A 57,671-nucleotide genomic window follows, 5' to 3' on the forward strand; every position below is an offset into this window, starting at 1 on the left:
TTTGCCGGCTGCTACGTCAACGAGCAGGCAGCAGTCGAGTTTGGCTTTGGAAACGTCGATACCGAGAAAGTGCATGATGAGAAAAGATCGAGAAGATGAAGAAAGTGCCACGTCGCCCACTTGCCTTGTGCATACAGGGTCGCGCCCTTGGCTACCGTTCAGTGTCTAATTGGCGAGGAGGGTGAGGCAGCGGGCTTGATCTACGTCGCAAGGTCCAGGCCTTCAGGGTGGGTCCAAGCTGCCGCTGCCTCGTGTGATGGGAGCTAACCATCACGGGAAACAAGATACAAGGGCGGGTTAGACGTCCCACGTCGTAACCCGCCCTACGAAGGCTACGAATTTGTGCCCGGCAGACGAAAAAACGGCGGCCTCTTGCGAGGGCCGCCGTTTGAGCGGGATTGATCCACCGGTTTGCGCCGGCCTGGATCAAAGGTCAGCGTTACTTGGTGTTGTCGATCACCACTGAACCGTTGAACTTCACCTGACCGCGGAACATGTAATCCACGCAGGCCTTGTAATCGCCCGGGTTGGCGAGGGTGAACGGCATCTGGTAATCCACCAGTGCGCAGGCGTAGCTGGCACCGCCCGGGTTGTTGGCGTTGTAGGCCCAGCTCTTGTCGAGATAGGTCTTGGTCGCCGCTGCGGAGCCGGGCTGGAAGCCCTTCATATTGGCGCAGCTCAATTGCTCCGAGGCCGGGATGGTGATGCCGAGCGCCGCGCTGTATTGCTTGTACGCCGCGATGCGGTTGGCGGCCTGCGGTACATCCGAACCCCCACCGCACTCGATGCCCCCGTTGATGATGTAGATGGTGGCGCCAAAGCCCGGACTCATGCCGCTGGCGGTGTCGACTGCATTCGGCACCCAGGTGCCATCGACGACCCAGGTCATCGGTGGCTTGGGCGATTGCGGGTAGACGGCGAACCAGACGGCGGAGGCGAAGTTGAGCCAGGTATCTGCCACTTGGCCGGGGTTATCGAGCAACACATTCACGTCGCCATACAGCGATTTGCTGAACGGGCCGTAGTTGTAGTTCCAGGACAACTGCTTGGAGCCGCGCCCGAAGTAGTCGATGTTCTTGCCTTGGGCGTTTTGTGCGCAGGGGTAGAACACCGAGAAGATCGTGCTGCCGGCGCCGCTGAAGCAATCCTGATAGCTGCCGACGGCCGAGCCTTCGTTGTAGCCCATCTCACGCAGGTACCACAGCGCCTGGTTCCAGGTCGGGATCGCGGTGTTTTGCGGCATGGTGGCCAGCACGGCGTTGTTGTTCGCCGGGTAGGTCTGGGCCGTGGCCGGCGTCAGTGTGTCCCAGCTGGCGCCGGTTTCCTGCGTGAAGTGCGCGAACGAGGTGGCGAGCAGCTTCTTGCAGATGGCGTCGGCGTCGCGGCCATCGGTGTAGTTGTCGCAATAGGCCGGGAACTTGGCTACGCCGCGCAGCAGGTTGACGTAGGTGTAGGCCACGTTGCGCACCGGGAACAGCTTATCGAAGGTGGCTTGCGGGATGATGCGCTCGACGCGTTTCACGTTATCCGGGTTGCTGGCATTGCCCGGCGTGACGGTGTTGACCTGCGCATCGGGCAGCACGCGCAGTGCGGCGCGGATCAGGGCGATGGCGTTGGAGTTGGTCGATGCTTGCGACAGCAGCGCGCTTTCCGCCGAGGTGAATTGCGCATCGGTCGGGTAGCCGGCCGGGGCGGTCACGTAGCTGATTTGCGGCTTGTAGGCGGCCGGGGCCGGAACCGCCGTCGGCGTGCCGGATGGGTTCGGTGTCGGCGTGGCCGGTACAGCGGTTGGTGTGGGCGTAGCTGGTGTTGGCGTCGCCGTGACGGGGGCTGGCGTCGGTGTGGCCGGCTTGGGAGTCGGGGTCGCTGTAACCGGAACTGGTGTTGCTGTCGGGGCGGGCGTTGCGCCGCCGCAGTTGCCCAGCACGGTCCAATCCTTGCCGGAGCCGGCCGGGCCGCTATTGGTGGCCGGGTTGGCACTGGTCCACCAGTTGGCCACGTAGTTCACACCGTTCAGCGTGACCTTGTCGCCACCGTTGTAATTGGCCTTGGTCGAATCCCACGCGGCATAGCACGAGCTGGCGGGGGTCGGCGTAGCCGTCGGTGGCACGGGCGTTGGGGTGACCGGTTTGGGAGTAGCAGTAACCGGGACTGGAGTCGGCGTCGCCGGTTTGGGTGTCGGGGTCGCAGTTACCGGGGCCGGCGTTGGTGTGGCGGGCTTCGGTGTTGGCGCTGCGGTTGGCGCGGGCGTGGGCGTGCCACCGGCGCTGACGCCAAGATCGGACCACAGGCTGGCGGTGGTCGGGTTCCAGCCGGAGCTGGCGTAATCGGTCTGGCTGACCAGTGATTTGTAGTCGTGCCCGTTGTAGGACACGATGGTGCCGGCGGCGTAAAACACGTCCGGCTGCCATGCGGGGTAGGCGGCGTACGCATGTACGGCCAGCAAGGCAGCCGGAATCGCTGCAAGTGTGAAGCGGTTGAACATAATCTCTTCTCCATCCTTATATCGGGATCAGCCCCTGTGCTATCCGGGCTGGCGCTCGTCAATTTCTGGAAAGAAATGCGGCGCAAGCTGGTTAATGATTTGTTTTTTCCAGCTTTGGGCAACGATTAGCGGATAGGCGCTTTGGCTTGTCAAGCGCTGGCAGGTGAGGGATGGAGTCGTCTAAACGAGTGCTGCAATCTGGACTACAAGATGGTTTGTCTTAATCGATCACGAGGTGATCGATTTGTGTTTAGTAGTCTGAAAATAAACAGCTTTTATGAAAATGACTGCTGCGGTATTTAACAGAAAAGCAATTGCTTCTGTAGTGAAAATACGTTTTTGAATGTAGTTCGGCCCGAAACAATCTGGTGCAGGGTGTTGAAAATGCAGCAGATTGGTATTGCCGTCATCGGCATTAGATTTCAGCTGACTGACGTCATGCTTTGTGTTTTTGATCGGGCCAAGCATAGGCCCACGGCGGCGGGTTCTGCGCCAATTGCTGCTGCATTGGCTCGCTACAAAATTGCTCGCCGGCTTGCGGGGGCAATACGAGTTCAAAGCGCTGCCCGCGCCAATCGAACGCCAGTGCGTAGGCATGCAGATAACCGCGATCTGCCGCCACGCCGCCGTAGCGCGTGTCGCCCAGAATCGGGGCGGCCAGGCTCTTCATCGCTACCCGCAGTTGGTGAGTGCGGCCGGATAGCGGACGTAGCACGAAGAGCCGCAAGCCATTGCCCAAGCCGTGGCTGAAGAACTGCGTGCTCGCGAATTGCTCGCGGCCTTCGCCGAGCTTCCAGCTGCCGTTGCGGCCCGGCAGCATCGCGCCGGCCACGGTGCCCTGCTTCTTCTTGGGCGGCCGGGCCGAGAGCCCGAGGTAGAACTTGTCCAGCCGGTGCTCGGCAAACATCGCGCCGAATTCGCTGGCCGCTGCCTCGTTACGCGCCAGCAGCAGCAAGCCGGAAGTGATGCGGTCGAGCCGGTGCAGCGGGTGGAGTACCCCCTCGAATTGCTCGCGCAACAGTTCGACAAAACCCGCCTCGCCACCCTCGCGGTGAAAGCTCAAGCCCGGCGGTTTGTAGGCGACGATGAAGTCGGCTTCTACATGGAGCACAGCCACCTTGCTTGGATCGGGGGCGGCTAGGTTGAGGTGGGTGATGGGAGAGGCGGGCATGGCGTGGATTCGGCGTAAAATCGGCCGATTGTAAAACGTGACGCGCCCATGAAGCTGATCATCATCGCCGTCGGCCACAAGATGCCGGACTGGATCGAAGCCGGTTTCGCCGAATACCAGAAACGCTTGCCGCGTGAATTCGCGCTCAGCCTGATCGAGCTGAAGCCGGATAAGCGCGCCGGCAGCAAGACGCCGCAGCAGGTGATGGCCGAGGAAGCTGAACGTATCCTCGCCGCCGTTCCGCAAGGCGCGCGCGTGCTGGCACTGGATGAACGCGGCGCGAACTGGACGACGATGGCGCTGGCCGAAAAGATGAAGGGCTGGCATGTCGATGGCCGCGATACGGTGTTCATCATTGGCGGCACCGACGGGCTCGATCCGAGTGTGAAACAACGGGCGGATCAGCTGCTGCAGCTTTCCGCCATGACTTTGCCGCATGGCATGGTGCGGGTGTTGCTGGCGGAGCAGTTGTATCGGGCTTATTCGATTTTGCATAACCATCCGTACCATCGGGAGTGAGGGGATAGGTGTGAGGGGGATTTTGTAGGAGCGAGCTTGCTCGCGATTGCATCGTTCCATTCACCGTCGTCATCGCGAGCAAGCTCGCTCCTACAGGGTTTGTGGGACGCGCTACCATCTGTCACACCTCACACCTCACACCTCACACCTCACACCTCACACCTCACACCCAAACCATGACCGATCTATACCTCGCCTCTGCCAGCCCCCGTCGCCGCGAACTGCTTGTCCAGATCGACGTCACCTTCGAAATCGTCAGTGCGCCCATCGACGAAACACCGTTCGCTGGTGAAACCCCCACCGATTACGTGCTGCGTCTGGCCGTCGCCAAGGCCAAGGCCGGTTGGCAAGCTGCGGTCGATCAGGGCAAGCCGGCTTTGCCGACGCTGGGGTCGGATACGACGGTGGCGCTGGGCACCCAGTTGCTCGGTAAGCCGACCGATGCAGCCGACGCAACCGAGATGCTGCGGCAGTTGTCCGGCACGACGCACGAGGTGCTGACCGGGGTGGCACTGGTCGATGGCGAGCAGGTAGATAGCGTGGTGTCGCTCAGCCACGTGACCTTTGCCACACTGACCGAGGCGCAGATCGCCGCCTATGTCGCCACCGGCGAGCCGATGGACAAGGCCGGCAGCTATGGGATTCAGGGGCATGGCGGCTTGTTCGTGCAGCACTTGTCCGGCAGTTTCACCGGTGTGGTGGGTTTGCCTTTGCATGAGACGGCATTGCTGCTGGCACGGGCTGGGTTGGGGTTTCTGGCACGCTGAAGCGTTGTTTACGATCTGTTGGAAAAGCGCGCAGCGCAACCATCGCGTTAAAAGAAGCCTGCAATCGAAGAACAAGCCCAAGCGGGCAGCGCAAAAAAATTGGCGTCCGCTGCCGCGGACGCCAAAGACGCTAATCAGAGAAACTGAAGCTACCTCCGCAGGGGGCAGAGGTCAGTATTTAACGACGTGATTTCCGTGGCGTTGACACGATTTGCGCTGCCCGGCCAACGCGCAGTTGTGCAATCTCGTCCGCGTTCAATTCCCGCCACGCGCCCTTGGCCAATTCACCCAGTTGCAATGCGCCGATCGCGACGCGCATCAGCCGCAAGGTCTCGATGCCATGCGCTTGCAGCAAGCGGCGGATATGGCGATTGCGGCCCTCATCCAGCACGATTTCCAGCCAGGCGTTTTTCTCGCCGCTGCGCAAAACGGTTGCCCGTTTGGCGAGCAGCTTTTCACCATCGTGGACGATGCCGCTGCGCAATGCTGCCAGCAGGGCGTCGTCCGGCAGGCGGTCGATTTGCACGTGGTAGGTCTTGTCGAGATGGCTGGCCGGGTCGGTCAACGCGGCGGCCCAGCGCGTGTCGTTGGTGAACAGCAGCAAGCCTTCGCTGGCTTGATCGAGCCGACCGACCGGCCCCAGCCAGGGCAGGTTTGCGCCATCAAAACAGCGGTAGACAGTATCGCGCCCGCGTTCGTCCTGCGCCGTGGTGACGAGGCCACGCGGCTTGTTCAGCATCAGGTAGACGAATTGAGGCTTCTCGACCGCCGCGCCGTCCACGGTGAAGCGGTCACGATCCGGGTCGACACGCCGGTTGGCATCACGTTCGACCTTGCCGTTGACGGCCACTTTGCCTTCCGCCACCAGGGCCTCGGCTTGCGAGCGCGAGCAGAACCCGAGCTTGGAAAGTGCGCGGGCAAGGCTGACGCGGCCTTGCGGCGGGGCTATCGGGCGAGTACGGGGTGGAACGCGGTTGCTCATGATGCTGCGGGACGAGGAGGGTGGCCCCGCAGTGTAGAGCGCCGATCAAAATCCTGCTGCAGGCGTTTTGTGGTTTGTGCTGGCGCCGTCCACCAGCATCTCGCGGATCGTGTCGAATAAGGGCGGCGCTTTGGGCGTGAACGGTTGTTCTGGCGCGCCGACGAGGGGGCGGCCGGTTAGCCGCTCAAGTACCGCGAGCGGCGATTCATCCGGATGCGCCATATCCGTTGGTGACAGGAAGAAGGTCTGCTCCAGCATGAATTGGCCGGACACCACCGCATGTGGGACTTGATCGGAAAAACAGATCCAGACGCTGCCGGGCGGGAAGGCGATGGTTTGCTGGCCGCTGTCGCTCTGGTAGTAGGCATCGGCCTTCATGGCATCGTGCAGGTGCAGCATGATGTGGTCGTAGGCGCTGCGGCGTTGCTTGGTGATGCGCAGGGCCTTGAGCAAGGCGGCGCTGCCGGGCCATTGCCGTGGCAGGCGCGGCAGCATGTGTTCGGCCACGTCCTGAAACGGCTCCCCCACTTGCCAGACCCGCGGTTCGCCATGCGGGTTGATATTGGTGAAGACGCGCAGGATGCGCTCGCCATGATTCGGGCGCGACGGAAAGGCATCGATGTGCAGGCGGCTGTCGTCGTGCCGCCATGAGGTCCGGCGCGTTTCGACCCGATGCAGTCGCAGGCTGGTCGGGGCTGCGCGCAGATGGCCGCGATAGTGGGGAAACAAGTGATCGACCAAGGTGGTTGCCTGTTGCGCGTAGCGGGCGACTAACTGGTGGAAGGTGGTTTGGGTCGCACCATTGCCGGCAACGCCGCGCAGCAGGCCGGTCTTGCCGTCGAGGCTGATGTTCTTGCGTTTCGGGTCGGCGAATTGCGGATCGAGCAGCGTGCGCTCGGTGTCGGAAAGCGCAAAGGCGAGCTGGGGGAAGAACAGCACTTTGCCTTGTTCGAGCAAGGCGGTGCGGGTGTTGTCGGCGAGGCGCCAGTGCGTTTGCTGCCAGTCGGCGCCGGGCAGGATCACGAGGGGGTTGCCCTTGCCGGAGAGGATTTCCGGCAGGGCACGCTGTGGATTCAGTGCGATGTTCATGTTGAGGCGGCAACTAAGGCATGGCGAATTGGTTCCTCGAGATTAGTTGCGCGCCGTGGCACTTTTCCATCAGGTAAGGCGTAAAAATGCCTTTACACCGTGCAGTTGCTATAGATCTCTTCCACGCGATGACATGCGACCAGTCGCTCATACAGCGGGCGTAGCTGCGGCACTTCCGCCACGCAGCGTTCGGCCGCGTACGGGCAGCGGGTGTGGAAGGTGCAGCCGGACGGTGGCTTCAACGGCGATGGCAATTCACCGACCAGCTTGATCTTGATCTGCCGATCCGCCTTGTGGATGGCCGGCGTGGCCGACATCAGCGCCCGCGTGTACGGATGCAGCGGCTTGGCGAAGAGTGCTGTTTTCGAGCCGTATTCCACCGTGCTGCCGAAGTACATCACCATCACGTCGTCCGCCACGTGCTCGACCACGCTGAGGTTGTGGCTGATGAACACGTAGGCGGTGCCGAGTTCCTGCTGCAAATCCATGAACAGGTTGAGGATCTGCGCCTGGATCGACACATCCAGCGCCGAGGTCGGCTCATCCGCAACGACGATGGCCGGCTGCAGCATCATCGCCCGCGCAATGGCGATCCGCTGCCGTTGCCCGCCGGAGAACATATGCGGATAGCGGTGATAGTGCTCGGGCCGCAGGCCGACCTTGGTCATCATGGCGCGGACTTTTTCCTCGCGTGCGGCAGCGTCCAGATTGGTGTTGAGCTTGAGCGGCTCGCCCAGCATCACGCCAATCTGCTTGCGCGGGTTGAGCGAGGCATACGGGCTCTGGAACACCATTTGTACCTTGGGCCGGATCGCCTTGAGCTGGGCGGCGTTTGCGCTGGCAATCTCGATGCCATCGATCTGCAGGCTGCCGCCGGTGGGCTCTTCGATCAGCGTGAGCTGGCGGGCCAGCGTCGATTTGCCGCAACCGGATTCGCCCACCACCGCCAGCGTCTTGCCGGCAATCAGTTCGAACGAGACGTTGTTCAGCGCCTTGACGGTGGCATGACCACGCAAAAAGCCGCGCGATACGGTGTAGTGCCGCGATAGCTCGCGGGCGATCAGGATGGGTTTTTCGGGGCTGGGTTGGGTCACGTCAGCTTGGGTCACATCATTGGCAACGTTATTGGACATGGGTGGGTCTCCCGGCGTCGTCGAGCGGGAAGAAACAGCGTGCCGCGCCGTTGGGCGTGGCAAACAGTGTCGGGTGATCGCTGTGGCAGCGGTCTTGCACATAGGGGCAGCGCGGGCTTAGCAGGCAGCCGGTGGGCCGGTCGTACTGGCCCGGCACTACACCCGGCAGTGTTGCCAGTCGATCCGCACCTTTGCTGTGCTCGGGGATCGAGGCCAGCAGTGCTTGCGTATACGGGTGGCGCGGTGCGCTGAAGATGCCCGGCACCTGGCTGGTTTCGACCACCTCGCCGGCGTACATCACTGCCACGCGGTGCGCCACTTCGGCGACCACGGCCAGATCGTGGGTAATCAGGATCAGCGCCATGTCGTGCTGTTTTTGCAGGTTGACCAGCAATTCCATGATCTGCGCCTGCACCGTGACGTCGAGCGCCGTGGTCGGTTCATCGGCGATCAGCAGCTTCGGATTACAGGCCAGTGCCATGGCGATCATTACGCGCTGGCTCATGCCACCGGAGAGTTGATGCGGATAGGCCGCCAGCCGCGACGGGGCATCGGGAATCTCGACCATTTCCAGCAGTTGCTGGGCGCGTGCCTTGGCGGCTCGGCCAGACAAGCCCTGATGCAGCTTGAGCGTTTCCATCAGCTGCGCGCCGACGGTGTAGGCCGGGTTCAGGCTGGAGAGCGCATCCTGAAAGATCATGGCGATGTCGCGACCGATGAGCTGGCGTTTGTCGCGCTCTTTCATCGTCAGCACGTTCTTGCCGTCGAACTCGAGCGCATCGGCGTGCACGCGGCCGGGGGCGTCGATCAAGCCCATCAGTGCCAGCATGGTCACGCTCTTGCCGGAGCCGGATTCACCGACGATGCCGACGATCTCGCCGCGTTCGATCGACAGGCTCACGCCCGTCACGGCGCGGAACGGGTTTTCCGAGCTGCCGAATTCGACGCTCAGGTTTTTCATATCAAGCAAGGCCATTACGCGAGCCTCTTCAGTTTGGGGTCGAGCGCATCGCGCAGGCCGTCGCCCATCAGGTTGAGCGCCAGCACCGTGATCAGGATGGCGAGGCCGGGCATGGTGACGACCCACCACGCGCTCTGGATGTAGTCACGCGCGTTGGCGAGCATGGTGCCCCACTCCGGCAGCGGCGGTGGCGCACCAAGGCCCAGAAAGCCCAGCGCGGCGGCATCGAGAATGGCGGACGAAAAGCCGAGCGTGGCTTGCACGATCAGCGGGGCCATGCAGTTGGGCAGCACGGTGTTGAACATCAGCCGCAGCTTGCCCGCGCCGGCCAGCCGCGAGGCAATGACGTAATCCTTGTTCAGCTCGGTCATGGCCGAAGCACGGGCGAGCCGCACGTAGGACGGCAGGCCGACTACGGCGATCGCGAGCACGGTATTGCCCAGACCTGGCCCGAGCACGGCGACGATGGCGATGGCCAGCAGCAGGGACGGCAGCGCCAGCATGATGTCCATCAAACGCATGATGAAGCTGCCGATGGCGTTGGGGTAAAACGCCGCGATCAGGCCCAGCGCGACGCCGGGCAACAAGGACAGCAGCACCGAGACCGAGCCGATCATCAACGACAGCCGTGCGCCGTGCAGCAAGCGGCTGAAGATGTCGCGGCCGATTTCGTCGGTGCCCAGAATGAAGCGCCACGAGCCGTCGTGCGCCCAGGCCGGCGGCGTGAGCAGCGCATCGCGGTATTGCTCGGCCGGCGCGTGCGGGGCCACCAGCGGTGCGAATACGGCGGCGAAGACCAGCAGGGCGAAGTAGATCAAGGCCACCGTCGCGCCCTTGTTGGTGCGGAACGATTGCCAGAACTCTTTCAGCGGCGATGGGTAGGTCAGTGTGGGTTCAGTCATTGTTATCTCGCGTGACGGATACGCGGGTTAATCACGCCATACAGCAGATCGACCAGCAGGTTGACGAGAATGATCATGGTGGCGACCAGCAGGATGCCGCCTTGCACCACCGGGTAATCGCGGCGCGAAATCGAGTCGATCAGCCACTTGCCGATGCCGGGCCAGGAAAAGATCGTTTCTGTGAGCACCGCGCCGGCCAAGAGCGTGCCGACCTGCAAACCGATAACCGTGACGACCGGCATCAGCGCGTTGCGCAGCGCATGCACCAGCACGATGCGGGTGCGGGAGAGCCCCTTGGCGCGGGCGGTGCGGATGTAGTCCTCACGCAGCACTTCCAGCATCGACGAGCGCGTCATGCGGGCGATCACGGCCATCGGGATAGTGCCGAGCACGATGGCGGGCAGAATCAGGTGCATCACGGCGGATTTGAAGGCGTCGAAATCCTTGGCGAGCAAGGTGTCGACCAGCATCAGGCCGGTGACCGGGGCCACTTCGAATTCGAGATCGAGCCGGCCGGAGACGGGCGTCCAGCCGAGATAGACCGAAAAAAAGATCACCAGCATCAACGCCCACCAGAAGATCGGCATCGAATAGCCGGTCAGCGCTGCGCCCATCACCGTGTGATCGACGACGGTACCGCGCCGGGTGGCGGCGATGATGCCGGCTGCCAGCCCGACGATGGTGGCGAAGATGATCGCGCAGATCGAGAGCTCCAGCGTAGCCGGGAACAGCTTGAGGAATTCGGATAGCACTGGCTCCTGGGTGGAGATGGATTGCCCAAGATCGCCATGCACCGCGTGCACGAGGTAATGCCAGTACTGCATGTACAGCGGCTGATCCAGCCCCAGCCGGTGCATGGCGGCCTTGTAGAACACCGGGTCGAGATTGCGCTCGCCCATCATTACCAGTACCGGGTCGCCCGGAATCAGGTGGATCAGCGCGAAGGCGAGGATGGTGATGCCGATGAAGGTCGGGATCACCACGGCCAGCCGCCGCAGGATAAAAGTGAACATGGGTGGGAGTCTCCCGTGGGGTTTTGCGATCTGAATATGGCTTTCAGATCAAAATCGCAGAACCTTCAAAAACCGCAAGAATGTTGGACCAATAAAACCAAACGGCCCACGTCGTTAGGTTACGACGTGGGCCGCTGGCTGCCCAAGAATCTGTTCAAAATCTGAATCGATCTGAACGGAGTTGGGCGGAAGGGGTTACTTCAGACCGACTCCGTAGAACGGGGTCAGACCAAACGGGCTGATCTTGAAGCCCTGTACATCCTTGCTCATCGGTTGGTACCAGGTGGAGTGCGCGATCGGAGTGAACGGCACTTCCTTCTTGAAGATGACCTGCGCTTTTTCGTACAGCTTGGTGCGTTCAGCCTGCGACGGGGTGCTGCGAGCTTTCAGGATCAGTTCGTCGAACGATTTGTCGCACCAGCGCGAGTAGTTGTTGCCGCCGACTGCGGAGCAACCCAGGTTCACGCCCAGCCAGTTGTCCGGATCGCCATTGTCGCCGTTCCAGCCGATCAGGAGGGCATCGTGCTCGCCGGCCTTGGCACGCTTGAGGTATTCGCCCCATTCGTAGGTGGTGATCTTGGCCTTCACGCCGATCTTGGCCCAGTCGGACTGGATCATTTCAGCCATTACCTTGGCGTTCGGGTTGTACATGCGCTGCACCGGCATCGCCCACAGGGTGATCTCGAAGCCGTTCGGGAAGCCCGCCTTGGCGAGCAGGGCCTTGGCCTTGGCCGGGTCGACCGGCGCATCCTTGATGGCCTTGTTGTACGACCATTGCGTCGGCGGCATCGCGTTGACGGCGAGTTCGCCAGCGCCTTGATAGACCGCATCGATGATGGCCTTCTTGTTGATGGCCATATCGAGCGCCTGACGCACTTCGAGCTTGTCCAGCGGCTTGTGCTGTACGTTGTAGGCCACCCAGCCCACGTTGAAGCCGGCCTGGCTCGGCACGGCGAGGTTCTTGTCGGCCTGCAGCAGCTTGATGTCGGCCGGGCGCGGGTAAGCCATCACCTGGCATTCGCCCTTCTGCAGCTTTTGCACGCGGACCGAGGCATCCGGCGTGATGGCGAAGATCAGCTTGTCGAGCTTGACCTCACCCTTGCGCCAGTAAGCCGGGTTGGCGTCGTAGCGGATGTTGGCGTCTTTCTGATAGCTCTTGAACACGAACGGGCCAGTGCCGATCGGCTCCAGATTGATGTTGCCGGGCTTGCCGGCTTTCAGCAGCGCATCGGCGTATTCGGCGGACTGAACCGAGGCGAACGACATGGCCAGATTCTGGATGAAGGCCGGGTCGAGGCTCTTGAGCTTGATGCGGACGGTGTATGGATCGACCTTCTCGACCGCCGTGATGTTGGTATCCAGGCCCATGTCGGAGGCGTATGGGTAGTCGGTCGGTGCGGCCTTGTTGAACGGCAGGTTCTTGTCGATCAGGCGCTCGAAGGTGAAGACCACGTCATCGGCGTTGAAATCACGCGTCGGCTTGAAGTAGCTGGTGGTGTGGAACTTTACGCCCTTGCGCAGATTGAAGGTGTAAGTGAGGCCATCGGCGCTCACATCCCACTTCTCTGCCAGACCGGGACGAACCTTGGTGCTGCCCGGCTCGAATTCGGTGAGGCGGTTGAAGACGGTTTCGGCGGAGACGTCGAAATCGGTGCCGGTGGTGAAACGGGCCGGGTCAAAACCCGCCGGGCTGCCTTCCGAGCAATAGATCAGTGTCTTGCCGGCGGCGGCGGCACTGCCTGCAGCCAGGGTAATGGCGGCGGCGAGTGCGAGGGTGCGTGGGGTGATTCGCATTGAAAATCTCCATCCGTGCATGAGCACTTTGTTTCATCCGTGCGTGAGCACTTGAGTTTGGTCTGTGCGCGAGCACTGGTTCCAATCCGTGCATGAGCACTTGTTTAAGGGCTGCTGACACAATCTAGCGTAGTGCTGTTGGCGAACGAGCACAATCCAGACAGCTGATTGCATTGTCATGCAGCGATCAGCGCCGGATGCTATGGGGCGCGCGCCAGAGCGCGGGATCGGGAAATACCCGTATCTGCCTGCTAGGTGTTGCAGGGCGGCTACAGTGGCCGGCCAAGCGGTTGTTTTTATCCACTTGGCATTCTCGGCTTGCTGACGTAAGTTGCGCTGGCTACGGTATACATAGGCTCTATCGGTCTGTTTGTTTTGCGTATTGCGCAGCCGTGAAACAAATCGCAGCGGGGCTTCGCTTGCCATCCACCCAAATGACGAGATTTAAACGTCGATTAGAACCTGATCTGGATGAAGCTCTCACCTCCCATCCGCCCTTTGCTTGAACCCATATGGCGATCCGACCGGAGCTGGGTTGGCTTGCGCCTTCATGCCGATCCGGCGGTGCTGCCGCGGCTGGCCGAGGCGCTGGCGGCCGAGCCGGCGCTGGCTGATCTGCCCTTGCTCTATCCGGTGGAAGGCATGCCGCTCACGCCGCTGCCCGGCAAGTTGATGTGGCTCTGTAGTCCGGGTACTGATCCGGTGCCCGAGCATGCCGTTGCCGAGATGGCATCGATCGACGAATTCCCTCCCGCCGGCCCGGTGTTTTTCAGCGGTATCCATACGCCTTCCGAATTGGCCGTGCTGCCAACTGGCGCATGGTGTTGCGGTGCGTGGCCCACGGTGGCCAGCGCGCGCGGCAGCAAACCACGGCCGGCGCAGCCGGTGCTGCTGGAGTTATTGGGCCTGATCGCCCGCGATGCCGATTCCCCCGATATCGAAGCCGTGTTCGCCAAGGCGCCGCAGCTCTCGGTCAGCTTGTTGAAGCTGGTGAATTCGGTTGCGATCAGTGGCGTGACCAAGGCGGGCAGTTTGCGGCAGGCGATCACCGTCCTGGGCCGACGCCAGCTGCAGCGCTGGTTGCAGCTATTGATGTATGCCGAGCAGTTCGGCCCCGGTGAAATGATGCCGCCGCTGCTGGTCGTTGCCGCTTTGCGTGCCCGCCGGCTGGAAAACTGGGCCAGGGCGGGCTGGCTCACCGGCTGCCCGGCGGAGAGCGCTTTCTTTACCGGCATGCTGTCTTGCCTGGATTGCCTGTTTGGCATGCCGATGGCCGATCTGCTGGCCCCGCTGCCGTTGCCGGACGATGTGGTCGCGGCGCTGACGGTGGGTAAGGGCGAGCTGGGGCAGGCATTGGCGCGCATCGTCAAGCTGGAGCATGGCGTCACCGCCGATTTCGATTACTGGCCGAATCAATGCGCCTGGTCCGCCTGGGTGGAGGCCGAGGTCGATGCCGTCGCGTGGACACGCCGGCTGTTCAGCATGGTGGCAACGTAATGGCCCTGCCTCCCGACCTATCCGCCAACCATCTGCCGCAGTCCTTGCTGGGTGCGATCGATGCCTCTTTGCTCACGCTGGATCTGGATGGCTACATCACCGGCTGGAGCCGTGGTGCGGAGCGGTTGTTCGGCTATACGCCGCATGAGGTGATCGGCAAGCACATCCTGCTGCTCTACGCCGATGAAGGCGAGCGCGAGGCCGAGCTGCTGAACACGGTGCTCAAGCATGGCCGGGGTGAAATGGAAGTGCTGCGGCGGCGCAAGAGCGGCGAGGCGTTCTGGGCCAATCTGCACCTGTCGCTCGCCCGCGATGCCAGCGGCACGCCGCTCTACATCATCGGCTACGTGCGCGACATCACCGATCGCTTGGCGGCCGAGGAAAAGAACCGCCTGTACGGGCTGATCTTCGAGAAGGCCAACGATGCCATCGTGGTGGTGAACGCCGAGCGCGAAATCGTGCTGGTCAACCATGCCTTCGAGCAGATCACCGGTTTCCATGTGACCGAGGCAATCGGGAAAACGCCGCGTTTCCTGCGCAGCGAAAAAATCAACCCGCGCACGCAGGCCGAGCTGGATGCGGCGCTGGCCACCGTCGGCCACTGGGAGGGCGAAGTCTCTGATCGTCGCGCTTCCGGCGACGAATATCCGGTTTGGCTCAATGTCACTGCCGTGCATAACGATCGGGGGGAGCTGACTCATTACCTGGCGGTGTTCACCGATCTGACCGAGCGCCGCGCCGCCGAAGCGCAAATCCACCGGCTGGCGTATTACGACACGCTCACCACGCTGCCGAACCGGGCACTGTTGTTCATCCTGATCGAGCAGGCGCTGGCCGAGGCGCGGCGCTATCGCCGCCACGGCGCGATCCTGTGCTTCAACATTGCCGGCTTCAAGGACGTCAACGATTCCTTCGGCCACGCCAGCGCGGATCGGCTGCTGGCCGAGATCGCCGGGCGCATCAAGGCCTGCCTGCGCGAAGAAGACGTGGTATCGCGCTTTGGCGGTGACGAGTTCTATATCGCGCTGTTCGATGTGCAACAGCGTGAAGACGCCACCATCGTGGCCGAGCGGATCTTGCGGGCGATCGACGAGCCCTTCGTCATCGATTTCCACGGTGTCGGCACCGATGTAGCGCTGTTGGCCAATATCGGCATCAGCGTCTATCCGGATGACGGGCTGGATGCGGAAAAACTGATCAATCAGGCATCGGTCGCGATGTCCCGCGCCAAGCAGGGCAACCACGCGCACCTGTTCTATTCGAACGAGATGAACCGGCGCTCGCTGGAACGGCTCAAGCTGGAAACCGATTTGCGTTTTGCACTGGAGCGCAACGAATTCGAGCTGTTCTATCAACCGCAGATCGATCTGGCGACGGGGGAGATCGTCGGGGCCGAAGCGTTGTTGCGTTGGCAGCATCCGGTCAAAGGCTATGTGTCGCCCATCGAGTTCATTCCCTTTGCCGAGGAAACCGGGTTGATCGTGCCGATTGGTGCTTGGGTGGTGCAGGAAGCGCTACGGCAATTGACGGTCTGGGATCGCGACGGGATTTATCTGGAACGGCTGGCGATCAATGTCTCCGGCCTGCAGTTCCGGCCGGGTTTTACCGAGTCGCTCACCAAGCAGATGCTGGAGCACAAGGTGAAGCCGGGCCGGCTGGAGCTGGAAATGACCGAGACGGTGCTGATGCGGCACAACGAGCGCTTGCAGGCCATGTTGGCCAGTCTGCGCGAGGCCGGCTGCAGCTTTGCGCTCGACGACTTCGGCACCGGCTATTGCAACCTGACCTACCTGCAGCAATTCGCCATCGACTTCCTGAAAATCGACCGCTCTTTCATCAGCAACGTGCCCGGCACGCGCCGCGATGAGGCGATCGTCCGCTCGATCATCGACATCGCCAACAACCTTGGCCTGGATGTGATCGCCGAAGGGGTCGAGACCGCGGAACAGGCGCGTTTCCTGCGCATGCTCGGCTGCTCGCTTGCCCAAGGGTTCTACTACTACCGGCCGCTGCCTGAGGCGGAGTTCACGCCGCTGCTGACAGTAAAAACCCCCGTCTGAGTGACGGGGGTTTTTTGATCCGGGATTGCTGATCCGGCTCGGGCGAAAGCTAGCTTACAGCTTAGACCGCTTTCTTGTGCTTCTTGTGCTTCTTGGCTTGTGCCTTGGTAGCTGCCGCCTTGTGGTGCTTCTTGTGATGCTTCTTCGCTTGTGCCTTGGTCGCGTCGGATGCCTTCTTGTGATGCGCTTTCTTGTGGGCAGCCTTGTGGTGGGTTGCAGCCGGTGCGGAAGCAGCAGCGTCGGCGGCGAAGGCCGAACCAGTCAGCATCAGGCCGGAAGCAGCGAGGGCGAGCACAATCTTGCGAACGATATTCATGGTGTTGCTCCTTGGGCGGTTGTTGCCGGGTCAATTGCCCGGTCAGCGATTTCAGAATCGCACTCGTATCTTACGTTGTCTGTGAGGCTTCGTGCGTTCATGTAACAGTTCGTGCGAGGTAAATGACACGGTCAACCGTTGATTTTTGTTGACGTTCCTTCGCGATGCACGCGAAACATCCTATCAACACCAGCCAGCCTAGCCAACTACCTTCGTCATTTTATAGTCAGCCGCTGAGCGGTTAGAAAAAACCGCCCGGCGGTGGAACCACGACGGGTTACTGCTGTTCCTGCGTGCATTGGGTGTTGCTGATGCGCGACGGCAGCACATCCTGCGCAAAGTACAGCGGCCGGCCCTTGGTCTCGTTGAAGATGCGGCCGAGGTATTCGCCCAGCACGCCAATGAACAGCAGCTGCACGCCGCCCAGGAACAGAATGGTGACCATCATCGACGGATAGCCGCGCACCACATCGCCGTAGATCAGCTTCTTGCCGACGATGTAGCAAATCTCGGCAAAGGAGAATGCGGCAATGAACAGGCCGAGATAGGTGGCGATCTTGAGTGGCGCGATGGTGAACGAGGTGATGCCTTCCAGCGCGAAGTTCCACAGCTTCCAGTAGTTGAACTTGGTCTCGCCGGCGGCACGCGGGTCGCGGCGGTATTCGATGGCCTTGGTCTTGAAGCCGACCCAGGCGAACAGGCCCTTCATGAAGCGGTGCTGCTCGCGCAGTTGCAGCAGCGCATCGACCGAGCGGCGGCTCATCAGGCGGAAGTCGCCGGTGTCTTGCGGGATCGAGACGCGGCTGGTTTTCTTCATCAGCTTGTAGAACGCGCTGGCGGTGGCCTTCTTGAGCCAGGTTTCGCCATCACGCTGGGTGCGCTTGGCGTAGACCACGTCGTAGCCGTTCTCCCACTCGCGCACCATGTCCATGATCAGCTCGGGCGGGTCTTGCAGGTCGGCATCGATGATCACCACCGCATCGCCACGGGCATGGTCGAAGCCCGCCGTCATGGCGATTTCCTTGCCGAAATTGCGCGACAGGTTCACGCCGGCCACTCGCGGGTCGGTGTCGCACAGGCGCTCGATGATGTCCTGCGTGCGGTCACGGCTGCCGTCGTTGACGAAGATCATTTCGCAGCGATAGTTCGGCAACGCGTCGAACAACGCGCTCATGCGGGTGTGGAAGATCTCCAGCACCGCCTCTTCGTTGTAGGCGGGCACGACAACGCTCAAGAGTTTCTTGTCTACCGCTTTATCCATGGTGGTGCTCCCTGAACGCCCAGAACCGGCTGCCGCCGAAATTCCAGATCAGACCGATGCCGGTGGTAATGACTTGGGCCACCCAGTGATTCCAGCCCAAGTGGTTGACGAACAAGGTCATCAGCCCGGTGTTGAGACACCAGCCGATGCCGACGATGGTGAAGTACTTGGCGGCGGCCTCGGAGTGCGACTTGCCGCTCTTGAAGGTGAAGAAATAATTGAGCACGTAGTTGGCGAACGCGCCCAGCACATAACCCAGCGCGGATGTCACCGCCGCGGCAAAGCCCAGCCAGTCCGTGCCCAGCAGGATGGTCAGATATTGCACGCCGGTGCCGACAAGGCCGACGGCGGCGAACTGGATGAATTGCTTGGACATCGGGTGCTGCAAGACGCGTTTCATGGGTAACTCGTTTCAATTCATCAAAAACACCGTAGGGCGGGTTAGCAGTCGGCGTGCGACGTTTACGTCGCTCCGCGACAGTGCGTAACCCGCCGCATGCTTGGCATGCCACGGTAAGTCCGCCGGGTTACGACGCTAAGCGTCTAACCCGCCCTACGGTTATGTCGGTTTTATCGTTTCTATCGCCGCACCCAAATCCCCACCGGCGGCTGCCCGGCCGGGCCGAAGCCTTGCCAGCCGTAGCTTGCGCCCAACTCACCCGCCCACTTGCTCCAGGCGGCGGTGTTGGCGGCATCCTTGCCGTTCCAGACGATGTAGCGCACGTTGTTGGCCAGCAGCCAGGTACGGGCGTCCGGCAGGTTGCCGGCGTAGAAGCTGCGGATCGAATTCAGCGTCAGGTAGGCTTCCGGCGCGCTGCCGTGCCACGTGGTCAGGTGCGATGGCCAGCCGAGCAGGCCCGGCTTGACGGCGAAGATCGCGTAGATGCCGCCATCGGTGTAGGCATCGGCGTAGAGGTTCTCCATCACGATGCCGTCCGGTGCTGCGCTCAGGTAGCGGAACATGTCGCGCACGGTGGCATCGCCGGTGTAGATGCCGCTGGCGTGCAGCTGTCCGCGGTCGCTACTGTCATTGACGCGGAAGTAGTTGAAGACGTCCACCGCGTACAACAGCGTCACGGCAACGGTAATGCCGGTGACCCAGCGCACCCACTTGGCTTTCGCGCCCAGCAACAGGCTGGTCAGCGCGATCTGCACGCCGCACCAGATCCAGCCCCACCACTTCATGGTCGAGTTGGTGCGCTCGTAACGGCCGCCGGACGGGTCTTTGACGTAGAACAGTTCGGTAAACACCAGCAGCAGGCCAAAGCCGAGGGCGAAATACATCGTCAGCTTGCGGGTGTCGCGACGGGTGAGACCGATGGCGATCATCAGCAGCGTCGGCCAGTGCAGCGCCAGGAATTGCTGCCACGGCGTGTGATCCAGCGCGCTGACGAACTTGATCGGCGTCGCCAGTGATTTGGCGGTGAAGCCGGTCAGGAAGGGGTAGAGCAGCAGGAAGGCGATGACGCCGCCGATGATCAAGGCGATCCAGTCGCCCTTCGGCGCGCCTTCCTCGTTCTTCTTGCGACTGCGCCACGCGGCCCAGCCGCCCACCAGCAGGAACTGCAGCGGGAATACCCAGGTATTGGTCGCGATGGTGATCGGCACGGTAAAGCCGATCAGCGCCGTATTCAGTCGCGCCATGCCCACGCCGGTTTCCACCATGCCGATCAACGCCAGCGCCAAGGCCAAGAGGAAGAAGCCACCCAGCGGCGGGTGATAGTCGCCGACGTAATACTGATAGCCGAAGCCCTCCATCGGCAGCTCGCGGCGCTCGAAGCCATCCGGAATCGGTTGCAGGAACCAGTCGTGACCGATGCGGGTGTTGGTTTGCTCGCGGTCATACAGGCCGACGAAGCGCGCGCTACCCCACATGCGGTTGTTGGCATCGCCGCTGCTATCGGCCGTGGCTTCGTGGACCAGATGCACGAACGGCGTCGCGCCCGTGCCGCCGATGATGAAGGCGGCAACCACCAGCACGCGCCAGTTGCGGTGCGCGACGAAGCGACCGGCGAAATCCCACGCCAGCGCACCCGTCATGCCCATCAGCAGCGGCATCGCCAGGTTGTAGGTCAGGCCGGGCGACAGATCGAACATCCGCCCCATCAGCGCTGCGCCGTAATGCTGGAAGGCGTAGTAGAAATCGAAGGAACGCGGCGGGAACCAGTGATCCAGCGGCGGCAAGGTGCTGCCGGGCAGGTAGTTGGTGATGAAGAACAGATCGGTTACGCGCTCGGACGTCGGGAAGATCGACGGGAAGAACCACTTCCACACCAGCCCGTAACCGACGAGTACCCAGAACACGGCTTCCGAGCGGATGAAGCGGGCCTCTTGTAGGCGGGCCTTATCCCACCACAGCACCAAGCCCGCCGCCGCCGCGGTGAAGGGCCACAGCCACGCCAACTTGCCCCAGCCGTGGAAGTGCTCCAGGAAGAAGCAGGTGAGCGTAACGGCCAGCACGCCGACGGCGCGGGCGACGTGGAAGGACGGAATCCAGCGCGACAACAGCGCGGAGACGCCGGCGAAATGCAGCAGGATCAGCGCCAGCGTGAGCAGGTAGTAGATCGACGTCATGGTGTTCTGCTTTTGTACTTACCGGTTTTGGGCCGGAAATTGATCAAAATTTCTCGGAGCTGCTAAGAGTCTGTTCAAAATCTTTGTTCCCTCTCCCACTCGTGGGAGAGGGTTAGGGAGAGGGTGCTTGCAAAGAACGCTGCATGTTGCACGACCCTCTCCCCCGGCCCCTCTCCCACTAATAGCTGGGCAAGGCTGAAGCCTTGCACGCGAGGGCGAGGGGAGAAAGCCTGCTTTAGCTGGCTCCTATCGATACAGGCGCTTGAACACGCCATATTGTTCATCGCCATTGGCCCACAGCGGCATCCACACGTAATCGGGGGCGAGCTGGGTCTTGAGCTGGGCGAGGACCGGGCCGTGCGCCGAGTCGAAACGGCTCCACACCATGTACTGGATGCGCTGGTTCTTCAGCCAGTCTTTCGCGTCCGGCAACTGCCCTTGATACAGGGAGCGAACCGCGTCGGCACGCTGCCCGACAAAGCCGGGATTCGCGCGCCATTCATTCACGTGATCCGGCCAGCCGATGGCGGACGGTTGCCCCGCGTGCATCGCAAAGCCGGAGGTCTGGCTGTAAGAGCCGCGTTCCACGCTCTCCAGCGTCAGGCCCTGTGGCGCGGCGCGCAGCCAGGTGAGGATGGCGCGGTTGGCGTCGTCATCGCGCAGCCAGCCATCACCCTGGATACGACCGGCGTGCGGTCGCTGTGAGGACATCCAGAAGTTGGCTTGCGGCAGCAGGTACAGCGATACGGCAAACACCGGCACCAGCGCGGCGGCGCGCAGCCATTTTTGCCGGGCGGATGCATTGAGCGCCGTCAGCCAGACCAGTGCGAACGGGTAGAGCCACGACCACCACTTCAGCACGGTGTTGAAGCGCTCGTATGCGCCGCTGTGCGGGTCGTGGACGGTGATGAATTCCGTCATCAGCCACATTGCGACGACGCCAAACGCCGACCACCACGCCAGCCGGTTCTTCGGCCCTTGCAGCAAGGCCAGCACCACCAGCCACAGGATCGGCCACCAGATCGCCAAGCCTTGGCGCAGCGGCGTGTGATCGAACGTTTCCGTCCAGCCCAGCGGCGTGGAGAGCGCATTGGGAACGAAATTGCTGAGGAAGGGGTAGAGCAGCAGCGATGCAGCGATGGCGCCAGCCATCAACCAAGGCAGGTAATGCGCCAGCTTGCCGCGCCAGCGATAGACGAACCAGCCGGCCACCAGCAGCACTTGCAAGGGGAACACCCAGGTATTGAGCGCCAGTGGCAGGGGCATGGTCGCGCCAAGCGCAAAAGCCAGCGGGCGGGCATCATCGCCTTCCTCGGGCTTTTCCAGCCGTGCCATCAGCGCCAGCGCGAAGAACAGCAGCGCAAAGCCACCGATCGGTGGGTGCACGTCGCCCAGGAAGAGCAGGTAGGACGGCGTTTCCAGCGGCAGGTCGCGCGGCTCGAACCCTGGTACGGGCGCAGTTTCCGGTGTCAGTTTGGGGAACAGCTGCTTGCCGAATTCGCTGGTGATGTCTTGATCGAACCGCCCGGCAAAGCGGGTGTTGCCCCACATCTGGATCTCGGCATTGCCGGGGAACAGCATGGTGAGCAGCGGTGCAACGCCGGTGCCGCCGCAGATCAGCGCCACCACGATCAGCACCTTCACCGGCAGCTTGGTGACGAAGCGGCTGGCCACGCTCCAGCCCAGACTGCCAAGCAAGCCGAACACGACCGCGCCGCCCAGGTTCATCGCTACGCCGGCCGATACGCCAAGCCAGCGGCCCAGCAGCGCGACCGAGTAATGCAGGAAGCCGTAATAGAAGTTGAAGACGTAACCGGGCAACCAGCGATCGGCCGGGGGCAGGGTGTCGCCGCCGATGTAGTTGTTGATGAAATAGAGATCGGTCAGGTGTTCGGTGGCGGCATCGATATCCGGGTAGGCCAGCCGCCAGATCAATGCGAACAGGAAGGGCACCACGAACGGCAATTCGCCATCCAGCCAATCCTTGCTGCATAGCCGTTTGCCAATGAGGGCGACCGCGGCGATCGTGGTGATCGGCCACAGGAAGCCGAGCTTGCCGAGCCCGATGAAGTGCTCGACAAAGAACAGCACGAGGCAAATGGCCAACAGGCCACCGGCACGGGCGATGTTGCGGTCAGGCAGCCAGCGCGTGAACAGGCACGCCAAGCCGCCCAGATTGACGAGCAGGATTGCTACCGTCAACGCTAGGTAGATTGCATTCAATTTCCACTCCTCCATGCCCAGTGGGGGGCCACGCTGTGCGTGATCGTACCGGCATCTATTCCGTCTGAGTACGACGGGATGTGCCGGTTTCGTTGTAAGCGGCGAGCTTACTACAACTTGGGGCTGTGTCTACATCCAAATGGCATTCCGTTCTACCGGCAGTCGGGACAAAGCGGGCTGGGCTTGCTTGCAAGGCGGGGTGCGGGTTCCAATCCGGGCCATGTCTGATTTATCCCTCTCCTGCCGCCCACGTTGCGCCGCCTGCTGTATCGCCCCATCGATCTCCAGCCCGATTCCGGGCATGCCCGACGGTAAGCCGGCAGGTGTGCCATGCGTACAACTAACTGATGATTTGATGTGCGCCATCTTCGGCGACCCGCGTCGCCCGGCGGTGTGTGGCGGGCTGCAACCTTCGGCGGAGATGTGCGGAGCGGATCGGGAGGCGGCGCTGGTCTGGCTGACCGCGTTGGAGGTTGCGACCAGCCCGGCGCACTGAGTGGTGTTGGCAAGATCGGCAAGCGGCATTGCACCGCGTATCGCCGGGGGCTGATTCGATCAACCCCACGCATCAACCCCACTCAAATACGGAGCAGGCCACGCACGCGTTGCATACGGGCGCAGCCTGCGGGCGGGGGCTGGCTAGTTACCAGCTATCGTTGTTGCCCATGTCGACACCACCACCGCTATCGCTGCTGCTGTCGTTGCTCCCCCAATCCGGACCATTGCCGAAATCGACGGGCTGGGTTTCCAGCTGTTGGGTCGCGTAGTCGTTGCCGGCCGGGGCATTGGGCGCTTCGGTATAGCGGGGCGGCTGGGCATAAGAAGATTCGTTGCGGCGATGATCCAGCATCTCTTCCACCAGCATGCCGGCGGCGAAACCACCTGCAGCCCCGGCGATGGCCGCGCCGGCCCCACTGCCGCCGCTGCCATTGTTGATGATGGTCGTGCCACCGCCGCCACCTCCTGCGTAGCCGGAGTAGCCCCCACCGGAATAGCCACCGCCCATTCCACCGCCGACCGGCATCACCGTTGCGTTATTGCGGCGGTTGAAGATGACCGCCAGCAAGATGGCACCGCCGACCAGCAAGGCAATCACCAGCCATATCGGGAAGCCGGACGAGTGTGCTTGCTCGTCCGGGGCACGCACGACTTGCGCCGGCGCGTTGTTGCGGTGTTGTGCCGCTGCCAGCAGGGCCTCGAATTGGCCGAATTTTTCCGGATTGGTGAAGTGGATCTGCGGATCGATCTGCTTCGCTTTGGCCGCTTCCGTCGCCGCTTGGCCCATCTGGCCGTTGTGCGCCAGGATTTCGGCATAGATGTAGTGCGCTTTGGCTGACTCGGGGTGCGCGCTGACCGCCTCTTGCATCATGGTCTGGGCGTGCTGGTAATCGCCCTTGCTGACCGCATCCTTGACTTGTTGTTCGCTGGGCGCAGCCAGACACAAGGTTGCCGAACACAGCGTAATGAGCACCAGCGCTCGGGCAGAACGAAACATCGCAATCTCCTTGGACATGATTCGTGATGAACCATACGCGCATGACATATGGGCAGCTGCGGCGGATTCTAGCGCTTGTCGTGGCGTACTGGATGAACGGCGTGTTGCGGTGCGTTACCGACCTTTGCCGCTAGTCCCGATCAATAGTATTTTTTTACTAAAATCGTCGTAACAATCAATTAGAACAATTGATCGGTATTCGGGATACTTCGTCTGTCGCTGCGATGCAGCCCCCAAATTCAGTGTCAGACCAAGGAGATCCACCATGTTCCAGAATCGTGAAGGCCAACGCGTACCGAACGTCACTTTCCGCACCCGCGTCAACAATGAGTGGAAGAACGTCACCACCGACGACCTGTTCAAGGGCAAGACGGTTGTGCTGTTCTCGCTGCCGGGTGCATTTACCCCGACGTGTTCGTCCACCCATCTGCCGCGCTACAACGAACTCGCGCCGGCATTCGCCAAGAACGGCGTTGATTCCATCCTGTGCGTGTCGGTCAACGACACCTTCGTAATGAACGAATGGGCCAAGGATCAGGAAGCCGCCAACATCGTCATGGTGCCGGATGGCAACGGTGAATTCACCGATGGCATGGGCCTGCTGGTCGACAAATCCGACTTGGGCTTCGGCAAGCGCAGCTGGCGCTATTCCATGTTGGTGAAGGATGGCGTGGTCGAGAAGATGTTCATCGAGCCGGTGAAAGAAGGCGACCCGTTTGAAGTGTCCGATGCCGACACCATGCTCGACTACATCAACCCGACCGCCAAGAAGCCGGATCAGGTCGTCGTGTTCTCCAAGGTCGGCTGCCAGTTCTGCGCCAAGGCCAAGGCCCTGCTGACCGAACACGGTTACGACTACGCCGATGTGCCGCTGGACAACAAGGTGCGCGGCAAGGTACTGGGCGCTGTGTCCGGTGGCGTGATGACTGCGCCGCAAGTGTTCATCAACGGCAAGCTGATCGGCGGCCACGAGCAACTTGAGAAGTTCCTGGCGAAGTGATCTTGCTCCCCTCGCCCGCTTGCGGGAGAGGGGCCGGGGGTGAGGGGAGTGCCAATTGCATCGACCTTAGCAAGCACCCTCTTCCTGGCCCTTTCCCACTAATTAGCTGAGCAAGGCTGAAGCCTTGCACGCGAGTGAGAGGGAACAGATAACAACTTGTTTCAAGTGATGTGCGTTGCCCCCTGAATAAAAGGGGGCAACGAGGGATGCGCCAATGGTGATCCCGTTGGCGTAGTGATCCCCGTAACCCCCTTACGCAAGGGGAGATAACAATATTGGAGTACCCACCATGAACACGATCCACATTGATGTTGCTGTCATTGGCGCTGGCACCGCCGGGCTGGCTGCGTATCGCGCCGCCAAGGCTGCTGGCAAATCCGCCGTGGTGATCGAAAGCGGCCCCTACGGCACCACTTGCGCCCGCGTTGGCTGCATGCCGTCCAAACTGCTGATCGCCGCCGCCGAAGCCGCGCACGAGCTGCGCCATACCGCCCCATTCGGCGTGCATGTCGATGGCGATATCCGTATCGATGGCCGCGAAGTGATGGATCGCGTGAAGCGCGAGCGGGATCGTTTCGTTGGTTTCGTGGTGCGCGGTGTCGAGAACATTCCGGCTGAGGACAAGCTCGTCGGCCAAGCCCGTTTTGCCGATAACACCACGCTGCAAGTGGGCGATATCACCGTACACGCCAGCCGCGTGGTGATCGCGACCGGCTCCAGCCCGTCGATTCCCGAGCCGTTCAAGGTGTTCGGCGACCGCCTGATCATCAACGACGACGTCTTTGCGTGGGATACCCTGCCGCGCCGCGTGGCGGTGTTCGGCCCCGGCGTGATCGGCCTCGAACTCGGTCAGGCGTTGTCCCGTCTTGGCGTGCATGTGCGGATGTTCGGCCACGGTAATTCGGTTGGGCCGCTGTCCGATCCGGCCATTCGCGACTACGCCAAGGCTGCGTTTCAGAGCGAGTTTTACCTTGATCCGCATGCCAAGATCGAACACATGGCGCGGGATGGCGATGAAGCGGTCATCACCTACGTGAACCTCGCTGGCGAAACCGTGACCGAGCGTTTCGACTACGTGTTGGCCGCGACCGGTCGTCGCCCGAACGTGGCCAATCTGGGGCTGGAAAATACCGGCTTGGAACTCGATGCGCGTGGCGTGCCGGTGTTTGATGCGACCACCCTGCAATGCGGCAAATCGCCGGTTTTCATCGCTGGCGACGCCAACAACATCCTGCCGTTGCTGCATGAAGCGGCCGACGAAGGCAAAACCGCGGGCGAGAACGCCGCCAACTACCCGAACGTGAAGCCCGGCCTGCGCCGCGCGCCGATCGGCGTAGTGTTCAGCGATCCGCAAATCGCGATGGTCGGCAAGCGGTTCGCAGATCTCAAACCGGGGACGTTCGTGACCGGTGAAGTGAGCTTCGAAGACCAGGGCCGCAGCCGCGTGATGCTGAAGAACCGGGGCCTGATGCACGTGTATGCGGATAGCGAAACCGGCCGCTTCCTCGGCGCCGAATGGACCGGCCCGCGTGCCGAGAACATCGCCCACACGTTGGCTTGGTCGGTGCAGCAAGGCTTGAGCGTCGCGCAGATGCTGGAGATGCCGTTCTATCACCCGGTGGTGGAAGAAGGCTTGCGCACTGCATTGCGTGATGCGGCGGCGAAGCTGGCGGCCTGATCTGATCTCCATGTAGTTGCAGCACCATGAAAGCCCGTTCTCTGACCTTGGGGGACGGGCTTTTTGTTTTGCAGCGTTCGGGCCACGCTGCAAGCGCGTGCACGGCACTCGCCTGGCCGGGCTACAACTAAAACAAGCCTCTGGATCGTTCACCTGCAGGGAACGTACCTCATGATTCCCCGCCTTGCCCCGCAGCCCGTTACCGATTCCCGCTACCTCGAGCTGGCGGCGCAGCTGCGGTTGTGCGGTTTTGCTGGCGAGATCAGTGCCTCGCAGGCGGATCGTACGGTGCTGGCGACCGACAACTCCATCTATCAGGTACAGCCGCATCTGGTGGTCTTTCCCCGTGATAGCGACGACGTGGTGCGGCTCGTGCATTTGCTGGCCGAGCCGCGTTTTCGCGCGCTCACGCTCAACCCGCGCGGCGGTGGTACGGGCACCAATGGGCAGTCGCTCGGGCACGGCGTGATTGTCGATGTCTCGCGGCACATGAACCGCATTCTGGAAATCGATCCGGCCGGACGGCGAGCACGGGTGCAGGCGGGCGTGGTCAAGGATCAGCTCAATGCCGCGCTTGCCCCATACGGGCTGTTTTTTGCGCCGGAACTCTCCACCTCCAACCGCGCCACCCTCGGCGGCATGATCAATACCGATGCCAGCGGGCAGGGCTCGTGCCTGTATGGCAAGACCCGCGATCACGTGCTGGCGCTGACCACGGTGTTGCTGGACGGTACGGTGTGGCAATCCACGCCGCTGGAAGCTACGGAACTGGCGCAGCTTCGCCAGCGTGACGATCGGGTCGGCGCGGTGCACCGCCTGTTGGACGATATCGAGCGTGAGCACGTAGCGCTGATCGCCGAGCGCTTTCCCCGGCTCAATCGCTGCCTGACCGGCTACGATCTCGCGCATATCCGCGATGCCGCCGGCCGCTTCGATCTGAACGCGATCCTGTGCGGCGCGGAGGGCACGCTGGGATTGGTGACGGAAGCGTGGCTGAATGTGTTGCCGATCCCCAACTGCAGTGCGCTCGTGAATGTGCGCTATGCCAGTTTCGACGCGGCCTTGCGCGATGCACCGGCGCTGATGGCCTTGCAGGCTGGCTCGATCGAAACCATCGATTCGACCGTGCTGGCGTTGGCCCGTCAGAACATCGTCTGGCATGGCATACGCGAGTTCTTCCCGGACGATGCCGAGCCGGCGCAGGGTATCAATCTGGTCGAGTTCCTGGCCGACAGCGAGGAGGAACTTGCGCAGCAGCTGGCCCGCGTCGAGGCCGCCCTGCAAACCAGTCTACAAGGGGGCCGGGACGCGAATGGCCGCCGTGGCTACACCGTGGCGCATGGCGCGGCGGTCGGGCGCATCTGGGGCATGCGCAAGAAGGCCGTCGGGCTGCTAGCGAACATGCAAGGCGAGGCGCGGCCGGTTCCCTTCGTGGAAGACACCGCTGTGCCGCCGGAGCATCTGGCTGATTACATCGCCGAATTCCGCGCACTGCTGGATGGGCATGGGCTGCGGTACGGCATGTTCGGCCATGTCGATGCTGGTGTGCTGCACGTGCGTCCGGCGCTGGACATGACCGATCCGGCACAGGAAAAGCTGGTGCGCGTGATCAGCGATGGCGTGGTGGCGCTCACCCGCAAATACCACGGCCTGCTGTGGGGCGAGCACGGCAAGGGGGTGCGCTCCGAATACGCGCCGGCGTTCTTCGGGCCGCTTTATCCCTTGTTGCAACAGATCAAGGCCGCGTTCGATCCCTACAACCAGCTCAATCCCGGCAAGATCGCCGCGCCGCCGGGGCAGGATTTATGGCAGATCGATGGCGTGCCGACCCGCGGCCAGCACGATCGCATCATCCCCCTCGCAGTACGGCAGGATTTCGACGAAGCGCTGCATTGCAACGGCAACGGCGCTTGCTACAACTTCGACCCGGACGACGCCATGTGCCCGTCTTGGAAAGGCACGCGGGAGCGCCGGCATTCGCCCAAGGGACGTGCGTCGTTGCTGCGGGAATGGCTGCGCCAATTGGCGCAGGCCGGCGTCGATCCGCTGGCGGAACTGCATGCCCCGCCGCGCTGGCAGGACTGGCCGCAACGCCTGCGCAACACACTGGCACAGCGTGGGGGCGAGGCGGATTTTTCACATGAGGTGATGGAGGCCATGCAGGGCTGCTTGGGCTGCAAGGCCTGCGCCAGCCAATGCCCCGTCCGGGTGGATGTGCCGGAATTCCGTGCCCGTTTCCTAGCGCTGTACCACAGCCGCTATTTGCGGCCGCTGCGGGATCATCTTGTGGGCGGGCTGGAGAGCATGCTGCCGTGGATGGCGCGTATGCCGGGCCCCTACAACGCACTGGCAGGCGGCGCAGCTGGCCTGCTGCGGCAGGTGGGGCTGGTGGCTACGCCGCGCTTGTCCGGCATCGATCTGGCCGAAGCGGCGGCTGGCAGCGGTTTTGCGCTTGCAACGCCGGATGCGCTGGCCGCGCTGGACGATGCGCAGCGTGCCCAGTCCGTTATCGTGGTGCAGGACGCCTTCACCACCTTCTTTGAAACATCGCTGGTGCTGGATTTGCTCGCGCTACTGAGCGAACTGGGTTTTACACCACTGTTGGCCCCGTTCGCGGCCAACGGCAAACCGCTGCACGTGCATGGCTTTCTGCCGCAATTTGCCAAAGTGGCCCATCGCAACGCAGCTGGCTTGCAAGCACTGGCGGCCAGCGGCATCCCGCTGATCGGGCTGGAGCCGGCCATCACGCTGACCTACCGCGCCGAATATGTGAAAGCGCTGGGGCCGGGCGTGGCACCCAAGGTGCAATTGGTGCAGGAATGGTTGGCTCCATTGCTTGCCGGACGGCCTGCGCGCAGCGGCGGCGGCCAGCATTATGCGCTGCTGTCGCATTGCACCGAACAGACCGCTGTGCCCGGTGCGGCGCAAGACTGGCAGCGGGTGTTCACGGCATCGGGGCTGGCGCTGGAAATCCGCGCCGTCGGCTGCTGCGGTATGGCCGGCACTTATGGCCATGAGGCGGAACACCGCGCCATGTCCGAGCACATCTACCGCTTGAGCTGGGCCGCGCAAGTCGCCGGGGCGGAACCGGGCCGGCTGCTGGCGACCGGCTATTCCTGCCGCTGCCAGGCGGCGCTGGTGGACGGCGTGCGGTTGGATCATCCGGTGCAGGTGCTGTTGCGGGAGTTGCACCGTAGGCCCGGTCAATTTTGACCCGCGCGAGGCAGGGTGTGGACGGCCGTGGAGTTTGCGGGTGACGCCTGACGGCTAACCCGTACTACGTGGGCCGGCAGACGTCATGGCTAAGTTGTTTATGATAACCATTATCATTTAACATAAACCTCTTTCGCCGGACAAAACCGAAATGGATAACAACCCCTTTGGCATCGCTGCGTTGTGGGTGCAGGGCGATTTCGTCACGCGTGGTGTGGCCGCCTTGTTGCTGCTGATGTCGATCGCATCGTGGTGCGTGATCGCGCTCAAGGCATGGCGCTTGGTCAAGTTGCGTCGTCAGGCCCGCTCCGCCGCACATGATTTCTGGCACCAGCGCGATTTCGCTGCCGGCCTTGCTACCTTGGGCGATACCAAGCTCGATAACCCGTTCCGCAGCCTGGCCGAAGAGGGCGCGGAATCGGTGGCGCACCACGCGCAGAACAAGTCCGACTTGCACGGTGCGTTGAACGTGAGCGATTGGGTGACGAGCAATCTGCGCCGCGCCATTGATGACGCATCGCAGGTGATGTCGTCCGGCATGGCAATCCTGGCTTCAGTCGGCTCGACTGCGCCGTTCGTAGGCCTGTTCGGCACGGTCTGGGGCATCTATCACGCGCTGGTCAGCATTGGCGTATCCGGTCAGGCCGGTATCGACAAAGTGGCTGGCCCGGTGGGCGAGGCGCTGATCATGACCGCCTTCGGTCTCGCCGTCGCCATTCCGGCCGTGCTGGGTTACAACGCGCTCACTCGCGGCAATAAGGCGGTGCTGGCTCAGCTCAACCGGTTTGCCCACGATTTGCATGCCTACTTCGTGACCGGTGCGCGGGTCGGCAGCAACACTGCATCGTCGCCCGTGCCGCAGCTCAACATCGTCGGGGCTCGTTGACATGGCTTTCGGAACGCTCGACGACAGCGGCGATGACGTGATGAACGAGATCAACATGACGCCGCTGGTGGACGTCATGCTGGTGCTGCTGATCATCTTCATGATCACCATGCCGGTGCTCGCCAACCAGGTGAAGCTCGATCTGCCGCGCGCTGCTGCTACGCCACCGGATCAGAAGAAGCCAGCGGCCTTGCTGGTGTCGATTGATGCGGCCGGCCAGCGCTGGCTGGATGGCGCGAAGATCGACGAGGCCAGGCTGGAGGTCAGAATGAAATCCGCCGCCACCCAGCAGCCACAGCCGGAGCTGCACCTCGCCGCCGACCGCAACACCCGCTACGAGCTGATCGCGCAGACGATGGCGATGGCACAACGTGATGGTCTGGCGCGCATCGGTTTTGTGACCGATCCATCGGCCACTGCCGCTACACCCGCCAAATAGCATCGCATGCCAACGGCTTGAACTCACCCCCCTGCAACCGCTACAACGGGATGGCGTCGTAGCGATCGCTACGGCGTTTTCTCTGCGGCGGACGAATGGATTGGATGAAACACGGGTGGATGCGTCTTGGCGGGCTGATCCTTGGCCCCATGGCGCTGGCGTCGGGCTTGGCATGGAGCGGTCAGCCGGCGCAGCTGGCTACCGGGGAATTTATCCCGTATGTCAGCGCGTCGTTGCGGGCGAAAGGCATATCCAGCGAGATCGTGACCGAAGCCTTCCGCCGTATGGGGCGGCCTGCCGCCCTCACCTTTCTGCCCTGGCGACGGGCCTATGAGGAAAGCAAACGCGGTGATTTCGAAGGCAGCTTTCCGTGGGCACGCAACGCCGAGCGGGAGCTCGATTTTCTCTATTCCGATCCGCTGATCGTCGATCACATCGCCATTTTCGTGGCGCGGGATTCGCCAGTGAAGCATCAAGCGGATCTGACCGGCCGCGTCGCCTGCATACCGGCAGGCTGGGATCTTGTGCAGAGCCAGGCGCTGATCACGCAGGCCAGCTTGCGTCTGGAGCGCCCGCCCGACTTGCCCAACTGCATGCTGATGTTGCGTGCCGGCCGGGTCGATCTGGTGCCTGTCAACGAGATGGCGGGCTGGGACACGGCCCGCCTGGCCTTGGGCCGGGCCGATGTGGTGCGCACCTTGCCGGAAGTCGTCGGCACCGACACCACCTACCTGATCGCGCCTCGCAGCCGCCCGGAATCCGTCGCGCTGATCGCGGCATTCAACAAAGCGCTACAGAGCATGCATGCCGACGGCAGCTATCAGCGCATCCTCGCCAGCTGGATGCCCTGAGACTGCGTTGATTTCGGCAACCTCGTAGCCGTCCGGGCTACGGGCTGACCCGGATTCGGATTTTTCCGATCCGCGGGGACATGGCCCCAGCCTGTGCGGAACGGGCATCGCTATTGCACCGGCCGTCGATGGCATTGTTGCCTCGACGCATTTTGTGCCTTGCGGCATGCTTGCGGCATGATTCACTCTCCTCCAACTCGCTGGCAAACCGTGGCTGATGCGTTGTCGCGCCAGCTTGGCGTGACAGTGACCGTGCACGACGCCATGCCGGTATCGGGTGGGGACATCAACGTCGCTTACCGGCTGCACACCAGCGTCGGCCGCTTCTTCATCAAGCTCAATCGCACTGATCGGCTCGACATGTTTGCCGCCGAAGCACGCGGTCTGGCTGCGTTGGCGGCCGTTATCCGCGTCCCCAAGCCGATCACATATGGCGTCGACGACGACCATGCGTGGCTGTTGCTGGAATGGCTGGATCTGGACGGTCGGGCCGATGAAGCGCAGCTGGGCGAACAACTCGCCGCCGTGCATCGCCTCACCGCAAAGCAATTCGGCTGGCCGGAAGACAACACCATCGGCAGCACGCCGCAGGCCAACGGCTGGCTGGATGACTGGATCACGTTCTGGCGCGAGCGCCGCTTGCAACCACAGGTCGAACTTGCGGCACGCAACGGTTTCCGCTTCGACGAAGCAACCAAGTTGATCGACGCCTTGCCGTTATTCTTTGCCGGCTACACACCGCAGCCCTCGTTGTTGCATGGCGATCTGTGGGGTGGCAACGCAGCCGGGTTGGCCGACGGCACGCCAGTGCTGTTCGATCCGGCGTGTTACTACGGCGACCGCGAAACCGATCTGGCCATGACCGAACTTTTTGGCGGTTTCGGCCCTCGATTCCAGGCGGCTTATCGCGCGGCGTGGCCGCTCGATGGCGGCTATGCGCTCCGGCGCGATCTTTACAACCTCTACCACGTGCTCAATCACGTGAACCTGTTCGGCGGCGGCTATGCCAGCCAAGCCGAACGGATGGTCGGCCGGCTGCTGGCAGCGGTACGCGCATGACCTCGAATACGGGAGACTCAATGGAAAACACGCTGCGTGTCATGACCGCTGCTGGCAACGACCAATCGTTTACCTTGTTGCGCGAACTGGTCGACGGTATGCGCCCGCGCCATATCGACGACGAACAAGCCGCCACCAATAGCGTGCAGGCGCTGGCCTACTTGCTGGAAGCGCACGAGGAGTACCGGGCCGCCGTGCGCCGCCATTTGCTGCATCTGGTGTCGACCCGCAAGCAGGTGCGGCTCTATACCGACAGCGGCGTGCTGTCGAACGAGACATTCTTCTCCGCGTTGATGAAGCGTATCGGCCACCGGCTGTTGCCACCGGTGTTCGACCCGGCCTCGCTCAAGGACGTCTTTGGCGCGATTTTTTACCGCAAGGATGATTACGTCTGGCTGGAAAGCGTGCCGCGCGAAGTCTGGTTCGACCTCGGCCGTGCGTTGCATTTCGGCGAGGAAACCGATCAGGACAGCATCAACCTCACCCGTTTGCAGGTGCTGGAAGCGGTGCAGGTGTTGTCCTGCCGGCTTTCCGCCATCGGGCTGGAGCCGGAAATCGTCCTCAATCATCCGGACGGCGACCGCTTCGAATCGCCCTTCGTGCGCCAGAACGTCGAAGCGCTGGCCTATATCGAAGGCTATCGGCGCGACATGATCGAAAAGCGCCTACCGGATGAGGACGTCAAACCGATTCTGGTGCTGCTCGATCAATGTGAAGACATCGTCGCCCGCGTGCGCAAGTCCGCCCACAAGACCGGTATCTCGGTCAGCCTGACCTACCACCTGTTGCGCATCCGCCAGCACATCGAACGCCTGCGCACGCTGCTGTTGATGATCGACCCGGCGCCGGCCCCGGAAAAAGCCGATCTGATCGTCGATAGCGCGCTGGTGCTGGTGCGCGCGGAAAACCGCAAGTACGCAATCCGTGACGTCTTCGCCGAAAACACCGAGTTGCTGGCGCTGCAAGTGACTGAACACGCCAGCCACACCGGCGAGCATTACATCGCCGAAAACCGCAGTGAGTGGATCAGCATGTTCAAGTCGGCTGCCGGTGCCGGGGTCATCGTCGGTTTCATGGCGCTGTTCAAACTCCTGATCGGCAAAGCGCATTTGCCGTTGCTGCTCGAAGCGCTGGCGTTCGGCCTGAACTACGCGTTCGGCTTCATGCTGATCCATGTGCTGCATTACACGGTGGCGACCAAGCAGCCGGCGATGACGGCGGCCAAGATTGCCGAATCGATTCACCAGGGCAGCAAGATCGGCAAGAAGTCGGTCAATCTGGATGATCTGGCCGATCTGATCGTCAAGGTATTCCGTACCCAGTTCGTGGCGATCCTTGGGAATGTGCTGCTGGCCATTCCGGTGGCGCTGGCGATTGCACTGGCGTGGAAATACAGCTTTGGCGAACCGGTGATCGATATGGCCAAGGCCGATCATCTGCTGCACGACACGTCGCCGATTGCCAGCCTGGCGATCTTCCATGCCGCCATTGCCGGCGTTTGCCTGTTCTTGTCCGGTTTGATTTCAGGCTATTACGACAACAAGGCAATCTATAACCAGATTCCGCAACGTATTGCTGCTTTGCCGCTGCTGAATAAGGTATTTGGTGAATCCCGCACGCGCCGTATTGCGCGCTATATCGAAAGCAATCTGGGCGCATTGGCGGGGAATTTCTATTTCGGCATGATGCTGGGGGTGATTGGCACCATTGGCGTATTGCTCGGCTTGCCGATTGATATCCGTCATATCACTTTCTCTTCGGCTTATCTGTCCTACGCTGAAGTCAGCTATAACTTCGCCCTGAATTGGCAAGTGGTGGCGATGACGCTGCTGGGTATTGCGCTGGTTGGTTTGACCAATCTCGCGGTGAGCTTCGGTCTGGCACTCTGGGTGGCATTGCGCGCCCGCCGACTAACGTTCAGCGCAACGCGGCCATTGGTAGGTAAGCTATTGCGTCGCTTCTTCAAGCAGCCAACCGCATTCTTTGTTCCGCCGCGTGCACCGGTTGAGCCCAAAGACGAAACTTGAAGTTGCAAATAAAGTGGCAAATGACCGTTCGGACGCAATACCGGGTCGAACCTTGGGCCGAATCCATTTAAAGGAGTAATCGCGTGGTTTCTCTAGATGCTATTGCCGATGCCTTGGTCGACCCGGGTTGGGTGGAAATACCCGGCTTTCTGTCTGAACGCGAGGCGGATGCCTTGCTCACGCACGCCAAGGCGCGGCGTGATGATTTCAGCCGCGCCGGCATCGGTCGTGCCGGGCTGCATCAGCTCAACGCCGCAATCCGTAGCGACGAAGTGCTGTGGCTTGATAAGGAAGACGGTGCCGACTCGCTGGCGTGGCACCGCCTCGAAGAGTTGCGTGCCGTGCTCAACCAGGCGCTTTTCCTCGGGCTGGCCGAACTCGAATGTCATTTAGCGGTCTACCCGGAAGGCAGTTTTTATGCCCGCCACATAGACCAGCATCGCAATCAAGACACCCGGGTGATCACCGTCGTGCTGTACCTGAACCCGGATTGGCGCGACGAGCACGGTGGCGAATTAAGGCTGTATCTGGATGACGGCACCCACCGCGATATCCGGCCGGAAGCCGGCAAGCTGGTGGTGTTCATGTCGGATCGGTTCGAGCATGAAGTTCTGCCGGCCAAGCGTGAGCGCTGGTCGCTCACCGGCTGGTATCGCCGGCGCGCGGTATGACGTTGATGTGAATTAAGTTACAGCGCATGTAATGCGGCACGCGTAGGATCGCAGCATCCCTATCGTTTTCTCTGGAGCAATACCATGAAATTAACCAGCCTGATGGCCGCCGTCATGGCCGGCGCTTTGTTGGCAGGCTGCGCCAGCGACTCCGCCAACGTGTATTCCAAGAACGAAATGCGTCGCGCCGCGACCGCTCGTTCCGGCGTGGTGCAAAACGTGCGCGAAGTGAAAATGGAAGATTCGACCGGTATCGGCGGCGTAGCCGGTGGCGTGCTCGGTGGTGTGGTGGCCAGCCAGAATATCGGTGGTGGCACCGGCCAGATCGTGAGCGGCGTGTTGGGCGCGATTGCCGGTGGCCTGATCGGTAACCAGATCGAAAAATCCACGACGGCCAAGAAAGCACTTGAGATCACCGTCAAGCTCGACAATGGTTCGCGCCTGGTCGTGGTGCAGGAAGCCGACATTGCGTTCTCGGTCGGCCAGCGTGTCGACGTGCTGGATGATGGCCGCACCAGCCGCGTTGTGCCTTATATGGGTGGCAACGGAGCGTATTGAGGTGGGTATTGATTGACGGTCCCTACGTTACCCAACAAAAAACCGGCTTGATGGCCGGTTTTTTGTTGGCTGCCGTTTCTGGCGGTGATTGCGTCACCCCCCCCGATCAATCCCCAATCAAAGCCCCAAACGCTGCCACACCGTCGACACCGCACCCGCCGCGTTCAGCGTATAGAAGTGCAGGCCCGGCGCATCGTTCTGCAGCAAGCGGTCGCACAACTCAGTGACGAAATCGAGACCAAAGGCGCGGATCGAGGCCGAATCATCGCCGAACGATTGCAGCCGCAGCCGCAGCCAACGCGGAATCTCCGCACCGCACATGTCGGAAAAGCGCGCCAGCTGGGTGAAGTTCTGGATCGGCATGATGCCCGGCACGATCGGGATATTCACGCCGCGTGCCTGTACCTCGTCGACGAAGCGGAAGTAAGCATCCGCGTTGAAGAAATACTGCGTGATCGCCGCATCGGCACCGGCATTGACCTTGTTCACGAAGTTACGCAGGTCCGCTTCGGCGTTCTGGGCCTGCGGGTGGAATTCCGGGTAGGCCGCCACTTCGATCTGGAACCAGTCACCGTGTGTTTCGCGGATGAACGATACGAGTTCGTTGGCATAACGGAAATCGCCCACGTCGACCATGCCGGACGGAATATCGCCACGCAGCGCCACGATATGGCGAATGCCGTGATCGCGGTAGCGCTGCAGGATTTCGGCGATATTGGCGCGGGTGCTGCCGATGCACGACAGGTGTGGCGCGGCGGCGAAGCCTTCCTGGCGGATTTCCAGCACCGCGTTCAGCGTGCCTTCCTGCGTGGTGCCGCCGGCGCCGAAGGTGACCGAGAAGAATTCCGGCTTGAACTGCGCCAGTTGCCGGCGCGTATTGCGCAGCTTCTCCGCGCCTTCTTGCGTCTTGGGCGGGAAGAATTCGAAGCTGAAAGTACGCGCGTTCATGGTGCAGGCCGAGTTTGGAATGAAGGCCCCGATGTTATCACCGATGGCGCGGGGGCTTCATCCGCAACGGGTGCAGGATGGTATGAGGGGGATTCATGTCGTGCCCCGTAGCCCGGACGGCTTTGCCGGCCGTGGAGCGCCGCTTGCGTGAATGCTATGGGCGTAGAGGTTAAGCGCCGTTGGCGCGGGTAAAGGCTTTACAGCGCGTTCCGCCGCGCGGACGGGGAAGGGACTTTGTCTCGGGCTGTACATATTCCTTTGGGCCCCCTCCACCCCAAAGGCGACCCTGCAAAAGCGTCTGGCGCAAGCGCCAGATTCCCCCGCCAGCCAGCCCGTCACGGGCGGGAATCGAAAACTCGGGCCAAGGCCCTCAAACACTCGATCCCCGAAACCCCCGTGCCGGACTGGCTGGCGGGGCGCTTTTGAAAGGGGGGGCAGACCATCTACTCCCCGACCCTCTTCTTGAAGGAGAGGGTGACGCTACTTGATGCTGCAATGGTTCAAGTTACACTGAGCCGGACTTGTCTCCCCTCGCCCGTGTACGGGAGAGGGGCCGGGGGTGAGGGCACTACCACGGTCCGCGCCCTTTTCACGGCCCTCTCCCTAACCCTCTCCCACTAATAGCTGAGTAAGGCCAAAGCCTTGCACGCGAGGGCGAGGGAATAAAACCCGTAGCCTCAACGGGTGGCGAACTCCCAACTACAGACTATCCGGCGTCACCGACAACTCCACCCGATTCCGCCCCAGCCCCTTGGCCCGATACAGCGCCTCGTCCGCACGCGCAATCAAGCTGGCTGGCGTGTCGCCCAGCGTCGCTTCGGAAACGCCGGCCGACAGCGTCAGCCCCCGCTTACCCAGCAGCGGCGACCAATCATGCCGTTCGACGCGCTGCCTGATCCGCTCCGCCACCGGCCATGCCTCCACCAGTCGCAAGCCTTCCAGCAGCACCAGGAATTCCTCGCCGCCGAACCGTACCGGCGTGTCCTGACCGCGGCAGGTCTGGCGGAGCAGCTCGCTGACTTGCGCCAGTACCGCATCGCCCACCAAGTGAGAGAAATCGTCGTTGATGGCTTTGAAGTGGTCGATGTCGAGCACCAGCAGCGAACACGGCGGGTCGCCTTGCCAATTCGTTAGCCGACTGGCCAGTTGGCCGTCGAGCCAGCGTCGGTTGGCCAGACCGGTCAGTGCGTCTTCGTACGCCTCGATATGCAGCCGGTGCAGCAGTTTGTCCTGGCTGGTCTGCGCTTCTTTGAGCCGCAGGTTTTCCTGGCGCGATAGCTCCAGCTTGAGCCGGGTATCGAGCTTGTCCAATCGCTTGAGCGCCGCCTTGTCGAGCGCTAGCAGCGGCGTGTGGCGCATCAGTTCGGCTTCCACCGTGTGCGATGCGCGCAATGCAGCCAGTGCCTCGCGAGGGCGTTGCGTGGCTTCGTAGACGGCGGCGAGCGTGTCCAGCACTTCGCACAGTTGCAGGCGGATCTGGCTTTCCTCGGCCAGTGCCCGGGCGCTGCGTAGCACCTGCTCGGCGTGTTGTCCGTCGCCGCTTCGCCAGTGTGCCTGGCCGAGCCGCATCAAGCACATCACATGCGCCCAGGCGTGATGCGTGATTTGCGCCGCCCGCGTGCCTTCGCGCAAGCAGACCATGCCGGCCTCGACCTGGCCGAGCATGATCAGCGACTGGCCGCGATACAGACAGGTTTCCGCCTGCAGGATGTCGATGCCCTGCGCCGAAATCATCCGGTCGGCTTCATCGAGGATTTCCAGCGCCTCGTGGTAGCGGCCCAGATAGACATAGTCCGCCGCCAGAAACAGCCGGATGTTGATGTAGAGCTCGGCGTCGACCAGTGCACTGCTATAGGCCAGTGCCCGCTCGTGGTGATGCAGTGCGCGTTCGCGATCGCCGGCGGCGTCGAAAATGCCGCCGATAAAGGCGAAGGCGCGCACATATGCGGCGATGTCGCCCAGCTCCATCGCCAGCTCGATGCACTCCACCCAATACGCCAGCGCTTCGCGGTAACGGCCGACGGTGTACAGCCGATCCGCCAGATTGCTCAGCACCCGCAGGCGATCGGTGGGCAAATGGCGGGTGGTGGCCAGCACCAGCGCCTCGTGCAAGGTGGTAATCGACGCTTCGTTCTGGCCGAGTTGGTCTTCAGCTGCAGCCTTGAGCGAGAGGGCGTTGAGCCGTTCACTGGGCGAGCCGGTGCGGCGGGTGTGCGTTTCGGCCGCGATGGCGTTGCGGAGCGCTTCTTGCGGTTCGCGCCGCGCCAGTGCTTCGCTGGCGCGGGTCAGTAGGGCTTCGAATGCGTCAGGGGCAGGCATGGCGGCCTTCGGATTCCGGGACGGGGGTGGTGACCAAGGCCGCCTGCGCACAGGCGAGCAGGGCATCGATGGCGAGGCCGCGTGCGCCCTGAACGACCCCGATCCGGCACTTGCTGCTTTCCCACGGTGAGGCGGCATGCAACTGCTGGATAGCGCTGGCGATCCGGTCGAGCCAACCGGCCGGCGCGGGCCGCAGCAGCAGGATGTAGAGGCCGGTGGCGAATTCGGTCAGCAGATCATCTTCGCGCACGAGGCTGGCCAGCCAGAGCATCCGGCTGCGTTCCAGGTGCGGGCTGGTGGTTGCAGGGTCGTCGCCCAAGCCATCGAACTGGATCAGGCACAAACCGAAATCGCTTTCCATCGCGGCAACGTGCTGCAGGCGCTGCTGCCAGACATGCCGCTCGACCAGCAGCGGCCGCTCGCCCGATGCACTGGCCGTGTTCAAGGCCGGGGCGGAGAGCATCCGGTTGATCAGGCGATCGATTTCCCGTTTGAGCCGGGCCAGCTTGCTCGATGCCACGTCACGGTCGCCCGCGCGTTGATAACGGCGCATGGCCGCCAGATTCAGTTCGCGATAGGTCTTGAACTCGGCCAGGGCGCGTTTCCAGTCCTGTTGCTGCTCGGCCAGTTGCGCCCAGTCGGCGGCAATCTGGGTCTGAAAGTCGATCAGCTCGAAACGGGCGGCGATATGGCGGGCGTGGTCGAGCGCGGCTTCGGCCTCGCTCAATGCCGCGCTATCTTGCGCGGCCACCGTCAGGGCGATGCGGGCTTGCTGCAACAAGGTCAGCGTTTGCGCCCAGCCGAGCAATTCGTCATCGCACACCAGCAACCATGCCGCCGTGCATTCGTCGGTAGCGCGGGCAACATCGCCAAGTTCCAGCCACGCCCGTGAGCGGTAGTCGTGCACCTCGGCCAGCCAGGTCGCATCGCCGATCAAGGCCAGCAGGGTTTCCGCGCCGGTCAGCGTTTCGACGGCGGCTTCATATTGTCCGGTTTCGACCTGCGCCCGGCCGAGGCAGATGGCCGCCTTGCCGGCCAGCAAGGGCAGCTGCAGTCGCTGCGCCTGTTGCATGGCGAGTTTGTGGAAGGTTTGGGCGTCGTCGAATTGCTGATGCAGCATCCACAGATTGCCGATGCCGATCAGTGCCTCGATGCCGAGTTCGTCCTGACCGGTGATCAGGCTCAGCTCCAGGCTTTTGCTCCAGGCGGCGAAGGCGGCGAGAGTGTCGCCACGGGCGGTGTGGAGTTGGGCGGTCACGTGCTGGGATTCGGCCAACAAATCCAGCGCGCCTTCGTGTTGGGCCGCGCGAGCCGCCTGCCGGACGACCTTGAGCCCTTCGTCGTAGCGCATCGCCGCCCACAAGGCTTGCGCCCGCAGCAGCTGCGCTTCGGCAATGCCGTGACCGTATGCATGTACTTGCGCTTCCGCCAGCAGGGCATCCGCGGCGGCCAGGCGTTGCGGGGCGACGTGGGTTGCGCCCTGGCGCAGACGGCGAAGATGCAAATCGATCAGCAGCGGCGAGCGGCTCAACGGTGTCCTCTTCTCTTCTCGTTCTTATTCAGCGCTTCATGCAGCGCTACCGAAGTGATTCAAGTAGACGCCGATTCACCTTAACGCTAAATGACGCGATTGCGAAAGTTCGCGCTGCCGGCTGGCGTTTTATGTGTTGGTTTTGTCATCTCGCACACGCCATTTCGGACCTTGTTTCAGGGGGCGTTTCGTCGGCCGTTTCATTTGCCGAAAGGCCGCGTATCATCCTGCAATCCTCGCTAATGGGTATGCCATGAACATCTCCATCCCGCCGCTCTCCAAAGATCTTGCTGCTTCGTTGCAGCACAAGCTGGATCGCAAGACCAAACCGGTCGGCAGTCTGGGCCGTATCGAAGACCTCGCCAGGCAGCTTGGCCTGATCCAGCAGCGGCTCGATCCGCAGATCGTCAACCCGACGATGCTGGTTTTCGCCGGTGATCATGGTCTGGCGCGGGCGGGGGTCAGCCCGTATCCGTCCGAAGTCACGCCGCAGATGGTGCTCAACTTTCTGGCGGGTGGCGCAGCGATCAGCGTGCTAAGCCGGGTGAACGGGCTGGATCTCAAAGTGGTGAACGCCGGCGTGAATTTTGAATTTGCCCCGCACCCGCTCTTGATCGACCGCCCGGTGGCACGCGGCACGGCGAACAGTCTTGAAGCCGCCGCGATGACGTCGGCACAGGTGCAGCAGGCACTGGAAACCGGCGCAGCCATCGTCGACGACCTCGCCGCCGCCGGTTGCACCGTGCTGGGCTTGGGCGAAATGGGCATCGGCAATACCTCCGCCGCCGCGCTGATCATGGCCCGCCTCACCGGCCAGCCGATTGCGCACTGCGCCGGGCGTGGCACCGGGCTGGACGATGCCGGCCTTGCCCGCAAGATCGAGATTCTGGAACGGGTTCTCATCCGTCATCCGGATGCGCGTAGCCCGCTGGATGTACTGGCTGCGTTTGGCGGTTTTGAAATTGCCATGATGGCCGGCGCCTACCTTGCCGGCGCGGCCCAACGCATGCTGTTGCTGGTCGATGGTTTCATCGCCACCAGCGCCTTGCTGGTCGCCAGCCAGATCAACCCGGCCGTGCTCGACTACTGCGTGTTCAGCCACTGTTCCGATGAAAACGCCCACCGCCGCCTGATCTGGATGCTCGACGGCGAACCCTTGCTTGATCTCGGCTTGCGCCTGGGCGAAGGCAGCGGTGCGGCGCTGGCATTCCCGTTGGTAACCGCTGCCGTGGCACTACTCAACGAAATGGCATCGTTCGAGTCGGCGGGCGTTTCCGACCGCGATGGCTGATCTGTTCAAGGGCTGGTTGCGGTCGCTGTTGGTCGCGCTGGCCTACTTCACCCGCATCCCGATTCCAGCGTGGGTGGGATATCAGGCGGATGATCTGGAGCGGGCCGCGAAGTACTTCCCGCTGATTGGTCTGATCGTCGGCGCGTTGGCTGCCGGCGTCTGGCTGGCGGCGAGTCAGGTTTTTCCGCTCCGCGTGGCGCTGGTGCTCAGCCTGATCGCCAGCGTGTGCGTCACCGGCGCATTCCATGAAGACGGCCTGGCGGATGCGGTCGATGGTTTTGGCGGCGGTTACACCCGCGACAAAGTGCTGGAGATCATGCACGACTCGCGCATCGGTAGTTTTGGCGCGATTGCATTGATCCTCGCCTTTCTCCTCAAGCTGGAAACGCTGGCCGCCTTGCCGCGTGGCTTGATCGCTGCAGCTATGATCACCGCCCACACCGCCAGCCGCTTCATCGCCGTGAGCTTGCTGGCGACGCTCGATTATGTCCGCCCGGCCGGCAAGGCCAAACCGGTGGCGACGCGATTGGGTGGTGTGGATTTGCTCGTCGCCGCAGTGTTCGGCCTTGCGCCTTTGTTGGCCTTTGGCATCGTCTTCAACTGGCAAGCCAGCGTGGCGGTGTTGGGCATCCTCATCCTGCTGCGCGTCCTGATCGCCCGTTATCTGGTGCATCGCATCGGCGGCTATACCGGCGATACGCTCGGCATGGCGCAGCAACTGGCCGAACTCGCCATCTACCTCACCTTCGCGGCATGGCGCTTTACCTGATCCGCCATCCGCAACCGCTGGTCGAGCCAAGTATCTGTTACGGCCGGCTCGACTTGCCGCTGGCCGAGCCGGTCGCGACGACACTCGCCGCGATCTGCGCCCAGTTGCCAGCCGCGTTCACCTGCTACTCCAGCCCCCTGCAACGTTGCCGCTTGCTGGCCGAAGCCCTCCATCCTCAGCCGATCTTCGATGCGCGCTTGCTCGAACTCGATTTCGGCCGTTGGGAGGGCATGTGCTGGAACGACATCGGCCCGGCCGCGCTGGATCAGTGGATTGCCAGCGATTACACCGGTGAGTGCCATGGCGGAGAGGGCGTGGTCGACTTGCAGGCGCGCATTGGCGCTTGGGCGCAGGAGCAGGTCGGAGCGGCACAAGCCGTCGTCGCCGTGACGCACGCCGGCGTGATTCGCACTCTGCTCGCGCAGACCAATGGCTGGAGCGTGGCGGAGTCGCTGCAATACCCGATCGCCTTCGGCAGTGTCACTTTGCTGGATCTGCAGGAATTCCCCCGATGACCCATACCCTCATCCTCGGCGGCGCACGCTCCGGCAAAAGCGCCTTGGCCGAACAGCTCGCCCGAGAATCCGGCCGGCGCGTGGTGGTGATCGCCACCGCGTCCGCGCTGGATGCCGAAATGGCCGAACGCATCGCCCGCCATCGGGCCGACCGGCCAGCGGACTGGATCACGGTCGAAGAGCCCATCGCATTGGGCGAAGCAATCCTGCGCCATGCCGCGGCGGATACGCTGGTGCTGGTGGATTGCCTGACCTTATGGCTGACCAATGTGTTGTTCGGCGACTGTGCCGACCTGCCCGAGCAGGGCGTCTTCCCACTGCCCGCTGTATTCGAACGCGAGCGGTTGGCGCTGTTGCAGGCGCTGGAGCAAGCAACTGGCGAGGTGGTGCTGGTGAGCAATGAAGTCGGCCTGGGCATCGTGCCGCTTGGCGCGATCAACCGCATATTCGTCGATGAGGCCGGACGCTTGAATCAGGCCGTGGCGAAGGTCTGCGGCAAGGTGGTCTTCGTGGCGGCCGGGTTGCCGCTGGTGCTCAAAGGCGCATAAACCGGTCGATCGTAGGGCGCAATCCCCGCAGGGCATCGCGCCGTATTTGGGCGAATCCCCAACGGGTGCGGCGCAATGCCCTGCGGGGATTGCGCACTACAATCCCCTTGTCTCAATGCCCGCCTTCGCTATCCAGATGCGCCATCTGCATGGCGTTATAACGCTCACCCGCTACGGCGCTGGCCGGCACCGCTTCCTCGATCCGGGCGAGGTCGGTGGTGGAGAGCTGCAAGGCGGTTGCGCCCAAGGCCTCAGCCAGACGATCACGTTTGCGGGCGCCGACCAGCGGCACGATGTCATGGCCGCGCGACAGCACCCAGGCAATCGCCACCTGCGCGACCGATGCACCCAGTCCGGTGGCTACTTCGCGCAGTGTCTCGACCAGCGCCAGATTCTGCGCCAGATTGTCCGCACCAAAACGCGGGCTGAAGTTGCGGAAGTCGCCGACTGCCGTCTTGCGGTCGGCCGACCAGTGGCCGCTGATCAAACCCCGTGACAACACCCCGTAGGCGGTTATGCCGATACCCAGTTCACGGGTGGTCGGCAGGATCTCGGTCTCGATGCCACGCGAGATCAGCGAGTACTCGATCTGCAGATCGCTGATCGGGTGGACAGCGGCGGCGCGGCGGATGGTGGCTGCGCCGACTTCCGACAGCCCGATGTGCCGCACATAGCCGGCCTGCACCATGTCGGCCATCGCGCCGATGGTGTCTTCGATCGGCACGTTCGGGTCGAGCCGGGCGAGGCGATAGACGTCGATGTGATCGGTGCCCAGACGGCGCAGCGTGTAGGCGAGGGCGCTCTTCACCGCGGCCGGCCGGCCATCCATGCCGAGCCAGTTGCCGCCGGCATCGCGCAGCGCGCCGAATTTCACGCTTAGCTGCACTTGGTCGCGATTGCGGCCCTTGAGCGCTTCGCGGATCAGCATTTCGTTGTGGCCCATGCCGTAGAAATCACCGGTATCGAGCAAGGTGATGCCGGCATCGAGCGCGGCGTGGATGGTGGCGATGCTTTCCGCTTCGTCGGCCGGGCCGTACAGATCGGACATGCCCATGCAGCCAAGGCCAAGGGCGGAAACGTGCGGGCCGGTGCGGCCCAGAGTGCGCTGATTCATGATTTGCTCCAAACGTAACGTGGATGAGGACGACGGAATGGATTCTGCGCTGATCATTGGTGTGGATATACGCGCTAAAATCGAAATGATTATTCGAAATAAACCAACAAACTTCGGTGCTTCATGGATCAACTGCAAGCAATGCGCGTCTTTGTCCGCGTGGCCGAACACGGCAGCTTCACCCTGGCAGCCGAGCAGCTGAATACGCCGCGCGCCACGGTGACCAATGCGGTGCAGCAGCTCGAAAAACATCTTGGCGTGCGCTTGTTTCACCGCACCACGCGCAAGGTCACGCTCTCGCCAGAGGGCACCGTCTATCACGAACACTGCACGCGGTTGCTGGCTGATCTGGATGCGACCGAGGCGCTGTTCCCCGGCACGCTGGCCGCGCCGCAAGGTGTAGTGCGGGTCGATCTGCCGGAACGGCTGGCGCGCACGGTGGTGATTCCGGCGCTACCGGAGTTCTGCGCCCAGTACCCCGGCATCCAGCTGCGTTTGTCCGCTACCGATCGGCTGGTCGATCTGATCGAGGAGGGGATTGATTGCGTGGTGCGCGTCGGCCCGCTGCGGGATTCCAGCGTGATCGCCCGCCGCATCGGCGTGCTGCCGCAGATCAATTGCGGGGCACGCGGCTATCTGGATCGCTACGGCCGGCCGCAATCACCAGCTGATCTGGCGCAGCATCTGGCCGTGAATTTTTTCTCCAACCGCACCGGCCGCGATCTGGATTGGGAGTACAGCGAAGACGGCAAGCCACGGGCGATTCGCATGCGTGGCTTGATCTCGGTGAGCAGCACCGAAGCGTATATCGCAAGCTGCGTGGCCGGGTTGGGTTTGATCCAGGCGCCGAAGAGCGGAATCGAGGCGCAATTGGCGAGCGGGGAGCTGGAAGAAGTCATGCCGGACTGGCGACCGCCAGCGCTGCCGGTATCGGTGCTCTACGGCCATCAGCGCTACCTCGCGCCACGGGTGCGGGTGTTCGTGGATTGGGTGGCGGCGCTGCTGGCGCAGCGGGATTGGGGGTGATGAGGACTATGTTGGAAAATATTGTAGGAGCGAGCTTGCTCGCGATTGCTCTGGCATTTCGGCCGTGCTCATCGCGAGCAAGCTCGCTCCTACAAGTGCGCCGGTGGCCTTGGCATGTGTGGTCTTGATGCGATGTTGCCCCGGGCCGGCAAGTCGTCCGGGCTACGGGGGCGCCATAGAAAACGGGCAGCTTGAGCTGCCCGTTTTCTATGGCATTGATGGCGTCGAATCAATAATCCGGCACCCCAAACGCAGTGAGAATGTAATCAAACTGCGCCACATCCATCTGCTCGGCCACGTACGGCTGCAGCAGGGCGACGCGGGGCGCGTCCAGCATGTAGGACAATTTCATATCGGGGTCGGGCTTGTCCTGCTCGTGCTTGAACAAGTCGTAGAGGAATTGCGGCGAGACGGTATCAGCGAGGGGCAGATGGCCGATAAAGCCGCCATCCATGCCTTTGTCCCAGACTTCGATGACGCGGACGATTTTCATAAACTTGCCTACGGGACGGCTGGAAACGGGGCTGCCATTATACCGCTTCGAAGATTTCTCCCCTCTCACACTTATAGCTGAGCAAGGCAAAGCCTTGCACGCGAGGGAGAGGGGCGGAGACGGCTGGGTTTCAGGTATTCACCAAGCCCACATTCGCATCGGCGGCCAGCAGCAAATCCTCGATGGTGTCGGATTCGTTCTGGATCGTGGCATGGCCCACGGTGACGGAGACGGCGATATCGCGGCCGTCCTCCAGATGCACCAGATTCGATGCCACGCGGGCGGCGATGCGGTCGGCGACGGTGATCGCGCCATCGAGCGGCGTGTCGGGCAGTACCAGGGCGATTTCCTCGCCGGAGAAGCGCCCGAGCAGATCGAAATCACGCACGCAGCTGCGGCAGGCATCGGCCACGTGGCGCAACACCAGATCGCCAGCATGGGTGCCATATTGTTCGTTCAGTTTGCGCATATGGTCGATATCGACCAACAGGGCAGAGAGCACGTGACCGGCGCGCTGGGCGCGATTGACCTCGCGCCCGGCTTGTTCCAGAAAAATCGGACGCAGCGGCAAGCCGGTCAGGAGGTCGACATTGCCGTCGACAGGGGCAGCCTTACGCTGCCGTGCCCGCTGCCACGCCACGCCCAACACCAGCGCTACCAGCCAGCCCATGGCGGCGATCCCCCATGCGAGCGCGGCCCAGCTGTCGTCATTGCCCATTCACTGCCCCCTTTCCGATGTTGACAGTGTAAGTGCTGGCGAGGGGAATTTCACCCACGGTATGGTGTTGGCATGTACCGCGATGATCCTCGGCAGGGCGATCGGCTATGCGAGCCATGATGCGTGTGCCGCCCCGGCAGGATCGTTGAGCAAGTGCGCCACCAGCCGGCTCAGCCCGCGTGTTTGCGCCTTTTGGCGGTGCATGACCAGGTGAAAGCGTCGGCTGAGGCGGGGCAAGGAGGTGGGAAGGGCGACCAGCGCCCCGGTGCCGATCAAGTCGGCAACCACGCAGCGCGACAGACATGTCAGCCCCAAGCCATTGGCGGCGGCGCGCTTGATGGCTTCCGAATTGCCGAACTCGATGCCGGCGCGCAGGTGATGCAGATGCGGAATCAGCAGCTGGTTGATGATTTCCCGCGTGCCCGAGCCCGGTTCGCGCAGCAGCCAGACGGCATCGCGCAGCGCATCCATGCGGACTGGCTGGCCTGACTCGGCTGGCCGGATCGGGTCATCGGGGGCGCAAACGATGAGCAATTCGTCGTCCAGCCACGGCGTGACCGTCAGTTCCGGCTCGTGACAGGGGCCTTCGATCAGGCCGATATCGAGCTGGAAGTTGGCGACCAGCTGGGTGATGGCGGCCGTGTTGGCGATGGTCACGCTGGCTTGCCAGCCGGCTTGGGCGGCGGGCGGCAATTGCTGGCGAAACTCCCCCAGCAACTGGGGCAACAGGTAGTTGCCGATGGTCGTGCTGGCCCCGATGCGCAACGCGCCGATCTGCGCATCAGCATCGTGCGCCCAGCTTTCGATGCCGGCCGCGCCATCCAGCACTGCCAATGCTTGCGGCAGGAGTGTCCGCCCGTCGTTATTGAGCAGCAGGCGTTTGCCAACCCGATCGAACAGGCGCACACCAAGTTGCCCTTCGAGATCGTTCAGCGCGGCGCTGGTGGCCGATTGCGACAACGCGATGACATCGGCCGCCGCACCGGTACTGCCGTGCTCGGCCACGGCCTGGAAGATCTGGAGCTGACGCAAGGTCAGTCGGAGTGTGCTCATGCGATCCCCCTTAGAGGCTGATTTAGTTATGCGCCTACGGCGCGGTTCAAAAGCATTACAGCGGGAATCCGTCCCGCGGCCGGGGAAGGGACTTTGTCTCGCCAAAGCCCCCTCCACCCCAAAGGCGACCCCCGCTGGGCGGCCCTCCAGGCTACCCTCGGTCGGTCGCGAGCCTAAGGTCTCGCGACACTCCGTCGGCGCTTAGCGCGAAGGGAGGAAACCCCGCAACGCAACCAATTGCGGAAACAACGACCGGCAACTGTTTGCGAAGTCTGTTGTTTTGTCGGGCGCAATCCCCGTCGCGTGCGAATCTTTGATTCGCTCAGCAATGAGGCATTGCGCCGCATCTTTTCCCTGAGTCGCTCTCTCAAAGTTCGTTAAACAAAGGTTCTTAAGTAATTAACCTGTTTTTCAGCTCGATAATACAAAAATTACGCGTTGGATCGCTTGGTTTTGTCTGCGTACAGTTGGACTCATTGCAAAACAGCGCAGAGAGGTACGCATGATGAGCACGCAAAGCACCACCCTTGTCGCCCCGGCGACCCCACGCCATGCCGGCGCATCCGCTGGCTGGACGAAGCTGCTGCCCGGCTTGGGCCTGAGCGCCGCCGTGGCCGTCGTTAGCATCGAACTAGGCAAGATTGGCTGGCTGGCCGAACACGGTTTGAGCGCGCTGACCGTGGCGATTGTGCTTGGCATGCTGCTCGGCAATACGCTCTACCGGTATTGCGCGCCGGGCTGTAGCGCCGGCGTGGTGTTCTCCAAGCAAACCCTGCTGCGGGCCGGGATCATCTTGTATGGCCTGCGCCTGACCTTGCAGGACATCGGTCAGGTGGGCATCGCCGGATTGGTGATCGACGCACTGGTACTGTCTTCCACCTTCGGGCTGGCGTGGTTGCTGGGCACGCGGCTATTCAAGCTGGACCGCGCCACCGCCATGCTGATTGGCGCAGGGAGCTCGATCTGTGGCGCGGCGGCAGTGATGGCGACCGAGCCGGTGTTGCGGGCGCGTGCCGAGCAAGTGACGGTGGCGGTGTCCACGGTGGTGGTGTTCGGCTCACTGGCGATCTTTCTCTATCCGGTACTGTTTGCGCTGAATCAGCACTGGGGCGTGCTGCCAGTCGATGCGCGGACGTTTGGTATCTACGCCGGTTCCACCATTCACGAGGTGGCCCAAGTGGTTGCTGCGGCACGCTCGGTCAGCGTGGAAGCCGCCAACACCGCCGTGATCGCCAAGATGGTGCGGGTGATGATGCTGGCGCCGTTCCTGATCGGTCTGTCGGCCTGGCTGGCGCGGGATACGTCGATCAAGCAAGGCCACACCAGCAAGCGCAAAGCCAAGCTGGCCGTACCTTGGTTTGCCTTCGGGTTCGTCGCCGTGGTGGTCGCCAACTCGCTGGTGTCACTGCCGCAGAGCGTTGTGAGCACCGCCAATAACCTCGATACCTTGCTGCTGGCAATGGCGATGGCTGCACTGGGTTTGACCACGCACCTGTCGGCGATTCGGCATGCGGGCATCAAGCCGCTGTTGCTGGGGGCGCTGCTGTTTGGCTGGTTGATTGCGGGTGGGGCGATGATCAATGGGGTGGTGGGGATGTGGCTGCAGTAGGCGCGTGCCCGCGACATATCCCCTCTCCCCCTGCCCCTCTCCCATAAATGTGAGAGGGGAGTAAGTACCATCCCTACAAGCCCCATCTATCACCTGCAGATCGTCGGTTTACACGTTAGATACCCACTCGGCGCGTTTCCAGGTGGCTTCTTACAAGTACAATGCCGGCCATGCCGAAATTGCTGCTCGTTCGCCTGTCGTCCATGGGCGATGTCATTCATACCCTGCCCGCCGTGACCGATCTGGCCCGTGCCCGGCCGGACTGGACCGTCGATTGGGTGGTCGAGGAAGGCTTCGCCGAGCTGCCGCGCTTGCATCCGGTGGTCGGCAATGTCGTGCCATTCGCGCTGCGCCGCTGGCGCAAGAAACTGCTGTCTGCCGACACACGGCGCGAGTTCTGCGGTTTTCGCAAGCAGCTGAAGTCAGTCGGTTACGACCGTGTGCTCGATGCCCAGGGGCTGATCAAGAGTGCCATCGTCGGTCGTCTTGCTCAAGGCCCGCTTGCTGGCTACGACCGCAAGAACGCCCGTGAGCCGTTGGCGAGTTGTCTCTACCGGGATCGCTACCCGGTCAATTTCAATCAGCACGCGGTATTGCGCGGACGGGCGCTGATGGCGGCGGCATTCGATTACCCCGTCAGTGGCCCGGTCGATTACGGTCTGAGCGTGCCGCCGACCGACCTGCCGTGGCTGCCCGCCAAGCCCTACGCCGTATTGCTCACCGCCACCAGCCGCGCCGACAAGGAATGGGCCGAGCCGAACTGGATCGTCTTGGGTGAACGCTTCGCCACCGAAGGTCTGGCTTGCGTGTTGCCGTGGGGCAGTGCATCTGAACGTGAACGTGCCGAGCGGCTGGCGGCGGCGATTCCCGGTGCGGTCGTCGCACCGAAACTCTCGCTGACTCATGCGGCCGCGCTACTGTCTGGCAGCCGCATTGTCGTTGGCGTCGATACCGGTCTCGCCCACCTTGCCGCTGCCGTCGCCGCCCCAGTGGTGGCGATCTTTTGCGCCTCCAATCCGGACATGACCGGCGTGCTGGCCGATACCTACGCCGTCAATCTGGGCTGCGATGGCGCTGCGCCGGATGTCGATACGGTCTGGCAAGCAGCGCAAGCAGGCCGGCGCCCGTGATCCGCGTCTTCTATTCGTTGTTGCTGTACCTGCTCACCCCGGTGATTGCGCTGTATTTGCTGCGTCGTTCGCGCCGCCAGCCGGAGTACCGCCAGCACTGGCGTGAGCGCTGGATGCTGTATGGACGGGGGCCAGTGTCCGCCACGCAACCCATTTGGCTGCACGCGGTATCGGTCGGCGAAATGCGCGCTGCCGTGCCTTTGGTGAAGGCGCTGCAGGCCCGCTATCCAGATCGTCGGCTATTGCTCACCTGCATGACCCCCACCGGCCGGGCCACAGCACGCGACCTGTACGGCGACACCGCTGATATCCACTATCTGCCATATGACTATCCCTGCGCCGTGGCCCGCTTTCTCCAGCGCTATCGGCCTGCCATCGGCTTGTTCGTCGATACCGAGGTCTGGCCCAACCTGCTCGCGACCTGCCAGCGGCGGGGCATTCCCGTTTGGCTGGTCAACGCACGGTTGTCAGAGAAATCGGCGCGGGGATATCACCGTATCGGCTGGCTCGCCAAGCCGGCATTTGCCCGCTTCACCGGCGTGCTGGCGCAAAGCCCGTCCGATGCCGAACGCTTGACCGCGCTGAACGCGCATAACGTGCAAGTGAGCGGCAACATCAAGTTCGACAACCTGCCCGATGCCGCGCAAGTGGAAAAAGGCCGACATTGGCGCACCTTGTTCGGCGACCGACCTGTGCTGTTGCTGGCATCTAGCCGCGATGGCGAAGAAGCCTTGTTCACACAGGCGCTGCGTGCTGCTGGCTGGTCGACCGATGCCTTATTGATCGTCGTGCCGCGTCATCCGCAACGGTTTGACGAAGCCGCTGCCTTGCTCAATGCCGCCGGCTGGCAAACGCAACGCCGCAGCCAGTGGGACGAAACACCGCTATCGCCAGCGGTGCAAGTGCTGGTCGGCGACAGCATGGGCGAGATGCACGCGTGGTTTGCCGCTTGTGATGTGGCGGTGATTGGCGGGTCGCTGTTGCCATTCGGTAGCCAGAACCTGATCGAAGCCTGCGCGATCGGTGCGCCGGTATTGCTTGGGCCATCCACTTTCAACTTTGCGCAATCCGCGGCCGAGGCGGTGGCAGCAGGGGCCGCGTTCCAGTTGGCGGATGCTGCAATCGTTGCAGAAGAAGCCGTGGCGCTGCTTGCCGATCCGGCCAGTTGCAAAACGATGGGGGCGGCCGGGCAGACGTTTGCAGCGGTGCACCGTGGCGCAACTGTGCGGATGATGACGGCGCTGGGCGCGAGCTTGCCAGCGATCGAATCAAAGATCCCGTAGCCCGGACGGCTTTGCCGGCCGGGGTGGCGATGCTGATGAGGAGCATGCCCTTGGCTTGGTTCACCATCGTCCCCCGGCCGGCAAAGCCGTCCGGGCTACGGGGCGGCTCGCGGCCCGAACTGGTGGCAGACCAGCCCGCCCACAATCAACACCGTCCCCGCCAACATCTGCACCGACACGTGCTCGGCATTCAGCGCGTGGCCCAGCCACAGTGCCGCGGCGGGGCTGACCAGCGAGAGCACGGCGACCTGCGCCGGCCGGCATTCGCGGATCATCCAGTAATACAGGCTGAAGCCAATGGCTGAGCCGATCAGCGCCAGCCAACCCACCGCGCCAATGGCTCGCCACGGCATGTCTGCCGGCAACGGCGCACCGTTCAGCAACCAGAATGTGCCGGTGACCACTCCACAGACCGCCAGCGCGCCGGTATTGACCGCCATGGCCGAGAGCTCCTGCGCGGCGATCTTCAAGCGTACTGCGGTGGCGGATTGGATGAACACGGCCAGCAATGTGACCAACAGCCCGACGAGGCCGGCATCCAGATGGTTGGAGAACAATACCGCTAGTCCGACGAGCCCGAGCAGCATGCCGACCAGTTCGCGCCCGGCCAGTCGCTCGCCGAGCCAAAGCCGGGCAAATAACGCGGTCGAGAACGGGATCAGCCCGAAGATCACCGCGATCATGCCAGACGACACGGAGCGCGATGCCCAGTAGGTGCACAGCATTGATGCCGCTACGCCGCAGCCGCCAATCAGATAGGCCCGGCAAGCCGCCGGGCGCAGCGACAGGTTGCGGCCGGTCAGCCGTAGAAGCAGCCACGCCGCCAGTGTGGCAAACAGGAAGCGGCCGAACAGTGCGGCGCTGACTGCGAGCCCATGCACGCTCCAGTTGATGGCAAGCGCCGTGGTGGACCACACCCCGACCAGAGCGAGGGCGGCGAGCAGGTGTTGCGGCATGGGGGAGGTGGGCTGGATGGTGGAGGGGGGATTGTAGGGCTGGTGCTTCGGTGCGCAACGGATTTTGTTCCCTCGCCCTCGCGTGCAAGGCTTTAGCCTTGCTCAGCTTATTAGTGGGAGAGGGTGTTCGAATAAGAACGCTGCATCTTGCACGACCCTCACCCCTCACCCCTCACCCCGCCCGCAAATACCGCGCCACATCAATCCCGAACTTCTCCGGCGCTTCAAACCCGGCAATCTTGTCGCCGCCGCGCTTCGCCTCATGCGCCATGTCGAGCTCTTCAGGCGGGATGAAGGCGTTGGATTTGGTCGAGAACACCAGCAGCACATGCGGCGTGAGCGCGCTGTCGCTGTGCTGGTCGGTCACGATGCCAAGCCGGCCCGATTCCAGCCGCACCACGGTGCCGACCGGGTAGATGCCCAGCATGCGGATGAAGTGTTGCACCAGCGTCGGGTTGAAGTGATGCGGGCTCCATTCCCAGAGTTTGCGCAGCACTTGTGGTGCGGGCAGGCCCTTGTGATAGCACCGGTCAGAGGTGATCGCGTCGTAGACGTCGACGATGGCGGCCATTTGCGCCATCTGGCTGATGTCGTTGCCCTTGAAGTGATGCGGGTAGCCGCTGCCGTCCATGCGTTCGTGGTGGTTGAGGGCGATGTCGAGCGCGACGGCATCGACGCCGGCCATGCTCGATAGCAGCTTCCAGCCTTGCAGCGGATGGTTGCGCATCACGGTGAATTCGTCGTCGGTGAGTTTGCCGGGTTTGTTGAGAATCTCGTCGGGCACCAGGATCTTGCCGGTGTCGTGCAGCAAGCCGCCCACGCCGCCTTGCCGTGTCAGCGCGGGCGATAGCCCCAGACTCTTGCCGAAGGTAATCATCAGCGTGCCGACCGCCACCGAGTGCAGGAAGGTGTATTCATCCTTGTTCTTGATGCTGATCAGGCCGGTCATTGCGCCGGCATTGCGCTCGATCGATTCGGCGATGGCATCGGCGACTTCTTCGACCTGCGCCACCTCGACGGCTCGGCCCAGCCGCGCATCCTGCATCACCTGCCGCACGAGGGTGCAGGCTTGTTGATGGATATGGGTGGCGCGGGCCGTTTCCTCCCGCGCGGTGATCTTGAGGGTGGGGGCTGGCTTGGCGAGTGCGGCGAGCAAGGAGGATTCGAGTTCGGCTTCCACTTCGGCGGCGGTTGGCGCATCCGGCACGTCTAGCCCACGGCTGGTGTCGATGTAGACCGACGGCGCGCCGGTATCGATGACGCGCTTCAGATCGGCGTCGTTTTCCAGCAAGAAGTGATTGCGTACAAAGGGATGATCGAACCAGGCGAGGTTGAGGTCATGGATGTACATGCCCGGCTTGAGCTGGTTGATAAGAATTTTCTTGATCACAATGGAGCAGCCCGCCGTTATCGCATACTGTATGGGTCATTTTAGAAGGCGCTTGCCGGCATGCAGCCGGCCACTGCTGCCACCGGTCGGACACCACCCTTTACCGAATCCAGATTTGCTCATGCCCGCTGTTTCACAAAGCCTGTTCGACCCCCATACCCGCAGCCAGTGGCGTCGTCTCTGGCTGCTTGGCCTGCTGTTGTGCTGCGGCGCGGCCGGCCTGCTGGTCTGGGAGGCCGAACATGATCTGGCCTTGAGCGAAGTGCAATACCAGCGCCGCATCCAGAATGCCGCGAGCATGATCGGTGCGCAGTTCGATCAGTACTTGTTGAATGCCCGCGCCAGCGTGGAATCGATCACCGCCGAACTGGCCGGGCGTGCCAATACCGCGCGGGTGGATACCGGCGACTATCTTGAGGTGCTGCGTAGCGCCGCTCGCTATGACACCCGGCCAGGCGGGCTCTTCGTTTACGACGGCGCTCAGATGTTGCTGGTGGATCAGGATGGCCGACTGGATAGCGACCCGCGTGCACAAGCGCGATTGATCGGGGCGCTACGGCGGGAGGAGGGCAACGGCGAGCCCGGCTTGCCGCTGCAGTTGCGTCCGGGTGCGCCCTACCAGCTGCCGGTCTTCCGGCGTCTGGGGCTGCACAACGGTCAGCAATTGACGGTGGGCATGCTGCTGAGCAACCAGCCGTTCGAGCAGCTGTACAACAACATCGTGCGCTCGTCGGGGCTGACGTTCGGCCTGATCCGCGCCGATGGCCGCTTGCTGATGTGCGTGCCCGATATGGACAGCAAGCAGCTTGGTCAGCGAGTCAATATGCGGTTGGATGCCAGCGGGGTGATGGCGACCGTACCCTGCGGCGTGTTGTCGAACCAGCACGACGACGCCAGCCTCTTCGTCGCCCGGCCATCGCTCGCCGGTTTGCCGGTCATGAGTTTCTACGGCGTGGATCGTGGCGCTTATCGCGGCGCCTGGGAGCAGCGCGTGCGCTGGCGGATCGTGGCGTCGTCGATCCTTGGCCTCGTGATCGTGATGTTCGCCTGGTATCTGCGCCGCTTCGTACGCCAGCTGGTCGAGCAACGCCGCTTCTACCGGCAGATGTTCCTGACCGTGAACGACGGCATCCTGCTGATGCACGAGGGGGTGGTGATCGATGCCAACGAGGCGGCTTGCCAGCTGTTCGGCGTGTCGCTGCAGAGCGAGCTGGCCGGGCGCACCATTGCCGATCTCTCGCCGCCGCAGCAAACGGATGGGCAGCCGTCCGGCGAACACGGCGAGGAGCTGCTGGATGCCGCCGCTGCTGGCCGGCTCGATGGCTTCAACTGGCAACTGCGCCGGCTGGATAACGGCCAGCCGTTCGATAGCGAGATTCGCCTGACGGTCTTCGTGCGGGAGGAAAGCCGCGATCTGCTGGTGGTGGTGCGCGATGTATCCGAGGAAAAGCGCTACCTCGCCCAGCAGGAATACCTCGCCAATCACGACGCGTTGACCGGCCTGCCGAACCGTTACTGGATGGGCCGGCAGGTGGACGAATTGATCCGCACCCGTCCTGCCAATGCGCTGGCGATCCTGGTGCTGGATTTGAACCGGTTCAAGGAAATCAACGACACGCTCGGCCACGAAGTCGGCGATGACGTATTGCAGCTGCAAGGCAAGCGGTTGGCCGGCTGGGTGGCGCAGCACGGCGCGGATGCGGTGCGATTGGGCGGCGACGAGTTGGCGGTGGTGCTGCCGTTCAACGGCGATTTCGGCGTGCTCGACCGCCTGAGTGGCGAGATTGCGACCCTGATCAGCACGCCGCTACACGTTGACGAATTCGCGCTGGAATTGACCGCGAGTATCGGCGTGGCCATTTATCCGCAGCACGGCAAGGATGCGATCTCGCTCGCCCGCTGTGCCGACATCGCCATGTATCAGGCCAAGCACGGCCGCAACAGCGTCTGTATCTATCAGCCGGGGCTGGATCGTTTCACGCCGGAGCGATTGGCGCTGCATGGCGAGCTGGCCAAGGCAATCCGCGAGAATGGCTTGAGCCTCGCCTACCAACCCAAGGTCGGGGTGGAGGGCGGCCGTCTGGCTGGCTGTGAAGCCCTGCTGCGCTGGAAGCACCCCGAGCGCGGCATGCTCGCGCCGGTCGAATTCATCCCGCTGGCCGAGAACACCGAACTGATCCGGCCGCTGACCGCCTGGGTGATCGACGAAGCACTGGCGCAAGTACGGCGCTGGTTGAATGTCGGGCTGACCGTGCCGGTGGCCGTCAACATCAGCCCGCGCAATCTGCTGGATGCCGATCTGGTCAGCCTGATCGTCGATAGCCTGCGCCGCCACGACGTGCCGGCGGCGCTGC

The 57,671-nt window shown here is 62.7% G+C and carries 47 protein-coding genes and 3 pseudogenes (1 of these 50 running past the window's edge); 26 read left to right on the top strand and 24 right to left on the bottom strand.

What is annotated here, in order from left to right:
- Window positions 1–439: 439 nt before the first annotated feature.
- Together BR41_RS24865 and BR41_RS09365 are read right to left on the bottom strand one after the other, a co-directional pair.
- Window positions 440–2,485, bottom strand: coding sequence for a glycoside hydrolase family 19 protein (locus BR41_RS24865; protein ID WP_084186961.1), 2,046 nt, complete (start codon window positions 2,483–2,485; stop codon window positions 440–442).
- Between the two features lie 436 nt (window positions 2,486–2,921).
- Complete coding sequence (locus BR41_RS09365) at window positions 2,922–3,656, bottom strand: pseudouridine synthase (RefSeq protein WP_084186962.1); 735 nt, start codon at window positions 3,654–3,656, stop codon at window positions 2,922–2,924.
- Between the two features lie 48 nt (window positions 3,657–3,704).
- Between BR41_RS09365 and rlmH the strand changes: the two genes are divergently transcribed.
- Both rlmH and BR41_RS09375 read left to right on the top strand, forming a co-directional pair.
- Entirely contained in the window at window positions 3,705–4,175 is a 471-nt protein-coding gene (gene rlmH, locus BR41_RS09370) for a 23S rRNA (pseudouridine(1915)-N(3))-methyltransferase RlmH (RefSeq protein WP_035055648.1), read from the top strand.
- Between the two features lie 176 nt (window positions 4,176–4,351).
- Window positions 4,352–4,942, top strand: a complete 591-nt coding sequence (locus BR41_RS09375; protein ID WP_035055651.1) for a Maf family protein — start codon at window positions 4,352–4,354, stop codon at window positions 4,940–4,942.
- Between the two features lie 178 nt (window positions 4,943–5,120).
- Here the strand turns inward: BR41_RS09375 and BR41_RS09380 are convergent, their stop codons facing one another.
- The 7 genes from BR41_RS09380 to BR41_RS09410 all read right to left on the bottom strand — a co-directional run bounded on the left by BR41_RS09380 (window position 5,121) and on the right by BR41_RS09410 (window position 12,816).
- Window positions 5,121–5,924 carry a pseudouridine synthase gene (locus BR41_RS09380; RefSeq protein WP_051710588.1) on the bottom strand — a complete coding sequence of 268 codons (804 nt, stop codon included), beginning with the start codon at window positions 5,922–5,924 and terminating at the stop codon, window positions 5,121–5,123.
- A gap of 45 nt (window positions 5,925–5,969) precedes the next feature.
- Window positions 5,970–7,013, bottom strand: a complete 1,044-nt coding sequence (gene kdoO, locus BR41_RS09385; protein ID WP_084186969.1) for a Kdo hydroxylase KdoO — start codon at window positions 7,011–7,013, stop codon at window positions 5,970–5,972.
- A gap of 92 nt (window positions 7,014–7,105) precedes the next feature.
- Window positions 7,106–8,146, bottom strand: a complete 1,041-nt coding sequence (locus BR41_RS09390) for a peptide ABC transporter ATP-binding protein (RefSeq protein WP_084186973.1) — start codon at window positions 8,144–8,146, stop codon at window positions 7,106–7,108.
- Window positions 8,136–9,122: an oligopeptide/dipeptide ABC transporter ATP-binding protein gene (locus tag BR41_RS09395; protein WP_035055654.1), complete on the bottom strand. Its 987-nt coding sequence runs from the start codon at window positions 9,120–9,122 to the stop codon at window positions 8,136–8,138. Before BR41_RS09395 ends, BR41_RS09390 begins: the two co-directional genes overlap by 11 nt.
- The gene (locus BR41_RS09400; protein ID WP_035055657.1) at window positions 9,122–10,009 is read right to left on the bottom strand and encodes an ABC transporter permease subunit; all 888 of its coding nucleotides are present in this window, start codon (window positions 10,007–10,009) and stop codon (window positions 9,122–9,124) included. Before BR41_RS09400 ends, BR41_RS09395 begins: the two co-directional genes overlap by 1 nt.
- A 2-nt stretch (window positions 10,010–10,011) precedes the next feature.
- The gene (locus BR41_RS09405; protein ID WP_035055659.1) at window positions 10,012–11,022 is read right to left on the bottom strand and encodes an ABC transporter permease subunit; all 1,011 of its coding nucleotides are present in this window, start codon (window positions 11,020–11,022) and stop codon (window positions 10,012–10,014) included.
- Window positions 11,023–11,217: 195 nt separating this feature from the next.
- Window positions 11,218–12,816: an ABC transporter substrate-binding protein gene (locus tag BR41_RS09410; RefSeq protein ID WP_035055661.1), complete on the bottom strand. Its 1,599-nt coding sequence runs from the start codon at window positions 12,814–12,816 to the stop codon at window positions 11,218–11,220.
- 540 nt (window positions 12,817–13,356) lie between these two features.
- Here BR41_RS09410 and BR41_RS22845 point away from each other — a divergent pair.
- Complete coding sequence (locus tag BR41_RS22845) at window positions 13,357–14,313, top strand: EAL and HDOD domain-containing protein (RefSeq protein ID WP_051710590.1); 957 nt, start codon at window positions 13,357–13,359, stop codon at window positions 14,311–14,313.
- Entirely contained in the window at window positions 14,313–16,373 is a 2,061-nt protein-coding gene (locus BR41_RS09420) for a putative bifunctional diguanylate cyclase/phosphodiesterase (protein WP_051710591.1), read from the top strand. The genes BR41_RS22845 and BR41_RS09420 overlap by 1 nt, the downstream gene beginning before the upstream one ends.
- A gap of 61 nt (window positions 16,374–16,434) precedes the next feature.
- Here the strand turns inward: BR41_RS09420 and BR41_RS09425 are convergent, their stop codons facing one another.
- The 5 genes from BR41_RS09425 to BR41_RS09445 all read right to left on the bottom strand — a co-directional run bounded on the left by BR41_RS09425 (window position 16,435) and on the right by BR41_RS09445 (window position 22,747).
- The gene (locus tag BR41_RS09425) at window positions 16,435–16,689 is read right to left on the bottom strand and encodes a hypothetical protein (protein ID WP_035055664.1); all 255 of its coding nucleotides are present in this window, start codon (window positions 16,687–16,689) and stop codon (window positions 16,435–16,437) included.
- A 277-nt stretch (window positions 16,690–16,966) separates the two neighbouring features.
- On the bottom strand, window positions 16,967–17,950 hold the full coding sequence (locus BR41_RS09430) for a glycosyltransferase family 2 protein (protein ID WP_035055667.1): 984 nt from the start codon (window positions 17,948–17,950) through the stop codon (window positions 16,967–16,969).
- A complete protein-coding gene (locus BR41_RS09435; protein WP_211251709.1) occupies window positions 17,943–18,350 on the bottom strand; it encodes a GtrA family protein in 408 nt (135 codons plus the stop codon). Before BR41_RS09435 ends, BR41_RS09430 begins: the two co-directional genes overlap by 8 nt.
- 179 nt (window positions 18,351–18,529) lie before the next feature.
- Window positions 18,530–20,524: a DUF2298 domain-containing protein gene (locus BR41_RS09440; protein ID WP_035055668.1), complete on the bottom strand. Its 1,995-nt coding sequence runs from the start codon at window positions 20,522–20,524 to the stop codon at window positions 18,530–18,532.
- 246 nt (window positions 20,525–20,770) lie between these two features.
- The gene (locus BR41_RS09445; protein WP_035055670.1) at window positions 20,771–22,747 is read right to left on the bottom strand and encodes a DUF2298 domain-containing protein; all 1,977 of its coding nucleotides are present in this window, start codon (window positions 22,745–22,747) and stop codon (window positions 20,771–20,773) included.
- Window positions 22,748–22,967: 220 nt separating this feature from the next.
- Between BR41_RS09445 and BR41_RS09450 the strand changes: the two genes are divergently transcribed.
- Window positions 22,968–23,243, top strand: coding sequence for a YkgJ family cysteine cluster protein (locus BR41_RS09450; protein ID WP_035055672.1), 276 nt, complete (start codon window positions 22,968–22,970; stop codon window positions 23,241–23,243).
- 147 nt (window positions 23,244–23,390) lie between these two features.
- Here BR41_RS09450 and BR41_RS09455 read toward each other — a convergent pair whose 3' ends face one another.
- Window positions 23,391–24,242 (bottom strand): tetratricopeptide repeat protein, encoded by an 852-nt coding sequence (locus BR41_RS09455; RefSeq protein WP_035055674.1) that lies wholly within the window; start codon window positions 24,240–24,242, stop codon window positions 23,391–23,393.
- 265 nt (window positions 24,243–24,507) lie between these two features.
- On the opposite strand from BR41_RS09455, the pseudogene BR41_RS09460 reads away from it, so the two are divergent.
- From BR41_RS09460 to BR41_RS09505, 12 genes and pseudogenes are all read left to right on the top strand, one after another.
- Window positions 24,508–25,081 (top strand): annotated as a pseudogene (locus BR41_RS09460) (glutathione peroxidase); the annotation flags it as partial.
- Window positions 25,057–25,176, top strand: a pseudogene (locus BR41_RS25550) (thioredoxin domain-containing protein); the annotation flags it as partial. The pseudogenes BR41_RS09460 and BR41_RS25550, both read left to right, overlap by 25 nt.
- A pseudogene (locus tag BR41_RS25555) lies at window positions 25,159–25,242 on the top strand (thioredoxin domain-containing protein); the annotation flags it as partial. The pseudogenes BR41_RS25550 and BR41_RS25555, both read left to right, overlap by 18 nt.
- 289 nt (window positions 25,243–25,531) lie before the next feature.
- Entirely contained in the window at window positions 25,532–26,920 is a 1,389-nt protein-coding gene (locus BR41_RS09465; RefSeq protein ID WP_035055677.1) for a dihydrolipoyl dehydrogenase, read from the top strand.
- A gap of 171 nt (window positions 26,921–27,091) precedes the next feature.
- A complete protein-coding gene (gene ydiJ, locus BR41_RS09470) occupies window positions 27,092–30,133 on the top strand; it encodes a D-2-hydroxyglutarate dehydrogenase YdiJ (protein WP_035055679.1) in 3,042 nt (1,013 codons plus the stop codon).
- A 151-nt stretch (window positions 30,134–30,284) separates the two neighbouring features.
- Window positions 30,285–31,019, top strand: a complete 735-nt coding sequence (locus BR41_RS09475) for a MotA/TolQ/ExbB proton channel family protein (protein WP_035055681.1) — start codon at window positions 30,285–30,287, stop codon at window positions 31,017–31,019.
- Window position 31,020: 1 nt separating this feature from the next.
- The gene (locus BR41_RS09480) at window positions 31,021–31,458 is read left to right on the top strand and encodes an ExbD/TolR family protein (RefSeq protein ID WP_035055683.1); all 438 of its coding nucleotides are present in this window, start codon (window positions 31,021–31,023) and stop codon (window positions 31,456–31,458) included.
- Window positions 31,459–31,562: 104 nt separating this feature from the next.
- On the top strand, window positions 31,563–32,309 hold the full coding sequence (locus BR41_RS09485; RefSeq protein WP_169741278.1) for a substrate-binding periplasmic protein: 747 nt from the start codon (window positions 31,563–31,565) through the stop codon (window positions 32,307–32,309).
- Window positions 32,310–32,486: 177 nt separating this feature from the next.
- Window positions 32,487–33,368 (top strand): fructosamine kinase family protein, encoded by an 882-nt coding sequence (locus tag BR41_RS09490; RefSeq protein ID WP_035055687.1) that lies wholly within the window; start codon window positions 32,487–32,489, stop codon window positions 33,366–33,368.
- Between the two features lie 20 nt (window positions 33,369–33,388).
- Window positions 33,389–35,395, top strand: a complete 2,007-nt coding sequence (locus tag BR41_RS09495; RefSeq protein WP_051710592.1) for a site-specific recombinase — start codon at window positions 33,389–33,391, stop codon at window positions 35,393–35,395.
- Window positions 35,396–35,478: 83 nt separating this feature from the next.
- Entirely contained in the window at window positions 35,479–36,066 is a 588-nt protein-coding gene (locus BR41_RS09500; RefSeq protein ID WP_035055691.1) for a 2OG-Fe(II) oxygenase, read from the top strand.
- A gap of 84 nt (window positions 36,067–36,150) precedes the next feature.
- Window positions 36,151–36,624, top strand: coding sequence for an outer membrane lipoprotein (locus tag BR41_RS09505; RefSeq protein WP_051710593.1), 474 nt, complete (start codon window positions 36,151–36,153; stop codon window positions 36,622–36,624).
- Window positions 36,625–36,741: 117 nt separating this feature from the next.
- Here BR41_RS09505 and metF read toward each other — a convergent pair whose 3' ends face one another.
- From metF to BR41_RS24620, 3 genes are all read right to left on the bottom strand, one after another.
- Entirely contained in the window at window positions 36,742–37,572 is an 831-nt protein-coding gene (metF, locus tag BR41_RS09510; protein ID WP_035055693.1) for a methylenetetrahydrofolate reductase [NAD(P)H], read from the bottom strand.
- Window positions 37,573–38,271: 699 nt separating this feature from the next.
- Window positions 38,272–39,891, bottom strand: a complete 1,620-nt coding sequence (locus tag BR41_RS09515) for a diguanylate cyclase (RefSeq protein ID WP_035055695.1) — start codon at window positions 39,889–39,891, stop codon at window positions 38,272–38,274.
- Window positions 39,878–41,422 carry a hypothetical protein gene (locus tag BR41_RS24620; protein WP_035055697.1) on the bottom strand — a complete coding sequence of 515 codons (1,545 nt, stop codon included), beginning with the start codon at window positions 41,420–41,422 and terminating at the stop codon, window positions 39,878–39,880. Before BR41_RS24620 ends, BR41_RS09515 begins: the two co-directional genes overlap by 14 nt.
- Before the next feature lie 253 nt (window positions 41,423–41,675).
- Here BR41_RS24620 and cobT point away from each other — a divergent pair, with 253 nt between their 5' ends.
- From cobT to cobU, 4 genes are read left to right on the top strand one after another with little or no spacing between them, the layout of a single operon-like run.
- Window positions 41,676–42,713 carry a nicotinate-nucleotide--dimethylbenzimidazole phosphoribosyltransferase gene (cobT, locus tag BR41_RS09525; RefSeq protein WP_035055699.1) on the top strand — a complete coding sequence of 346 codons (1,038 nt, stop codon included), beginning with the start codon at window positions 41,676–41,678 and terminating at the stop codon, window positions 42,711–42,713.
- The gene (locus BR41_RS09530; RefSeq protein ID WP_035055700.1) at window positions 42,706–43,482 is read left to right on the top strand and encodes an adenosylcobinamide-GDP ribazoletransferase; all 777 of its coding nucleotides are present in this window, start codon (window positions 42,706–42,708) and stop codon (window positions 43,480–43,482) included. Before cobT ends, BR41_RS09530 begins: the two co-directional genes overlap by 8 nt.
- Window positions 43,467–43,997 carry a histidine phosphatase family protein gene (locus tag BR41_RS09535; protein WP_035055702.1) on the top strand — a complete coding sequence of 177 codons (531 nt, stop codon included), beginning with the start codon at window positions 43,467–43,469 and terminating at the stop codon, window positions 43,995–43,997. Before BR41_RS09530 ends, BR41_RS09535 begins: the two co-directional genes overlap by 16 nt.
- Window positions 43,994–44,545: a bifunctional adenosylcobinamide kinase/adenosylcobinamide-phosphate guanylyltransferase gene (cobU, locus tag BR41_RS09540; protein WP_035055703.1), complete on the top strand. Its 552-nt coding sequence runs from the start codon at window positions 43,994–43,996 to the stop codon at window positions 44,543–44,545. The genes BR41_RS09535 and cobU overlap by 4 nt, the downstream gene beginning before the upstream one ends.
- Window positions 44,546–44,657: 112 nt before the next feature.
- Here cobU and BR41_RS09545 read toward each other — a convergent pair whose 3' ends face one another.
- On the bottom strand, window positions 44,658–45,659 hold the full coding sequence (locus BR41_RS09545) for an aldo/keto reductase (RefSeq protein ID WP_035055705.1): 1,002 nt from the start codon (window positions 45,657–45,659) through the stop codon (window positions 44,658–44,660).
- 123 nt (window positions 45,660–45,782) lie between these two features.
- Between BR41_RS09545 and BR41_RS09550 the strand changes: the two genes are divergently transcribed.
- Window positions 45,783–46,685, top strand: a complete 903-nt coding sequence (locus BR41_RS09550) for a LysR family transcriptional regulator (RefSeq protein WP_035055707.1) — start codon at window positions 45,783–45,785, stop codon at window positions 46,683–46,685.
- A gap of 229 nt (window positions 46,686–46,914) precedes the next feature.
- Here the strand turns inward: BR41_RS09550 and BR41_RS09555 are convergent, their stop codons facing one another.
- The 3 genes from BR41_RS09555 to BR41_RS09565 form a co-directional block, all read right to left on the bottom strand.
- Window positions 46,915–47,178 (bottom strand): hypothetical protein, encoded by a 264-nt coding sequence (locus BR41_RS09555; protein ID WP_035055709.1) that lies wholly within the window; start codon window positions 47,176–47,178, stop codon window positions 46,915–46,917.
- 130 nt (window positions 47,179–47,308) lie between these two features.
- Complete coding sequence (locus tag BR41_RS09560) at window positions 47,309–47,896, bottom strand: GGDEF domain-containing protein (RefSeq protein WP_051710595.1); 588 nt, start codon at window positions 47,894–47,896, stop codon at window positions 47,309–47,311.
- A gap of 105 nt (window positions 47,897–48,001) precedes the next feature.
- On the bottom strand, window positions 48,002–48,949 hold the full coding sequence (locus BR41_RS09565) for a LysR family transcriptional regulator (protein WP_035055711.1): 948 nt from the start codon (window positions 48,947–48,949) through the stop codon (window positions 48,002–48,004).
- Between the two features lie 502 nt (window positions 48,950–49,451).
- On the opposite strand from BR41_RS09565, the gene BR41_RS09570 reads away from it, so the two are divergent.
- The 3 genes from BR41_RS09570 (at window position 49,452) to waaA (ending at window position 52,971) form a co-directional block, all read left to right on the top strand.
- Window positions 49,452–50,558 carry a YeiH family protein gene (locus tag BR41_RS09570; RefSeq protein WP_245615845.1) on the top strand — a complete coding sequence of 369 codons (1,107 nt, stop codon included), beginning with the start codon at window positions 49,452–49,454 and terminating at the stop codon, window positions 50,556–50,558.
- Window positions 50,559–50,728: 170 nt separating this feature from the next.
- A complete protein-coding gene (gene waaC, locus BR41_RS09575) occupies window positions 50,729–51,688 on the top strand; it encodes a lipopolysaccharide heptosyltransferase I (RefSeq protein WP_035055966.1) in 960 nt (319 codons plus the stop codon).
- A complete protein-coding gene (gene waaA, locus BR41_RS09580) occupies window positions 51,685–52,971 on the top strand; it encodes a lipid IV(A) 3-deoxy-D-manno-octulosonic acid transferase (RefSeq protein ID WP_035055713.1) in 1,287 nt (428 codons plus the stop codon). The genes waaC and waaA overlap by 4 nt, the downstream gene beginning before the upstream one ends.
- Before the next feature lie 95 nt (window positions 52,972–53,066).
- On the opposite strand, the gene BR41_RS09585 is transcribed toward waaA, so the two are convergent.
- On the bottom strand, window positions 53,067–53,927 hold the full coding sequence (locus BR41_RS09585; RefSeq protein ID WP_035055715.1) for a DMT family transporter: 861 nt from the start codon (window positions 53,925–53,927) through the stop codon (window positions 53,067–53,069).
- A gap of 172 nt (window positions 53,928–54,099) precedes the next feature.
- Entirely contained in the window at window positions 54,100–55,317 is a 1,218-nt protein-coding gene (locus BR41_RS09590; RefSeq protein WP_035055716.1) for an HD-GYP domain-containing protein, read from the bottom strand.
- Between the two features lie 121 nt (window positions 55,318–55,438).
- On the opposite strand from BR41_RS09590, the gene BR41_RS22850 reads away from it, so the two are divergent.
- A protein-coding gene (locus BR41_RS22850; RefSeq protein ID WP_051710597.1) for a putative bifunctional diguanylate cyclase/phosphodiesterase crosses the window boundary here: on the top strand, window positions 55,439–57,671 show its 5' portion. It continues 407 nt past the right edge of the window; only the first 2,233 of its 2,640 coding nucleotides appear in the window; its start codon is at window positions 55,439–55,441; its stop codon lies beyond the right edge, outside the window.

The sequence above is a fragment of the Andreprevotia chitinilytica DSM 18519 genome, from assembly GCF_000711875.1.
GTDB classification, from domain to species: domain Bacteria; phylum Pseudomonadota; class Gammaproteobacteria; order Burkholderiales; family Chitinibacteraceae; genus Andreprevotia; species Andreprevotia chitinilytica.

Coding starts and splice junctions, on each gene's coding strand:
- BR41_RS24865 (WP_084186961.1), bottom strand. CDS start 2,485: ATGTTCAACCGCTTCACACTTGCAGCGATTCCGGCTGCCTTGCTGGCC.
- BR41_RS09365 (WP_084186962.1), bottom strand. CDS start 3,656: ATGCCCGCCTCTCCCATCACCCACCTCAACCTAGCCGCCCCCGATCCA.
- rlmH (WP_035055648.1), top strand. CDS start 3,705: ATGAAGCTGATCATCATCGCCGTCGGCCACAAGATGCCGGACTGGATC.
- BR41_RS09375 (WP_035055651.1), top strand. CDS start 4,352: ATGACCGATCTATACCTCGCCTCTGCCAGCCCCCGTCGCCGCGAACTG.
- BR41_RS09380 (WP_051710588.1), bottom strand. CDS start 5,924: ATGAGCAACCGCGTTCCACCCCGTACTCGCCCGATAGCCCCGCCGCAA.
- kdoO (WP_084186969.1), bottom strand. CDS start 7,013: ATGAACATCGCACTGAATCCACAGCGTGCCCTGCCGGAAATCCTCTCC.
- BR41_RS09390 (WP_084186973.1), bottom strand. CDS start 8,146: ATGTCCAATAACGTTGCCAATGATGTGACCCAAGCTGACGTGACCCAA.
- BR41_RS09395 (WP_035055654.1), bottom strand. CDS start 9,122: ATGGCCTTGCTTGATATGAAAAACCTGAGCGTCGAATTCGGCAGCTCG.
- BR41_RS09400 (WP_035055657.1), bottom strand. CDS start 10,009: ATGACTGAACCCACACTGACCTACCCATCGCCGCTGAAAGAGTTCTGG.
- BR41_RS09405 (WP_035055659.1), bottom strand. CDS start 11,022: ATGTTCACTTTTATCCTGCGGCGGCTGGCCGTGGTGATCCCGACCTTC.
- BR41_RS09410 (WP_035055661.1), bottom strand. CDS start 12,816: ATGCGAATCACCCCACGCACCCTCGCACTCGCCGCCGCCATTACCCTG.
- BR41_RS09420 (WP_051710591.1), top strand. CDS start 14,313: ATGGCCCTGCCTCCCGACCTATCCGCCAACCATCTGCCGCAGTCCTTG.
- BR41_RS09425 (WP_035055664.1), bottom strand. CDS start 16,689: ATGAATATCGTTCGCAAGATTGTGCTCGCCCTCGCTGCTTCCGGCCTG.
- BR41_RS09430 (WP_035055667.1), bottom strand. CDS start 17,950: ATGGATAAAGCGGTAGACAAGAAACTCTTGAGCGTTGTCGTGCCCGCC.
- BR41_RS09435 (WP_211251709.1), bottom strand. CDS start 18,350: ATGAAACGCGTCTTGCAGCACCCGATGTCCAAGCAATTCATCCAGTTC.
- BR41_RS09440 (WP_035055668.1), bottom strand. CDS start 20,524: ATGACGTCGATCTACTACCTGCTCACGCTGGCGCTGATCCTGCTGCAT.
- BR41_RS09450 (WP_035055672.1), top strand. CDS start 22,968: ATGTCTGATTTATCCCTCTCCTGCCGCCCACGTTGCGCCGCCTGCTGT.
- BR41_RS09455 (WP_035055674.1), bottom strand. CDS start 24,242: ATGTTTCGTTCTGCCCGAGCGCTGGTGCTCATTACGCTGTGTTCGGCA.
- BR41_RS09465 (WP_035055677.1), top strand. CDS start 25,532: ATGAACACGATCCACATTGATGTTGCTGTCATTGGCGCTGGCACCGCC.
- ydiJ (WP_035055679.1), top strand. CDS start 27,092: ATGATTCCCCGCCTTGCCCCGCAGCCCGTTACCGATTCCCGCTACCTC.
- BR41_RS09475 (WP_035055681.1), top strand. CDS start 30,285: ATGGATAACAACCCCTTTGGCATCGCTGCGTTGTGGGTGCAGGGCGAT.
- BR41_RS09480 (WP_035055683.1), top strand. CDS start 31,021: ATGGCTTTCGGAACGCTCGACGACAGCGGCGATGACGTGATGAACGAG.
- BR41_RS09485 (WP_169741278.1), top strand. CDS start 31,563: ATGAAACACGGGTGGATGCGTCTTGGCGGGCTGATCCTTGGCCCCATG.
- BR41_RS09490 (WP_035055687.1), top strand. CDS start 32,487: ATGATTCACTCTCCTCCAACTCGCTGGCAAACCGTGGCTGATGCGTTG.
- BR41_RS09495 (WP_051710592.1), top strand. CDS start 33,389: ATGGAAAACACGCTGCGTGTCATGACCGCTGCTGGCAACGACCAATCG.
- BR41_RS09505 (WP_051710593.1), top strand. CDS start 36,151: ATGAAATTAACCAGCCTGATGGCCGCCGTCATGGCCGGCGCTTTGTTG.
- metF (WP_035055693.1), bottom strand. CDS start 37,572: ATGAACGCGCGTACTTTCAGCTTCGAATTCTTCCCGCCCAAGACGCAA.
- BR41_RS09515 (WP_035055695.1), bottom strand. CDS start 39,891: ATGCCTGCCCCTGACGCATTCGAAGCCCTACTGACCCGCGCCAGCGAA.
- cobT (WP_035055699.1), top strand. CDS start 41,676: ATGAACATCTCCATCCCGCCGCTCTCCAAAGATCTTGCTGCTTCGTTG.
- BR41_RS09530 (WP_035055700.1), top strand. CDS start 42,706: ATGGCTGATCTGTTCAAGGGCTGGTTGCGGTCGCTGTTGGTCGCGCTG.
- BR41_RS09535 (WP_035055702.1), top strand. CDS start 43,467: ATGGCGCTTTACCTGATCCGCCATCCGCAACCGCTGGTCGAGCCAAGT.
- cobU (WP_035055703.1), top strand. CDS start 43,994: ATGACCCATACCCTCATCCTCGGCGGCGCACGCTCCGGCAAAAGCGCC.
- BR41_RS09545 (WP_035055705.1), bottom strand. CDS start 45,659: ATGAATCAGCGCACTCTGGGCCGCACCGGCCCGCACGTTTCCGCCCTT.
- BR41_RS09550 (WP_035055707.1), top strand. CDS start 45,783: ATGGATCAACTGCAAGCAATGCGCGTCTTTGTCCGCGTGGCCGAACAC.
- BR41_RS09555 (WP_035055709.1), bottom strand. CDS start 47,178: ATGAAAATCGTCCGCGTCATCGAAGTCTGGGACAAAGGCATGGATGGC.
- BR41_RS09560 (WP_051710595.1), bottom strand. CDS start 47,896: ATGGGCAATGACGACAGCTGGGCCGCGCTCGCATGGGGGATCGCCGCC.
- BR41_RS09565 (WP_035055711.1), bottom strand. CDS start 48,949: ATGAGCACACTCCGACTGACCTTGCGTCAGCTCCAGATCTTCCAGGCC.
- BR41_RS09570 (WP_245615845.1), top strand. CDS start 49,452: ATGATGAGCACGCAAAGCACCACCCTTGTCGCCCCGGCGACCCCACGC.
- waaC (WP_035055966.1), top strand. CDS start 50,729: ATGCCGAAATTGCTGCTCGTTCGCCTGTCGTCCATGGGCGATGTCATT.
- BR41_RS09585 (WP_035055715.1), bottom strand. CDS start 53,927: ATGCCGCAACACCTGCTCGCCGCCCTCGCTCTGGTCGGGGTGTGGTCC.